The sequence below is a fragment of the Pseudomonas sp. PS01297 genome, assembly GCF_029959305.1.
Taxonomy (GTDB): Bacteria; Pseudomonadota; Gammaproteobacteria; order Pseudomonadales; family Pseudomonadaceae; genus Aquipseudomonas; species Aquipseudomonas helleri.
The window spans coordinates 1-51994 of the sequence record NZ_JASCPQ010000033.1 but is presented as its reverse complement, the minus strand read 5'-3'; the positions used below and the strand labels follow the sequence as shown (position 1 = coordinate 51994).

General features: G+C 58.9%; 41 protein-coding genes and 1 pseudogene. 32 read left to right on the top strand and 10 right to left on the bottom strand.

What is annotated here, in order from left to right; all coding sequences use genetic code 11:
• Positions 1-151: 151 nt before the first annotated feature.
• The 6 genes from QMX84_RS12195 (at position 152) to QMX84_RS12170 (ending at position 6743) form a co-directional block, all read left to right on the top strand.
• The gene (locus tag QMX84_RS12195) at positions 152-916 is read left to right on the top strand and encodes a sulfite exporter TauE/SafE family protein (RefSeq protein WP_282363898.1); all 765 of its coding nucleotides are present in this window, start codon (positions 152-154) and stop codon (positions 914-916) included.
• A gap of 171 nt (positions 917-1087) precedes the next feature.
• Positions 1088-1678, top strand: coding sequence for an NAD(P)H-dependent oxidoreductase (locus QMX84_RS12190; RefSeq protein ID WP_153335528.1), 591 nt, complete (start codon positions 1088-1090; stop codon positions 1676-1678).
• Between the two features lie 101 nt (positions 1679-1779).
• On the top strand, positions 1780-2691 hold the full coding sequence (locus tag QMX84_RS12185) for a LysR family transcriptional regulator (protein ID WP_048372989.1): 912 nt from the start codon (positions 1780-1782) through the stop codon (positions 2689-2691).
• A 356-nt stretch (positions 2692-3047) separates the two neighbouring features.
• Positions 3048-3317, top strand: a complete 270-nt coding sequence (locus tag QMX84_RS12180) for a hypothetical protein (RefSeq protein WP_123752189.1) — start codon at positions 3048-3050, stop codon at positions 3315-3317.
• A 153-nt stretch (positions 3318-3470) separates the two neighbouring features.
• Entirely contained in the window at positions 3471-5138 is a 1668-nt protein-coding gene (ggt, locus tag QMX84_RS12175) for a gamma-glutamyltransferase (protein ID WP_123752190.1), read from the top strand.
• Positions 5139-5297: 159 nt separating this feature from the next.
• Positions 5298-6743 carry a SulP family inorganic anion transporter gene (locus tag QMX84_RS12170; protein WP_282363897.1) on the top strand — a complete coding sequence of 482 codons (1446 nt, stop codon included), beginning with the start codon at positions 5298-5300 and terminating at the stop codon, positions 6741-6743.
• Between the two features lie 36 nt (positions 6744-6779).
• Here the strand turns inward: QMX84_RS12170 and QMX84_RS12165 are convergent, their stop codons facing one another.
• Positions 6780-8702: a methyl-accepting chemotaxis protein gene (locus tag QMX84_RS12165; protein WP_282363896.1), complete on the bottom strand. Its 1923-nt coding sequence runs from the start codon at positions 8700-8702 to the stop codon at positions 6780-6782.
• A gap of 368 nt (positions 8703-9070) precedes the next feature.
• On the opposite strand from QMX84_RS12165, the gene QMX84_RS12160 reads away from it, so the two are divergent.
• The gene (locus QMX84_RS12160; RefSeq protein ID WP_262124308.1) at positions 9071-9793 is read left to right on the top strand and encodes a histidine phosphatase family protein; all 723 of its coding nucleotides are present in this window, start codon (positions 9071-9073) and stop codon (positions 9791-9793) included.
• A gap of 89 nt (positions 9794-9882) precedes the next feature.
• Here the strand turns inward: QMX84_RS12160 and QMX84_RS12155 are convergent, their stop codons facing one another.
• From QMX84_RS12155 to QMX84_RS12145, 3 genes are all read right to left on the bottom strand, one after another.
• Positions 9883-10383: a hypothetical protein gene (locus QMX84_RS12155; protein ID WP_282363895.1), complete on the bottom strand. Its 501-nt coding sequence runs from the start codon at positions 10381-10383 to the stop codon at positions 9883-9885.
• A gap of 91 nt (positions 10384-10474) precedes the next feature.
• Positions 10475-11941: a glycosyltransferase family 39 protein gene (locus QMX84_RS12150; RefSeq protein ID WP_048385821.1), complete on the bottom strand. Its 1467-nt coding sequence runs from the start codon at positions 11939-11941 to the stop codon at positions 10475-10477.
• Between the two features lie 170 nt (positions 11942-12111).
• Positions 12112-13407 (bottom strand): carbohydrate porin, encoded by a 1296-nt coding sequence (locus QMX84_RS12145; protein ID WP_262124306.1) that lies wholly within the window; start codon positions 13405-13407, stop codon positions 12112-12114.
• Positions 13408-13672: 265 nt separating this feature from the next.
• Here QMX84_RS12145 and QMX84_RS12140 point away from each other — a divergent pair, with 265 nt between their 5' ends.
• The 13 genes and pseudogenes from QMX84_RS12140 to QMX84_RS12080 all read left to right on the top strand — a co-directional run bounded on the left by QMX84_RS12140 (position 13673) and on the right by QMX84_RS12080 (position 28123).
• Positions 13673-14809 carry a phosphoribosyltransferase domain-containing protein gene (locus tag QMX84_RS12140; RefSeq protein ID WP_282363894.1) on the top strand — a complete coding sequence of 379 codons (1137 nt, stop codon included), beginning with the start codon at positions 13673-13675 and terminating at the stop codon, positions 14807-14809.
• Positions 14799-15557: a trehalose phosphatase gene (locus QMX84_RS12135; protein WP_282363893.1), complete on the top strand. Its 759-nt coding sequence runs from the start codon at positions 14799-14801 to the stop codon at positions 15555-15557. Before QMX84_RS12140 ends, QMX84_RS12135 begins: the two co-directional genes overlap by 11 nt.
• Entirely contained in the window at positions 15550-16644 is a 1095-nt protein-coding gene (locus QMX84_RS12130) for a cysteine protease StiP domain-containing protein (RefSeq protein ID WP_282363892.1), read from the top strand. The genes QMX84_RS12135 and QMX84_RS12130 overlap by 8 nt, the downstream gene beginning before the upstream one ends.
• The gene (locus tag QMX84_RS12125) at positions 16644-17591 is read left to right on the top strand and encodes an HpcH/HpaI aldolase/citrate lyase family protein (RefSeq protein WP_282363891.1); all 948 of its coding nucleotides are present in this window, start codon (positions 16644-16646) and stop codon (positions 17589-17591) included. Before QMX84_RS12130 ends, QMX84_RS12125 begins: the two co-directional genes overlap by 1 nt.
• Positions 17592-17600: 9 nt before the next feature.
• Positions 17601-18275 (top strand): HAD family hydrolase, encoded by a 675-nt coding sequence (locus tag QMX84_RS12120; protein WP_123751808.1) that lies wholly within the window; start codon positions 17601-17603, stop codon positions 18273-18275.
• 73 nt (positions 18276-18348) lie between these two features.
• Positions 18349-18432, top strand: a pseudogene (locus tag QMX84_RS12115) (TerD family protein); the annotation flags it as partial.
• A gap of 41 nt (positions 18433-18473) precedes the next feature.
• Positions 18474-19646 (top strand): TerD family protein, encoded by a 1173-nt coding sequence (locus QMX84_RS12110; RefSeq protein ID WP_282363890.1) that lies wholly within the window; start codon positions 18474-18476, stop codon positions 19644-19646.
• 50 nt (positions 19647-19696) lie between these two features.
• The gene (locus QMX84_RS12105) at positions 19697-20731 is read left to right on the top strand and encodes a TerC/Alx family metal homeostasis membrane protein (RefSeq protein WP_153335541.1); all 1035 of its coding nucleotides are present in this window, start codon (positions 19697-19699) and stop codon (positions 20729-20731) included.
• A gap of 111 nt (positions 20732-20842) precedes the next feature.
• Positions 20843-21421 carry a TerD family protein gene (locus QMX84_RS12100; protein ID WP_262124297.1) on the top strand — a complete coding sequence of 193 codons (579 nt, stop codon included), beginning with the start codon at positions 20843-20845 and terminating at the stop codon, positions 21419-21421.
• Between the two features lie 473 nt (positions 21422-21894).
• Positions 21895-22413, top strand: a complete 519-nt coding sequence (locus QMX84_RS12095) for an Hcp family type VI secretion system effector (protein WP_262124296.1) — start codon at positions 21895-21897, stop codon at positions 22411-22413.
• Positions 22414-22479: 66 nt separating this feature from the next.
• Positions 22480-23376 carry a DUF4123 domain-containing protein gene (locus tag QMX84_RS12090; RefSeq protein WP_282363889.1) on the top strand — a complete coding sequence of 299 codons (897 nt, stop codon included), beginning with the start codon at positions 22480-22482 and terminating at the stop codon, positions 23374-23376.
• A complete protein-coding gene (locus QMX84_RS12085) occupies positions 23376-27020 on the top strand; it encodes a toxin VasX (RefSeq protein ID WP_282363888.1) in 3645 nt (1214 codons plus the stop codon). The genes QMX84_RS12090 and QMX84_RS12085 overlap by 1 nt, the downstream gene beginning before the upstream one ends.
• A 278-nt stretch (positions 27021-27298) precedes the next feature.
• A complete protein-coding gene (locus tag QMX84_RS12080; protein WP_282363899.1) occupies positions 27299-28123 on the top strand; it encodes a hypothetical protein in 825 nt (274 codons plus the stop codon).
• On the opposite strand, the gene QMX84_RS12075 is transcribed toward QMX84_RS12080, so the two are convergent.
• Complete coding sequence (locus QMX84_RS12075; RefSeq protein ID WP_282363886.1) at positions 28120-31296, bottom strand: autotransporter serine protease; 3177 nt, start codon at positions 31294-31296, stop codon at positions 28120-28122. The genes QMX84_RS12080 and QMX84_RS12075 overlap by 4 nt on opposite strands.
• Before the next feature lie 134 nt (positions 31297-31430).
• A complete protein-coding gene (locus QMX84_RS12070) occupies positions 31431-32057 on the bottom strand; it encodes a LysE family translocator (protein WP_282363885.1) in 627 nt (208 codons plus the stop codon).
• 136 nt (positions 32058-32193) lie between these two features.
• On the opposite strand from QMX84_RS12070, the gene QMX84_RS12065 reads away from it, so the two are divergent.
• The 3 genes from QMX84_RS12065 (at position 32194) to garD (ending at position 35517) form a co-directional block, all read left to right on the top strand.
• On the top strand, positions 32194-32676 hold the full coding sequence (locus QMX84_RS12065) for an Lrp/AsnC family transcriptional regulator (RefSeq protein ID WP_282363884.1): 483 nt from the start codon (positions 32194-32196) through the stop codon (positions 32674-32676).
• 315 nt (positions 32677-32991) lie between these two features.
• Positions 32992-33903 (top strand): 5-dehydro-4-deoxyglucarate dehydratase, encoded by a 912-nt coding sequence (kdgD, locus tag QMX84_RS12060; protein WP_153391155.1) that lies wholly within the window; start codon positions 32992-32994, stop codon positions 33901-33903.
• A gap of 60 nt (positions 33904-33963) precedes the next feature.
• Positions 33964-35517, top strand: a complete 1554-nt coding sequence (garD, locus tag QMX84_RS12055) for a galactarate dehydratase (RefSeq protein WP_282363883.1) — start codon at positions 33964-33966, stop codon at positions 35515-35517.
• An 82-nt stretch (positions 35518-35599) separates the two neighbouring features.
• Here garD and QMX84_RS12050 read toward each other — a convergent pair whose 3' ends face one another.
• From QMX84_RS12050 to QMX84_RS12035, 4 genes are all read right to left on the bottom strand, one after another.
• Positions 35600-37000: a metallophosphoesterase family protein gene (locus tag QMX84_RS12050; RefSeq protein ID WP_262123417.1), complete on the bottom strand. Its 1401-nt coding sequence runs from the start codon at positions 36998-37000 to the stop codon at positions 35600-35602.
• A gap of 225 nt (positions 37001-37225) precedes the next feature.
• Entirely contained in the window at positions 37226-37627 is a 402-nt protein-coding gene (locus QMX84_RS12045) for a biopolymer transporter ExbD (RefSeq protein ID WP_048372930.1), read from the bottom strand.
• A gap of 1 nt (position 37628) precedes the next feature.
• Entirely contained in the window at positions 37629-38345 is a 717-nt protein-coding gene (locus tag QMX84_RS12040) for a MotA/TolQ/ExbB proton channel family protein (RefSeq protein WP_153335550.1), read from the bottom strand.
• Positions 38346-38427: 82 nt separating this feature from the next.
• A complete protein-coding gene (locus QMX84_RS12035; RefSeq protein ID WP_262123422.1) occupies positions 38428-39234 on the bottom strand; it encodes an energy transducer TonB in 807 nt (268 codons plus the stop codon).
• Positions 39235-39507: 273 nt separating this feature from the next.
• Here QMX84_RS12035 and QMX84_RS12030 point away from each other — a divergent pair, with 273 nt between their 5' ends.
• The 9 genes from QMX84_RS12030 to QMX84_RS11990 all read left to right on the top strand — a co-directional run bounded on the left by QMX84_RS12030 (position 39508) and on the right by QMX84_RS11990 (position 51894).
• Positions 39508-40668, top strand: a complete 1161-nt coding sequence (locus QMX84_RS12030) for an MFS transporter (protein WP_282363882.1) — start codon at positions 39508-39510, stop codon at positions 40666-40668.
• Between the two features lie 211 nt (positions 40669-40879).
• A complete protein-coding gene (locus QMX84_RS12025; protein WP_048385783.1) occupies positions 40880-41389 on the top strand; it encodes a sigma-70 family RNA polymerase sigma factor in 510 nt (169 codons plus the stop codon).
• Entirely contained in the window at positions 41386-42351 is a 966-nt protein-coding gene (locus QMX84_RS12020; protein WP_262123426.1) for a FecR family protein, read from the top strand. The genes QMX84_RS12025 and QMX84_RS12020 overlap by 4 nt, the downstream gene beginning before the upstream one ends.
• 102 nt (positions 42352-42453) lie before the next feature.
• Positions 42454-45213, top strand: coding sequence for a TonB-dependent receptor (locus QMX84_RS12015; RefSeq protein ID WP_262123428.1), 2760 nt, complete (start codon positions 42454-42456; stop codon positions 45211-45213).
• A 16-nt stretch (positions 45214-45229) separates the two neighbouring features.
• Positions 45230-47083 carry an iron ABC transporter permease gene (locus QMX84_RS12010; RefSeq protein ID WP_262123430.1) on the top strand — a complete coding sequence of 618 codons (1854 nt, stop codon included), beginning with the start codon at positions 45230-45232 and terminating at the stop codon, positions 47081-47083.
• Between the two features lie 2 nt (positions 47084-47085).
• Positions 47086-48261 (top strand): ABC transporter ATP-binding protein, encoded by a 1176-nt coding sequence (locus QMX84_RS12005; RefSeq protein ID WP_282363881.1) that lies wholly within the window; start codon positions 47086-47088, stop codon positions 48259-48261.
• Positions 48258-49379 (top strand): ABC transporter substrate-binding protein, encoded by a 1122-nt coding sequence (locus QMX84_RS12000; RefSeq protein ID WP_262123434.1) that lies wholly within the window; start codon positions 48258-48260, stop codon positions 49377-49379. Before QMX84_RS12005 ends, QMX84_RS12000 begins: the two co-directional genes overlap by 4 nt.
• Positions 49380-49485: 106 nt before the next feature.
• Positions 49486-50004 (top strand): DOPA 4,5-dioxygenase family protein, encoded by a 519-nt coding sequence (locus QMX84_RS11995; RefSeq protein WP_262123436.1) that lies wholly within the window; start codon positions 49486-49488, stop codon positions 50002-50004.
• 81 nt (positions 50005-50085) lie between these two features.
• Positions 50086-51894, top strand: a complete 1809-nt coding sequence (locus QMX84_RS11990; protein WP_282363880.1) for an ABC transporter ATP-binding protein — start codon at positions 50086-50088, stop codon at positions 51892-51894.
• Positions 51895-51994: the final 100 nt, after the last annotated feature.

Sequence of the window (51994 nt, the reverse complement as noted above, 5' to 3'; positions counted from 1 at the left end):
GCGAGCTTGCCTCGCGATCTTTTGATCTTTTAAAAAGATCGCGAGGCAAGCTCGCTCCTACAGGGGGGATTGTTCTGCCTATTGCTAAGCAAGAGTCTGACTCAATGTATGACGCATTTTCAAACCTTGCGCCATCCCCCAGCATGGCCACATGAATACATTAATCGCGTACTACCAACACTTGGGCTGGGCCTTGTCACTGCTGGTGATGATCACTTTTCTGCTGGCGGGAACGGTCAAAGGCATGATTGGCCTGGGCTTGCCCACCGTCGCCATGGGCATGCTCGGTCTGGCTATCGCTCCGGCGCAGGCTGCAGCGCTGCTGATCATCCCTTCCATCGTCACCAATACCTGGCAACTGGTGGCCGGCGGGCAACTGCGCGAGCTGATCAAGCGCTTGTGGTCCATGCAAGTGGGCATCTTCTTGGGTACGGGGCTTGGCGTGCTGTGGCTGAGCGTCGACAGCGGCGGTTGGGCCGTGCGCGCACTGGGCGCGGCTTTGTTGCTGTACGCCCTGGTCGGGCTGTTTCTACCAGCCCTGCACGTGCCGGCGTCTGCCGAGCGCTGGGCGGGACCGGTCTGTGGGTTGATCACAGGTATCATCACCTCGGCCACCGGCGTCTTTGTGATTCCTGCCGTGCCGTACTTGCAAGCCCTGAGCTTGAACAAAAACCAATTGGTCCAGGCCTTGGGTTTGTCCTTCAGCGTCTCGACCCTTGCCCTGGCGGCCGGGCTTTATTGGCGCGGCGCGTTGGGCGGTGGCGAACTGAATGCCTCGGTGCTGGCGCTGTTGCCCGCGATGCTGGGCATGTGGCTGGGGCAATGTTTGCGTCAACGCATCAGCGCCGCGTTGTTCAAGCGCGTGTTCTTTGTCGGCATGGCCGTGTTGGGTGCTCATTTATTGATCAGCGGCTAAAGCTGATTGGCAACAATCTGATAGTTATTCGTGATCTGTGCGCAAAGGTAATTTGCTTTAACGCGGGTTTTTCCTAAAGGCTGGGCTCTATATCGTTGCCCTACGTTTTAAACCTTTAAGACCCCCGTGCCGCTCAACAGCGCTGAGGGTTAACTCCTGAAGAGGCTGCTCATGAAAAAAATTCTGTTACTCAATGGCGCTAAAAAATTCGCCCACTCCGATGGCCGCTACAACCTGACCATGCACGACACCGCGCTGGCCTTTTTTGATCGTCAGGGTTTTGAAGTCAACGTCACCCACATCGACGAAGGCTACGACGTGGCCGAAGAAGTCGAAAAATACCTGTGGGCCGACGTAGTAATTTACCAAATGCCGGGCTGGTGGATGGGCGCGCCGTGGATCGTCAAAAAATACATCGACGAAGTCTTCACCCAGGGGCATGGCAAACTCTACGCCAGCGATGGTCGCACCCGTTCCGATGCGTCGCAGCGTTATGGCAGCGGTGGCTTGATCCAGGGCAAACAGTACATGCTGTCGCTGACCTGGAACGCACCGCAGCAAGCGTTTGAAGACCCGGCCGACTTCTTTGAAGGCAAAGGCGTGGATGCGGTGTACTTTCCATTCCACAAAGCCAACCAGTTTTTGGGCATGACCGGCTTGCCGACCTTTCTGTGTGTCGACGTCATGAAACGCCCGCAACCGGATGTTGACGCGGCGCGTTACGAGCAACACTTGAGCGAAGTCTTCGGCCTCGACGTGTAACCTGACGCATTTCACGACAGCTTCGCCGCCGATCGCAGCCTCGCTCCGCTCGTCAGCGGCTACTAGCGACTACTATCAGTCGTTATCAATGAGGGGCATGTGTGAAAGCCAGATCCGATGAGCTGCAAATATTTGTCTCGGTGATTGAGTGCGGCTCGATCTCCGCCGCTGCCGAGCAAGCCGGGCAAACGCCTTCGGCCGTCAGCCGCACGCTGTCAAGGCTGGAGGCCAAGCTCGAGACCACGCTGATCAATCGCACCACGCGGCGCATGGACCTGACCGAAGAAGGCAAGTTCTTCTTCGAGCAGGCCAAGTTGATTCTTGAGCAAATGGACGAGCTTGAAGAACGCCTCATTTCGCACCAGCGCACACCGTCCGGGCGTCTGCGCATCAACGCAGCGGCGCCGTTCATGCTGCACGCCATCGTGCCGTACCTCCCTGAATTCCGGGCGCTGTACCCCGAGATCCAACTGGAACTCAACAGCAACGACCTGATCATCGACCTGCTAGAGCAAAGCACCGATATCGCGATCCGCATCGGCACGCTGGCGGACTCGACCTTGCACGCCCGTTCATTGGGCTGCAGCCCGCTCAACATTCTGGCCAGCCCCGAGTACATCGCCCGACACGGTGTGCCCAACAGCGTGGCCGAACTGGCCAACCACACCCTGATCGGCTTTACCCAAAACGACGGCCTCAACCAATGGCCGTTGCGGTTTGCCCAAGGTGATCGCTGGCCCATCCAGCCGGCCATCAGCGCTTCCAGCGGCGAAACCGTTCGCCACTTGGCGCTGCAAGGGCAGGGCATTGCCTGCCTGTCGCACTTCATGACCCACGAAGACATCAGCGCCGGGCGCTTGCAGGTGCTGTTGGGCGAATTCAACAGCGGCTATCGCCAGCCCATTCATGCCGTGTACTACCGCAACTCGCAGTTGGCGTTGCGCATTCAATGCTTTCTGGACTTTATCCAGACCAAGCTGGCGAGCTATGCAGCGCCGTATTTCAAAGACTGACGGGCTTACTCCTACAGACGTTTAAGGCCAACACCCACACATATAGCAACGTCTGCACCTGACGCATCGCTTTCTATTGAGTGAAGTTTCCGAGAGAATCCCGACCGCCTTGCGGCACTCGATAGGCGTGGATAGTCTCGCTGAGTCACTGACCATCAGTGGCCGGCTTTGACAGGCCTAACAGAACTAGCTGGGCGGCGTCATAAACAGTTCATCGTGTTATGGCGGCTGTGTGCGGGGCACTTTCGAGTGCGCCGGGTTTTGCTAGCTCCCCCGGTCTGTCAAACCGCACATAGCTGCCACCTGTTCCGTTTGACAGCGGGGGGATGGTAGCTCCACACGTTTGGAGCCCTAGCATGAGTAAAATCGTCCCCGATCCACCCCTAAATTCCCTTAATACCGCTGCTCACGCCTGTACCTCACTGTTCGGTATCAACTCCGGCATTGGTGCGCGTGACGCGCTGACGCAGGTTTCGCTGTTGCTTAAAGGCGCTGAACTCAACGCCGACGATATTGGCTCGCGCCTCAGCGGCTTTGAAGCCGAGCAACTCTGGCGCATTACCCACGGCGTCGAGCTGGCGCGTGGTGTGGTCGATGCACTGCTGGCGGACCAACCACCCGCCTAGGTGCGGGTGCAGGCGGCAAGGTGTAGAGGTTGAACACCTTCGCCGTCTGCGGCTTTTGTGTAGCGCTGCGCAGTTTTCCTTTTGCTGTTTGAAATTTTTGACGAAATCAGACAAGGTTCGGCAATAGTTGATAACAATAAAAGGAAGTAGCGAATGCGTATTGTGTGGTTCAAAACCCTGGCCTTGACGGCGGCCATTGCCGCCAGCTCCTCGGCGTATGCCGTCACTCTGGAAGGCGGCGCAGTGGCTGCACCGGATCAATACGGCGCTGAAGTGGCAGCGCAAATCCTCAAAAAAGGCGGCAACGCGGTCGATGCCGCCGTCGCGACGGCCTTCACCCTGGCCGTCACTTACCCCGAAGCCGGCAACATCGGTGGCGGCGGTTTTATGACCTTGTTCATTGATGGCAAACCCTACTTCCTCGACTATCGCGAGACCGCCCCCAAAGCGGCCAGCCGCGATATGTACCTCAATGACAAAGGCGAAGTCATCGAAAACCTCAGCCTGGTAGGGTCCCGTGCGGCGGGCGTGCCGGGTACGGTCATGGGCTTGTGGGAGGCGCATCAGCGCTTCGGCAAATTGCCATGGGCCGAGCTGATCACCCCGGCCGTGGGTTACGCAAAAAATGGTTTCAAGGTGGCCGACCAGCAATTTCAGTACCGCGAAGATGCGCTGGCACTGTTTAACGGCACCACCAACTTCGGTGATTACTTCGGCACCATGAAGCCGGGCGAAACCTTCAAGCAGCCAGAATTGGCCAAGACCCTGGAGCGCATCGCTGATAAAGGCGCCAAAGAGTTCTACCACGGTGAAACTGCCGACCTGCTGGTCGCGCAAATGCAAAAAGACAAAGGCCTGATCACCAAAGAAGACCTCAATGACTACAAGGTCAGCTGGCGTGAGCCGATGCGCGTCGATTTCCGCGGCAACACCTTGTACACCGCACCGCTGCCAAGTTCGGGCGGCATCGCCTTGGCGCAACTGATCGGCATTAAAGAAGACCGCGCGGCAGACTTTAAAGGTGTGGAGCTGAACTCGGCCCCGTACATTCACCTGCTGGCGGAAATCGAAAAGCGCGTGTTTGCTGACCGTGCCGATTACCTGGGCGACCCGGACTTCGGCAAAATGCCGGTGGCTGAGCTGACCGACCCGGCGTACATCGCCAAGCGTGCGAAAGAAGTGAACCCGAAAGCGATTTCCGAAACCGCCAAGGTCAAACCGGGCCTGGAACCGCATCAGACCACGCACTTCTCTATCGTCGATAAAGATGGCAACGCCGTGAGCAACACCTACACGCTTAACTGGGATTACGGCAGCGGCGTTGTGGTTAAAGGCGCGGGTTTCTTGCTCAACGATGAAATGGACGACTTTAGCTCCAAGCCGGGCGTGGCCAACGCTTTTGGTGTGGTGGGCGGTAATGCCAACGCCATCGAGCCGGGCAAACGCATGCTGTCGTCGATGAGCCCAAGCCTGGTCACACGCGACGGCAAGGTCACGCTGGTACTCGGCACGCCGGGCGGTTCGCGGATCTTTACCTCGATCTTTCAGGTGCTGAACAACATCTACGACTACGACCTGCCGCTGGAAAAAGCCGTGGCCGCACAGCGCGTGCATCACCAGTTGCTGCCTAAAGACACGATCTACTACGACGCTTACGCGCCGCTGACCGGCAAAGTCGCCGATGAGCTCAAAGCCATGGGCTACACCCTGGAAGATCAGGGCTGGAACATGGGCGACATCCAGGCCATCCGTGTTAACGGCACCGCCCTGGAAACAGCCTCCGACCCACGCGGCCGTGGCGTAGGCAAAGTCGTGAAGTAACCTTTCAACTCTGTATGAGCGAGCTTGCCTCGCGATCTTTTGATCTTTCTAAAAGATCGCGAGGCAAGCTCGCTCCTACAGTTTTCTCACTTTCTGCGCAATTTGTTACCATCCGTTTCTCGTTTTCTCCCTTCGCGTCTCCCGTCTTTTAGGTAACCCATGAAATTCTCACGTCTGCGCGCTGATGTCCTGGCCGGGCTCACGACGTCATTTGCCTTGCTGCCCGAGTGCATTGCCTTTGCCCTGGTGGCCCATCTCAACCCGCTGATGGGCCTGTATGGTGCGTTCATTATTTGCACCATTACCGCGCTGTTCGGTGGTCGACCGGGCATGGTGTCCGGTGCCGCAGGCTCAATGGCAGTGGTGATCGTGGCGCTGGTGGTGCAACACGGTGTGCAGTATCTGTTGGCGACCGTGGTGCTGAGCGGGCTGATCATGCTGGCGTTCGGGCTGCTCAAACTCGGCAAGCTGGTGCGCATGGTGCCGCACCCGGTGATGCTGGGGTTCGTGAACGGGTTGGCGATTGTCATTGCCATGGCGCAACTCGACCACTTCAAGGACGGCGACACCTGGCTCAGCGGCATGCCGCTGTACGTGATGATCGGCCTGGTGGCGCTGACCATGGCCATTGTCTATTTGTTGCCGCGCCTGACCCGCGCCGCGCCACCGGCGCTGGTTGCGATCTTGAGCGTGGGGCTGGCGGTGTACTTTTTGGGCCTGCCGACCCGCACCCTTGGTGACATGGCGCATATTGCCGGGAGCTTGCCGACATTTGCCCTGCCGGACATCCCGTGGAACCTCGACACCCTGCGCATCATTGCGCCGTACGCGATCGTGATGGCTGTGGTGGGGCTGCTGGAAACCCTGCTGACCTTGAATTTGACCGACGAAATCACCGAGTCCCGGGGTTACCCGGACCGCGAGTGCGTGGCGCTCGGGGCGGCGAACATGGTGTCGGGGGCCTTCGGTGGCATGGGCGGCTGCGCGATGATCGGGCAAACTGTGGTCAACCTCAGCTCGGGCGGGCGAGGGCGGCTGTCGGGGGTGACGGCCGGGGTGATGATCTTGCTGTTCGTGCTGTTTTTGTCGCCGTTTATTGAGCGAATTCCGCTGGCAGCGCTGGTCGGGGTAATGTTCGTGGTGTCGCAACAGACCTTCGCCTGGGCCTCTTTGCGGGTGCTGAACAAAGTCCCGTTGAACGATGTGCTGGTGATTATTGCGGTCACGGTCATCACCGTGTTTACCGACCTGGCGGTTGCGGTGATGTGCGGGGTTATCATCGCGGCGCTCAACTTTGCCTGGCAACAGTCGCGGCAGCTGTATGCCGAGACGCCGGTGCAAAGCGACGAGAGCAAACTGTACCGGGTTCACGGCACCCTGTTTTTCGCCTCGACCACGGCGTTTCTCAAGCTGTTTGACCCGGCCGAAGACCCCGCCAGCGTGACCCTGGATTGCAGCCAGTTAAGCTTTGTCGACTACTCGGCGATTGCCGCGCTGGACACGTTGCGCGAGCGCTATCGCAAAGCGGGCAAGCATTTGCGCGTTGTGCATGTGTCGGAGCGCTGCAAAAAACTGCTCAAGCGCGCCCGCGTGCCTCACGTTTAACACCCTCTCCCGTGGGAGAGGGTTTGTGCAGGTCGGTTACACCTTAAAGTGGCTGACCATTGCTTGCAGTTGTGTCCCCAGCCGCGCCAGTTCAACGCTGGACTTGGCGGTTTCATCACTGGCCGCCGCGGTTTGTTCTGAGACGTCACGCACGTTGAGGATGCTGCGGCTGATCTCTTCTGCCACGGCACTTTGCTGCTCGGCGGCTGCGGCAATTTGCTGGTTCATCGACTGAATATTCGACACGGTGCGGGTAATGCCCTGCAACGAAGTGCCGGCCTGACGGGTCAGGTTCACGCTGCTGTCGGTCAAGGTGCGGCTGTTGTTCATGACCTCGGCCACTTGCTGGGTGCCACTTTGCAGCGCTGCAACCAGCGTTTGAATTTCTTCGGTGGAGTTTTGCGTGCGCTGCGCCAAGGCCCGCACTTCATCGGCCACCACCGCAAATCCACGCCCGGCATCCCCGGCGCGTGCGGCCTCGATTGCCGCGTTAAGCGCCAGCAGATTGGTCTGGTCGGCCACGGCTTTGATCACGTCCATGACGCTGCCGATCTTGTCGCTTTCTGTTTGCAACACGGCCATGGCCTGGGTCGAACGGCCGACTTCAACGGCCAGGCGTTCGATCTGGTCAATGGCCTGATTGACCACGTTGTCGCCTGCGCGGGCTTCGTCGTCGGCTGCGGCTGCTGCGTGGGACGCTTGCTCGGCATTGCGTGCGACTTCTTGCACGGTCGCGGTCATTTCATGCATGGCGGTGGCCACTTGATCGGTTTCGACCTTTTGGCTGTTGACCCCGGCGCTGGTCTGCTCGGTGACCGCAGACAACTCCTCTGCTGCGCTGGCGATTTGCGTAACGCCGTCGCGGATCCCGCTGATCAAATCACGCAGGGTCGTGCCCATACGCGCAATACCTTGTTGCAGGATGCCCAGGTCATCGCGGCGAGTAACTTGCAAGTTGTGGCTCAGGTCGCCGCTGGCAATCCGTTCAACAACCTCCAGGGTTTCACGCAGCGGGCGAGTGATCTGGCGGGTGATCACGACGGCCGCCACCACGCCCAGCAGCAAGACCAGCAAGGTGCTGATCAATTGCAGGCGGTTGGCACTGGCGCTGTCGGTGTCACGGCGTTCCAGCTGAATGTTGTACAGCTCGGTGCTGCGGCTAAGGATGCCGTTGCCGTAGTCCGTCATGTCTTTGCGGCGGTCGATAATGCTGTTGTCAGTGTCAGTGAATACCTTCAACGCCTGGGTGTACTCAGCCATGGCATCACTTAACGCACGCAAGGTGTCAGCGGCGCTGGTGCTGAAAAAAGCGTTCAACCCCGCAAGGCTGGCCGTCGCAGCGGCCAGTTGGCTGCGTGCAGCCTGTTCGGTCGCAGGCGTGGGCGAGGCAATGTAGGCGCGGCCCAGATCGCGGGCCATAAGGAATTGTTCGCGCACTTTGGTGACCGCCTGGTACTGCTCAAAACGCCCTTCTTCGCCCGCCGGGCGTTGCAAAGTGCGGGCGTCCAGCGTGGCGATGTCGGCCAGCGTCGTTTTGGCGCTGCGATCCATGCGCTCACGCGACACCGCAGACTCAACGTAAGCCTTGCGCATCGCCACCAGGGCGCTTTGGTAGCGGGTGATGAGGTCGTGTTGCTCGTTCAGCAACTTGAGGTTTTCAGGGCTCTTGAACGTGTTCAGCAGTTGTTTTTGCTGCGCCTCAAAGGCTTCCAGATTGGTCTGCACGTTCTGTGCGGCGGTCTCGTCGCCATTGGTCAACATGTACTGCAAACGTGCGACCCGCAGGTTGGTCAGCGCGCTGTTGAGTTGCGTGATATCGGTCATCCAGTTACTGCGGTCAATCAATGTCCCCAGGCTGAACCAATTGCTGATTGCCATCAGGCAGGTGAGGGCCAAAACCAGGCCGAAGCCCAAGGCCAGTTTCATGTTGACGCTGATGTTGCTCAGCCAACTGTTCATTTCAATCTCCAGGAACGGTGCGCGCAGGATCTGTTCTCGCTGTAGGGTTTTGTTTTTTTGGCCCAGCAAAATACGTGTGTTGAGCTGTATCGGCGGCGTTGAGCAGAGCTGAAACGTTTTTTGATGCGTAATGATCAGTGGTTAAAAAGGCCCTCCAAAACGGCAATCAAAGGTGTGTTTAAAGACTTTTTTCACATTTGCTTCACCTGCCTCCTACACCCGAATTTCTAGACTGCGTTCAGTTTGGAAAAAGCCTTGCTATGCAAGACTGTTTTCGTACCAGCGGGATTGTTCACCCATCCATTGTCATATTCGCGTTATAGGGTGGCAGCGACTGTTGTTCACTGACTGCCATAGGGGCGTTCTACGTGATTTTGAGTCTTCGTTTAGCGGGTGCTAAGCGCGCATTACTGCGCAAAGCGTTCGCGCGTTATCGAAATGCACTGGTGGTGGTCGTAGCGACGGTTTTGACCGTATTTATTACCCTTCAATTGCTGGCGCCTGCACCTGCGCCCAACCTGGCGTTGCCCGGCAATGCCAGCCGTGTGGTAGCGCTGAAACAGAGCTGGGCTAAAGGCGATGTCATTGCGCTTGTTCGTCATGGCGAACGTTGCGACCGTTCCTCGACCCTTTGCCTGGGGCCTGAAGATGGCATCACTGTGCACGGCGAATCCGTTGCTCAAGCGCTGGGCAATGAGTTCCTTCAGATGGGGCTGGCCCATGCCGATATCTACAGCAGCTTGCTGACCCGCTCACGGCAGACGGCTGACGCGATGTTTACTCGCCCGGTTGAGGCTCAAGACTGGGTGTTCAACTGCAGGGGCAAAATGCTCAGCGACGTGCTCAAGCATAAAGTCCCGGGTCGCAATCTGGTGCTGGTCACCCATAGCGAATGCATGGACGAGCTTGAGAGCCAGATGCATGTGCCCACAGAAACCACCTTCAGCTATGGCGCTTCGTTGTTTATCAACGTAGAGGGCGCCAGCGCACAGCCGCAAATGCTCGGTTATGTTGAAACCAAAGACTGGAACAGCATCGTGCCGCCAGGCACCCTGCCAGCGGGCCATAGCCTCGAAGCCTCACGTTTTTAACACCTCAACGTGTAGGAGCGAGCTTGCCTCGCGATCTTTTGATCTTTTAAAAGCTCGCGAGGCAAGCTCGCTCCTACAATTGGGTACCGTTAAGCCAACACACGATTCCAATTGTCTTCGACCGGCAGCGGCACGTCCCTGAGTTCCTGGGCCACGGCTTTTTCGATGTCGTCGGCGCTGAGTTCTTTTTCATCAAGCCACGGCCATGTGGCATCCGCATCGCGAAAGTTGAGTTGGTTATTCAACTGCTGACACGCGAGCGCGAGCAAGTGCATCAGCACCCACTGACTGGTGAGGTACGCCTTCTGTTGCACCGGGCTGCGGTTGAGCAAGGCGGTGACCTCTGTCACCTGCGGGTTTGGCCACGCGCTGCTGCGCAGGTTCCAGACCAGCGCGCCATTGTTCGACACGTCTTTGTCGGCCAGTGCCGGGTCGGCGCTGACCTCTATGCTCAGCTTTAAATGTTGGTGCTCAAGCTGGTCAATCAGATAACGGGCGAGGCCGGATTGGCGCAGGTACGCCGTCGCGGTCTTGTAGGCCAACTGAGCGTCATAGTCGCTCAGGCTCTGGCTGGTAATGCTGATGGTCATGGCTAGCTCCTTGACTGGGTAACGTCCAGCACAGGGAGCGTAGCCAATGTGCCGTAATCGGCCACGCCAAGTGTCGTTCTATTGCCGCGGATCAATCTTCTGAAGCGGGCGCCAGCGTCACGAAGTAAAAGTGATGGCGGCCAACACTGACCGTGTCCAGCACCTTCAGCGCCACACCCGGCACCTCGGTTTTGTCGATAACCGCGATATTGTCGGGCGACTCAGCCAAAAAGGCCTGCAATTCGGCGGCGGAGTTCAGCGTGTGCGGCAGTTGCTGGCTATAAAACACCACGGCTCCAAGACGCTCATCCGGTTGCAGCAGGGCGATGTGTTTACCGCTGGCTTGCAGGCTGATGACTTGCGCGGCCACGGGCTGGAAGGATTCGCTGCGATCGGCGCGCGGCGCCCATACAGCCGCAGCGATCAGGTAGGTGGTGACAACCCCGGCCAGCAGTGCGATGGCCAGCGAACGGTGGTAGTCGCTCAAAAACTTGGCGATGGCCGAGTCCTGGCTTTTCTTGCGCAGCCATTGCAGCACAACCCCGGCGTACTCGGCAGCGATCACGGCCGCCGCCGGGGTCAGCGACATCAAGTACACCGCGCGCTTGCTTGAGGCGATATTGAGCATCAGGTATTGCGCCAGCAGCCACACGCAGAAAAACAGCAGGTAAGGGTTGCTGCGCAATTGCTTGCGGAAATGCCACAGCCCCAGGAACGTCAGCAGGTTCCACGGCAGGAAGCTTTCGGGCAATTTGCGCAGGTAATAGTAGAAGGGTTCGTAGTGCCCGGCCTCGACAAAGGAACCGCTGAATCGGCCAATGCTGTTGGTCAATACCACTTCGCTAACGGCTTGCAGCCCGCCACGTTGATACAGCACGCACAGCCAGATCAGCAGCGGGATCAAGCCCACCAGAGTCATCAGGGCCGGGCGCAGCCAGTCATTCACGGCAAAGCGTTTGTTGATCAAGCTGTCACACAGCAAATAGGTAAAAATCACCACCCCCGGCAAGGCCAGGCCGAACACGCCTTTGCTCAAGGTGGCAATGGCAATGCCGGCGGCAAACAGTAACCAGCTACCGGCCGCAAAGCGCGGTTGGCGGCTGGCCTGGTAAAACGCCAGCAGCGCCATGCTGACGCCCAGGGTCAGCAGCGAATCTTCACCGACCTGGCGTGCATTCGCCCAAAAGCTGCCCATGGTGGCCAGCATCGCGGCAGCCGTCCAGGCCATGGCTGTCGGCCGACCAAAGCGGCGCAGCATGGTGAACAGCAACATGATGCTGCACAGCCCGGCAATGGCGGACGCCAAGCGCACGGCAAACAGCTGGCCGCCAGACAGCTGGATCGCCGTCGCATCGAGCCACAGGCTCAGGGGAGGTTTTTCAAGGAAGGGTTCATTCAGCAGGGACGGGGTGACCCAGTCCTGACTCAAGTGCATTTGCATGGCAATCCCGGCAACCCGGGATTCGGTGGAACCTTGCAGATGGTGGTTACCCAAGGCAAAAAACATCAACACACAACCGAGCAGCAGTAACAGCAGAGCGGGACGAGTCAGACGCATTGGGTTACCAGGCTATATTTCAGTGAATAATGCGCTGGAGTATAGGAGGGGAAAGTTTAACAAAATGTGAAAAATGGCCGATTCAGGACTTTTTGCCCCGTGATGGCACCACAGTGCTTACAGGCATCATGTTTATTCCTGACCCGGCGATTGCCGGGTCAGGATCACACTCAGAACGTTGCCTTGACCTGCAGGCCTGCGACCAGCGCATTGCCCCGGCTTTTGCCGTAGAACGCACCCGGTTCGATGATGTATTGCACATCCGGACGCAGCAGCAACCACGGCGTCACTTGAGCGCCGTAGTTGAGCTCCAGCAACTGCTCGCCGCTGTCGAGGTTGGCAATCATGTTGGCTTGCTCAGGGTTGGCAGCCGCAGCTTCTTGCACATCACGCGAGCGTGAGTTGAACACGGCGCGACCGTAAGCGAAGGCGATGCTGTCTTGCGGGCGGCTGGCAAACGGCTTTTGTTTCACCAGGCCCACCGCGTACCAACGGCGCATGGCCGAGGTCGCGGCATTGCTGGTGGCGGCCTGGCCAAAGGCGCGCAAGACACTTTCGGGGTCTTGCTCATCACGCCAGATCGCCTGGTCGACCAGTATGTAAGCGCCGGTGCGATTGTTGGCTTTTTGCGTGCTGCCAATTTTCGTGGTGTTGGAGGTGTCGTAGTACCAGCCCGCTTTGTATTGGCCGCTCAGCCAGGCGTTGTGGTTGTAGATCGCTTCCAGCGGCAGGATGGCGCCGGTGGTGCCACGGGTGGTCATGGTGAACGCTTCGGAGGAGCGGCTGTTGTACTCCGGATTGACCTGGAACACAGCGGTTTGCAAGGTCAGCGACGGGCTCACGGTGTAGCGCAATTCAGCGCCCCAATGAGGTGTCGGGTAGTTGCTCCAGCCGCTGCCGTTGGACATGGTCAACGGGTGGGCGCAGAAACCGGCGTTTACAAAGCTGGTCAGCAGCGGCATACCGCCAAAGTCATTACCCATCGCCAGGAAGCCGAGTTTGGTGGTCAGCGCCGGGCTGAATAGCGTGCGCTGGTAGCTGAATTCAGACAGCCGCGTGTACTGGCCGCCGTAGTTCTCTTGCACCGGCAAGCGGTTGCCTACCAAGTCTTCGGAGGCGCTATGGCCGCGACGGTCGTTGACGGTGATCTGCACCAGGCCCGCGTCCGGGGTATCGAGCAGCTTGCTCAGGTCGAACTGGGCGCCGATGCGCACTTGCTGCGAATACCGCGTGCCGTGCTTGATCCCGCCGTGCAGGTTGGAAAACGTTTCGGAGTTGTAGTCGCCGGTCAGCTTAATGCCTTTGTCGATCAGCTTTTGGCGTTCGCCGCCCCAATCGCCGGTCAGCGTTGAGCGATTCATCAGGTCGTCAGAGGTGTCTGCAAGCGCACAAGCGGGGACGAGGGCCAAGAGTGACAAGCCGCTGCACAGGCCGGAAGTCAGCAAGGCGCGGGAAGAAAAAAACATCTAAAAGTGCTCCTTCATAAGCGGTGTCGCAAAGCAGGGGGCGACACGATGTCGCACAGTATGAACTAGTTAGTTCATAAAATTAATATTTCGTCATATTGCCGCGACGAGAGGGTGCAGTTCGCTGTGATGGTGAAAACGCGCAGTTTTAGCGAGGTTTCGGCGCATATATCGGCATGTTAGGTAACGATTTTCAGCTTGTTTTAGCCGGGTCACTGGCGAATCGTCCGCGCTCTTTCGACGTATTCCCAGGTAATAGACTCTGATGAGCAGCGCTAAACCCATGATCGGCACCAAGGCTTTGTCCGCAAACCTTAAGCGCGGTCGCCTGGAGGTTGAAGTCAATGCATCGACTTTTGAGCCACAGGCCTTGTTCCGTTTCGCTGAACGGCGTAACCCCAAGCGCGCCTTTTTGTTTGTCTCGTGTGTATTGGGGCGGCACATTCCAGCCCGGCCGTCGCGGATGGCTGAGTGTTTCGATGCGCTGGCCGCACAGATCCCCGCGGACTTGCCCGGCCCGGTGCTGGTCATCGGCATGGCCGAAACGGCTGTCGGCCTCGGCGCTGGCGTACATCGCGCCTTGGCCCGCACGCGCAACGACAGTGTTTATCTGTGCAGCACCCGGCATCCGACGGGCAGCGCGGTGTTTGCCCGTTTTGAAGAAGAACACAGCCACGCCACTTCGCATTTACTGCACCTGCCGCAGAGCGCACAGGCCCTTGCTCTCATGCTGACGGCCCGTTCACTGGTGCTGGTGGATGACGAGGCGTCTACCGGTACCACCTTTATCAATGTGTGCAACGCCCTGGCTGACGCCGGGCTTGAGTCGATTGAACGCATCGTTAGCGCCACCCTCACCGACTGGTCGCAGGGTGCGCTGCGCAAGGCCAAGGGCAGTCACGCCAGCAGCGTTTCACTGCTCGCCGGGCGTTATACGTTTGCCGAAGATGCACACGCCGAGCTGCCAGAAATGCCCAGCGTCGGCACTGTGGCCGAAGGTCATTGGCCACTTGAACCTGAACGAGACTGGGGGCGCATGGGCGTGTGCGAACACCGCGACACGCTGGCCCCTGATCTGCACGTCGCCCCCGGCGAGCGGGTCGTTGTGATCGGCACCAGTGAGTTTGTCTGGCCACCTTTTTTGCTCGCTGAGCGGCTGGAGCGTTCGGGCGCTGATGTGCATTTCAGCGCCACCAGCCGTTCACCCATCGCCTTGGGTCACGCCATCGACCACGCGCTGTCATTTCGCGACAACTATGGGCTGGGCATTCCCAACTTTTTATACAACGTCGCCCCTGGCCAGTTTGACCGTGTGCTGATTTGCAGCGAAACCCCGACGGCTGCGCTGGATCCGGCATTGCTGCGGGCATTGAATGCACAGGTGATTGTTTATGGCCATTAATCGCCCGCTTGTGTTCGTTGACCTCGACGACACGTTGTTTCAAACCGCCCGCAAAATGGCCGAAGGGCCGCGCTACACCGCCACGCTTGATGCGCAGGGCCAGCCCAATGGCTTTATGAATGCGACGCAGCAGGGCTTTGTCGAGTGGTTGCTGGCCACCACCGACGTGGTGCCCGTGACTGCGCGCAGCGTTGAGGCGTATCAGCGGGTGCAGATTCCATTCGTGCACGGAGCTATCTGTGACCACGGCGGCGTCATCCTCAGCGCAGAGGGTGTGCCCGATGGCGAGTGGCATGCGCGCATGTGCAACGAACTGGCACTGGAGCAGGCACGCCTGCGACGCCTGAGCGAGCAAACCTTGGCGCTCGGTGCTGAGCTGGGCTTATCGCTGCGCAGTTGGGTGGTGGAGGAGCAAGGCCTGGCCACTTACGTGGTGACCAAACACAGTTATGAAACTGATCATGCGCTGCTGGTCGTATGTGCCGAGGCCAGGGCGCGGGGTTTGCTCAACGGCCTGAACGTGCATGGCAACGGCAACAATCTGGCCTTCCTGCCGAAGGCGTTGCAAAAGCGTGAAGCGGTGCGCGAGTGGGTTCGCCGCGATCAGGCACTCAACGGCAAACGGCCATTGCTCGGCTTCGGCGACAGCCTGTCGGACCTGGGTTTTATGGCTGAGTGCGACTGGTGGGGCACTCCAAAACACGGTCAGTTGGCCAGCCATGTGTGTGCGAGCGTGGACCATGCGTAATGTTTGCGCGGGCTTGAATACCGTCGGCAGCGGCAGTTACGGCCGGGATGATGTGCACTTTTTACTGCGTGCGATGGTGATTAAAACCACCGATGTGCAGGAAAAAGAGCACCTGATCCAGACCCGGCAACGCCACTACTCCGAGATGATCAGCCAGGAGCATGCGCCCTCCCAACCCCATCAAAACCTCTACAGGCGGGCGCTGGCGCACAATGCGGCGCGCATGGCCGCAGATGTTCAGGCCTTGGCTAACGCCTTGAACGAACGTTACACCGGCAGCACCCTTGCGTTGGTGTCATTTGTGCGCGCCGGGGTGCCGCTGGGCGTATTGCTGCGCCGGGCATTGCTTGAAGCCGGTCGTGATGCCCGGCATTACGGGGTCAGCATTGTCCGCGACCGGGGTATCGACAACGTGGCCCTCGAAGCGGTCATCAAGGCACACGGTGCCGAAAACATCGTCTTCGTCGATGGCTGGACGGGCAAAGGAGCGATCAGCGAACAACTGCGTGAGAGCCTGGCTGCCGATTCGCGCTTTGCACCCCGGCCACGGTTGGTGGTGTTGGCGGATCCGTGTGGGCGTGCCTGGCTGGCAGCGTCTGCCGAAGACTGGCTGATCCCTTCGGGGATTCTGGGGGCCACCGTGTCCGGTCTGGTATCACGCTCAATCTGGGCGCCAGAACCCGGCTTGCACGGGTGCGTGATGTACCCCCATTTGGCTGGGCATGACGTGACCATGAGTTTTATCCACAGCATCGAAACCGAACGTGCCCGGATAACCGCGCCCGCCAGCGCCCAACCCTGGACGCTGGCACAGGCCTGGGCGTTGCAACGCCGCGCGCAAAGTGTGCTGGACGGTATCTCGACGCGTTTTTCGGTGCTCAACGGCAACCGGATCAAGCCCGGTATTGCCGAGGCCACCCGTGCCGTCATGCGCCGCATGCCCGAGCAAGTGCTGGTGCGCCGGCGTGACGATCCGGACGTGCAACTGCTGATGCACCTGAGCCGTCAGGCCAACATCGAGGTCCGCGAAGTCGGTGACGAATTGGGGCCGTATCGCGCCCTCACTGTCATCAGGAGCGTGCGCTGATGATCAAGCATTCGCCCTATGCCCTGGGGGCCACGCTGTACATGCCGGCCACCCGGCCGGACATCCTGGACGTTGTGTCTGGTGAAAAAATCCAGGGGTTGCGATCGCTGGTGCTGTGCCTCGAAGACGCCGTGGCCGCCACCGATGTGCAACAGGCACTGAACAATCTCAAACACCTGCTGGAGGCTATCGAAGCGCGGGGCGGTCGACCGTCCGGCGGGCCGATCCTGTTTATCCGGCCGCGTGACAGCCGCATGGCGGCGCTGCTCAATGAATGGCCATTAATGCGCCACGTCGATGGATTTGTTGTGCCTAAACTGTGTCTGAGCAACCTGCGCGAGTGGCAACAGGCCGTGGCCTGCGACGACTTGATGTTGATGCCAACCCTTGAAACACCTGAGGTCTTTGACCCCGGCGCCATGGTTGAATTGCGCAGCGCCCTGCTCGAACACTTGCCGGGGCGTATCATTGCCCTGCGCATAGGCGGGAATGATCTGATGGGCTCTCTGGGGCTGCGTCGTTCACCGACGATGACGCTTTACAGCACACCGATGGGTTACGTTATCCCGATGTTATGCGGGATCATGGGCTCTGCGGGGTTTGCGCTGACGGCGCCGGTGTTTGAACAGCTCAACATGCCGCAGTTGCTGGAGCAGGAATTGGCGCTGGATATCGCCCACGGGCTTGTCGGTAAAACCGCAATCCATCCGGCGCAAATTGCAGTTATCCACAGGGCGCTACAAGTCAGCCTTGAAGATTTCAACAGCGCACGCCAGATACAAAGTGATACGGCGCCTGCGGTGTTCAAGTTCAACGATGCGATGTGTGAACCCGCGACCCATGGCAAATGGGCGCAAATGATTATTGAACGAGCGCATTGGCAAGGGGTTCGCCCCGAAATGACCCGCTCGATAGACCCTTTTTGGAGGCAGCCTGCGATGGGCTGAAGTAGTCGGTTGAATGAAGTTTTGAATACGCCTGAGAAGGGCAAGCAGGTCCTGTCGGCTTTCGATTTTGATGGCACGTTGACCTATCACGACAGCTTTGTGCCCTTTTTGCGCTTCGCGTTTGGCAACCGCTTGTTCGCGATGCGGCTCTTGCGAATGATCCCTGCGACCACCGCTTATTTGCTGGGCCGGATCAGCCGAAATGATTTGAAAGAAAAACTCATCACGGTCTATCTCACGGGAGCCAAGGAAGCATGGGTGGCCGAGCGTGCCGAAGCATTTTGTGACGCTTCCTGGCAGCAACTGATGCGACCTTTGGGCTTAGTATCGGTCGCCTCCGAGCTTGAACAGAAGGCCATTGTGACCATCTGTTCGGCTTCGCCAGAGCTGGTGCTCAAGCCCTTTGCCAAAAAGCTCGGTATCGCGCTCATTGGCACCCGGCTGCAGTCGGTTGATGGCGTGCTGACCGGAGAGATCGACGGCACCAACTGCCGATGCGAGCAAAAAGTCATTCGGCTGGAGGCCCAGTACGGGCCTTTGGATCAATACACACTACGTGCTTGGGGAGACACCCAGGGCGACGAGCAAATGCTGGGGGCAGCCCAAGAGCCACATTGGCGCGAGTTTCATGCGCTGTGGCGTCGCAAGCGGCCATTGGATGTGTGTCTGCGTGAGGAACTCTGAGCAGAACAGATCATGAGCCAGCAGCTACTTTCGGCCCCCGTCCCTGAGTTCAGACAAGGAAAGGAAACGCTACATGGCTATTTCGTTGTCCAAGAACCAAGCGGTATCCCTGGAAAAGGAGACCGGGGCGGGGCTTAAAAAAGTATCGATGGGGCTGGCGTGTAACCTGAGCTGCAATGCGCCCCGGGCGGTGCGTTTATGACCCTTTTGGCGCCGGGCGCCAACACAGGTGTTAATACAGAAACCTTGAACGTGACCGTCAGCTACAGCCCTGTGTCGTGCGCGGAGCTGGACGTTTCGGCATTTTTGCTCACGGCTTCGGGCAAGGTGCGTGGCGACAACGACATGTGCTTCTTCGGCCAGAAAGCGGTCAATCATGGCGCGGTCAAACTGCTTGAGTCCTGCCCCGGTCGAGCGGTGTTCAGCCTCGATTTACAGGCGATTGATCCTGCGATCGACAAAATTGCATTGACCGCCACCGTTTATGAAAACAAGGCTAAATTCTCGGCATTTCCCCATCTGACCGTGGCGGTGAGCGGCGGCATAGAGGCCCCGATTCCGACGCAAGGCATGTCAGAAACCGCATTGATTTTGGGTGAGTTTTATCGTCGTCAGGGCGTGTGGAAATTCCGCTGTGTCGCTCAGGGCTTTGCTGGCGGTCTTGCACCCTTGGCTGAACACTTTGGTATGGAAATTGACGCCCCGGTAACGCCATCCCCGGCGCCTGTGGCGCCGGCGTCGGCAACCCGGGTCAATTTGTCAAAGGTCACCCTCGACAAGCAGCGCCCCTCCATCAGTCTCGTTAAAAAAGACGGGGATTTCGGCGAGATCAAAATAAACCTCAACTGGAACCGGGCCCCGCAAAACATCGGCGGCGGTGGCTTTTTTGCAGCGTTGCGCGGCAAGTCAGGCGGGATCGATCTGGATGTAGGTTGCCTGTACGAGCTGCAAAACGGCCGCAAAGGCGCCGTCCAGGCCCTGGGTAATGCGTTTGGCGAATTTGCCGATGAACCGTTCATTCAACTGATGGGCGATGACCGTACCGGGGCCGCAAGCGATGGCGAGTGGCTGCGCATCAATGGCAAACAGTGGCAAGCAGTACGCCGGGTGCTTGTCTATGCGTTCATCTATAAAGGCGCGCCGAACTGGCAGGCCACTGACGGCGTGATCACCTTGTACATGCCAGGCGAACCGCCCGTCGAAGTGCGCTTGAGCGAAGAGGGCGGCTCCAAGGGTATGTGCGCTGTCGCCTTGCTTGAAAACATTGACGGCAGCGTCAAGGTCAATCGCAAGGTTGAGTTTTACAATGGCCATTCAGACATGGACACGGCCTTTGGCTGGGGCATGCGCTGGGCTGCCGGGTCTAAATGACCGCGACATAACGACCGCCGAGGCTGGCGATTTTGATCTTTGAGGACACCATGGAAAACACGGCAATTGGCTTTCCGCCAACGACCATCGCTGTATTTGTAGCACTTGCGGTCATTGCCCTGGCAATCGATCTGTTTACCCACAAAAGCGATAAACCCGTCACGCTGACCAACGCGGCTTGCTGGTCGATTTTTTGGGTGCTGATCTCACTCGCCTTTGCGGGCTACCTGTATTACGCCCATGGTCCGAGCGTGGCCAGCCTGTTTGTTACCGGTTACGCACTCGAAAAAGTCCTCAGCGTCGACAACCTGTTTGTGTTCATGGCGATCTTTGCCTGGTTCAAGATCCCCGATGCGTTGCGTCACCGTGTTCTGTACTGGGGCATCATCGGCGCCATCGTGTTCCGCTTGATCTTCGTGGCGATCGGTACAGGGCTTCTGGCCTTTGGACCGTGGGTAGAAGTGCTGTTTGCGGTGATTGTGGCCTGGACCGCGATCATGATGCTGCGCGGCAATGAAGACGACGAAGACGAAGACTATTCCAAACACGTCGCCTACCGGTTTGCGAAAAAACTGTTCCCGGTATGGCCAAAGCTGCATGGTCATCAGTTTTTTGTGTCGCGCACGGTGCTTGAGCAGGAGATCACCAAACCCGAGAACAAGGGCATGACCCTGGCCAGCAAAGGCGCCTTGTTCGCCACACCGCTATTTTTGTGTGTGGTGGTGGTTGAGGTCTCGGACATTCTGTTCGCCTTCGACTCCGTGCCAGCCGTCATCGCCGTCAGCCGTGAACCCCTGATCGTTTACTCCGCCATGATGTTTGCGATTTTGGGCTTGCGCACCATGTACTTCGTACTTGAAGCCCTCAAGCGTTATCTGGTGCACCTGGAAAAATCGGTTATCGCGTTGTTGTTCTTTATCGCCGCCAAGCTGGCGTTGAATGCAACCAACCACCTGTTTGGCCATGGCATCAGCATTGAGCCAAACACCAGCTTGCTGGTGGTGTTGGTGGTCTTGGCCATCGGCATTGCGGCCAGCGTTGTTTTCCCCGGCAAAGAAGAAAAATCGGACGTTAAAAACGGCTGACAGCTTTGCCTTGTTCAACGGCCAGGAGGCGCAGCACACGATGCAGTCGAGGGGTATGGCTTGGTCTTTCAAGCCGTTCCCAGTCAGTTCTTTCTATAAGGATTCACGCACATGGCAGTAAGTCTGAGTAAAGGCGGCAATGTATCCCTGACCAAAGAAGCACCGGGCCTTACCGAAGTCGTGGTGGGGTTGGGCTGGGATCCACGGGTAACCGACGGCCAGGAGTTCGACCTGGACGCCTCGGTGTTTATTGTTGGCGAGAGCGGCAAAGTGCTGAACGACGGCAGTTTTGTGTTCTACAACAACAAGACCTCACCGGACGGCAACGTTGTGCACCAGGGCGACAACCGCTCAGGCGCAGGCGAGGGCGATGATGAGCAAGTGCACGTCAAACTGTCCGGCTTTGCCCCAGACACCAAAAAACTGGTGTTTGCCGTCACCATCCACGAAGCGGCCGGGCGTAAGCAGAGTTTTGGTCAAGTCGCCAATGCGTACATTCGCGTGGTGAACAAGGCGGATGGCAAAGAGCTGGCGCGCTATGACCTGAGCGAAGACGCCTCAACCGAAACCGCCATGATCTTTGGCGAGCTGTACATCAATAACAGCGAGTGGAAGTTCAAAGCCATCGGCCAGGGTTTTGCTGGCGGACTGGGCCCGTTGGCGGCGTCTCACGGCGTAAACCTGGGCTAACCCCACGATTAAAAAAAGACCCTACCCGACGCCGGGCAGGGTCTTTTTTTTGTGTTAAATCCCGCAGCCATCCAAAATTTCGCCCTCTGTAGGAGCGAGCTTGCCTCGCGATCTCTTGATTGTTGAGCGTGAGAACATGCTCCTTTCATCGCTGTAGCCGGTCACAAAACTGCACTTAACAACTGCGCAAAAACTTGCGCACTTAAACGCTGTTTTTACACTAACTATTTTGCTGTAAGCCTTATCAACAAAGGGCTCCAGCGCACTGCGCAACTTTTTGCGCAGCAGTGCGCAACACCTTGCGCACTTTTGCCTGATATTCCGCCTAAATCCCCTGACGAAAAACACACGGTCGTCTACAGGCGTTGATCTATAAGGGCTGAACGTTAACTGGCATAACTCTTGAACTCTCCAATGACCGCGCAACGTTTTTGTTTGCCGGCTTATCACATTTTTTGTGCAAGGAGAGCTTCATGGCTACGCCAGCGTATATGTCCATCACCGGTGCAAAGCAGGGCCTGATCACAGCCGGCGCGTTCACAGCCGATTCAGTGGGTAACACCTATCAGGAAGGGCACGAAGACCAGGTCATGGTTCAGGGTTTCAGCCACGAGGTGATCATCCCGCGTGACCCGCAATCGGGTCAGCCCACCGGTCAGCGTATTCACAAGCCGCTCTGCATTACTAAAGTTTTTGACAAGTCTTCGCCTTTGCTGCTTGCAGCATTGACCTCCGGCGAGCACATGGAGAAAGTCGTTATTCAATGGTATCGGACATCGGCTGCCGGCACGCAAGAGCATTACTACACCACCACACTTGAAGACGCGATCATCGTCGACATTAAAGACTACATGCACAACTGCCAGGACCCGGCTAACAGCCATTTCACCCACCTGGAGGACGTGCAATTCACGTACCGCAAAATCACCTGGACTCACGAAATCAGCGGTACTTCGGGCTCTGACGACTGGCGCAGCCCTGTCGCAGGTTAAACCCAAGTACCCATAAACGACATCAGCCCGCCTCGGCGGGCTGATGTCGTTCGCAGGAGGCATTCAATGGTTACGCGTGATCTTTCGTTGTCGGCAGGTCTACCTCCCGACCTTGAATGGCAAGGACGCTGCGGTTTATTACTGGACGCGGTCAGCCTGATCAAACGCTCCCAGCACCTGGCGCAGTGGAACAACCCCTGGGTGTTTGAGCCGCTGTACACCGCCTCGGCAATGCCCGGCCTTGAGCAACTGTCGCCGCGTGTATTAAAAGTCGAGACACCGGCTCAGCCCGTACTCCAACAATTTTTAGCCAATGCCGAAGAAGAGTGGGGCTACCTGCTGTTTTGTGACGGTGAATGGTCGTCCATGATTGCCCATCTGCGTTGGCTGACCGTGGTCCGCATGCCCCACGAACAGCGTGTGTTTCTGCGTCTGGCAGACCCTTCGGTCATGCATGCATTATTTACGCTGGCGGTCGAAGCGGGGGATGCCACCCTGTTTGGCCCCTGCCAGCAGATCCTCATCGCCGACGCGGCGCAGGGTGTCTGGCACCTCCATCATCGCCCCGGCCCTGCGCCCATCTCGCAACAGTGCACGCCTTACTTACTCTCGGAGCAAGAGGCTAGCGCGCTGGATGTCGTCAGTTTTCACAATGTGGTGCTGCGGCTCGAGCGGCATTTACTCCATTACTTTCCCGCGTACCAGGCCCACCTCTCGCCAAGCGAACGCTGGGCACATGTTCACGCGTTGGCGAGCATGGCCTATGACCGCGGCTTGAGCAGTGAACTCGACATCACCCTTTACGCCAATGTGCACGGCTACCTCGGGGAACATGCGCTGCGGGACCATCCCGACTTACACCTTCAGTTGATCACCGTCTCGGCGCTCACGCCTGCGCAACGCATCGAGAAGGTGGCTGAAATCGCCCGCTGCCGAGCACTGCACCTGAGAGAGCCTGCCTGATGTCGACCGTCTTCTGGCCCAAAAACCCCAACAACGTCAACCTCTCCCGCGATGATGCGCGAAACAGTATGGGCACCTGCCCGCTGATGAAAACCACCGTGCAGTTGATCCCGCTGCGCTATGGCATCGTCGACAACCCGGCACTCGACCCCGCAGGCGAGGTTGCCATGCCCTACAGCCTCGGCGCCCGGCCGCTGGGTATCCGGCTGTTGCGCGATGGCTGGTTGTACGTGATTGAGGGCAGCAGTGGCACCTTGTCCGAGTACCGTATTGAAGACGGGCTGGTCAGCGCCATGCTGTGGCAAGGTCGTGAGGTGTTCGACGACGACCGTGAAGAACCGATCCACGAACCGAGGCTGATTTACGCCAAAACCAGCACCTTGTACGTCACGTATTCCGAAGTCCCGTGGACCGCGAAAAAGTGCCAGCAGGTGCTGAGTTCAACGTCCGAGCGTATTCACTTCATGCAAGCGGTCGACTTGAGCAAGTCCAAGTGCGACACAGGCGGGCCCCATCTGCTGACCCCGGACATGACCGAGCATTGGCTGGCGGAAGTCGCGACCGAGCGAATCGAGGCAGAGCAACAGAACCCTGCTACCACGCTGGCCAGGCACACCAGCAGCACCCAACAACGGCTGGACGCGGAACTGCCCGAGCATGAGCGCTTGCCCTACCTGTGGGAAAAACCCGCGCGTTTCGCTCAAACCTCCATGAACCGTCTCACCGGCTGCATTCATCCACAGTACCGGCACGACACGCTGTATCTGGTGCTGGAAGACACCTTGGGGGTGATGCGCGACCTGGCCAATTATCAGGACCACGTGGTTGGCTGGATCGATGACTGGAGCAATGGCGGGGCGAAACCGGGCCATAACGAACGCGACTATGTACTGGCGTGCTACATCGAATCCCTCAGCCAGCTCAATGCGCTGGATGTCAAAACGCTGATCGGTGAGAGTAAGGACCCAGCGCACAAAGCGCTGCTGGATGATTTGCAGGGCATGGCTGAGCCGCAACACGGGGTCACAAATACCGCGATTATTGAGTACCTCGAAAGAGGTGGCTTGATGACGCCGCCCGCGGGCAGCCCGGTGCCGGCGGAGTTGGAGGTGTTGCGTCAACGGGCGCAGATGCTGGCCAATGAGGACCGCTTGAAAGGCACTGCCATGGGCTCAAATGCTCGAAGCGCTGCAGAAGACGTCGACCGTCGTTTCTACACCCGCGAACATTTCCAGGTCGCTCCCGTGGCATTTGTCGACACACATTTCGAAACCCTGGTGGCTCTGGGCAAGCATCGATTCAATCAAGTTGATGAGCTGCTGTACGGCGCAAAATTTGGCCAGCGCGGCGTCAATGACCTGATCGACCGCGAAGCAATGGCCCGCGAATTACTCGCCCATCGAACCGGGCTGGCGCGCTGGAATCAACTGCTCGACGCCATCACCGCCGACAGGGTCAAACTGATGTGCTCGGGCGCATTTCATAAAGCGGGCTGGTACTTCGACCCGATGGATATCGGCCACGCCGGGCACGCGTTTGCCACTGAATATGCCTGCCTCAAAGACATTTGTCGCAGCGACGACGCCTGTGAGCAACTGCTGGCGTACAGCCAGCGCAACCCGCAATTCAGCCGCCCGCTGTATTACACCTTGCCCTACAGCGACCAAACCGCGTTGTGGGTGCACTACGCATTTTTACTGGCGGCAGGCATGGTCCTGTTCAACAACAGCCCCGAACTCCTGGCCCGCCTGCGCAGCATTGAACAGAGCCGTTTACCGGCACTGGACGATCTCCCCGACAGCACCCGCTCAGTGGCCAATGCCGCCCTCAACACCCTGACCCCGGCGCTTAATCGCGGGTTGGAAAACGTGCTGCTCAACTTTGACGAGTTCTTCAAAAACAACGCCATGCCCGACGTTGAAGAATTGCTGCGCAAACTGCCCGTCGCCCTCAAATCGCGAATAGTGCAGGCCGCCAAAACCGAAGGCGTGACGTTCCATTTTGCGACACCGCAAGAACAGGCCGCGTTACGCGAAACGCTGGGTGAGACCTTCAAGCTGCGCCAGGAAATAGCCCTGCTTAAAAAGAAGCGGGCCCAATCCAATCGTCAACACGGGCACAAATCTCAGACCTCCCGGGAACTGCTGGAGAAAATTCAATACGACAGCCAACGGCTGGATCTGGAGCAAAGACGGCTGGCAGCCAGCCTTAGCCCCATCCCGGAATTGCCGGATGAACATGCGCGGATTTTTGGTTCGACGCAGGGCAAAGCAGGGCTGACAGTCATCTTCCCGAATGAAGGCAAACGGCAAGTTGCCGGGTTGATGGATAACTTTCGTAAAGGTGTCCAGCGCGCGCCGTTGATCAACGCGCTGGGGGATGGCGCGGCGTTGTTGCTGTTTGTGGCGCAGGCGGTGAATTTGGTGCAGGTGTTTAGAGAGACACTGGCTGTTTCGAGTGATAAGAGGCAATGGTTACCTCTAATAAGTGCATTCGCTGCCACTGGTGCTGCCGGGTTTGCGGCGGCTCAGGGCGTATTTGACACGGCGCTAAGCGCTCAGGTTAAAAAGCTAGGAGATGGTTTGGCTCTAACTTCGCTCAGTCGGCTGCAAGTCACGATGGGCAAGTTGCATGTTGGATTGGGGGTTTTTAGTTATTTAGCTGGTTTTATTGCTGCTGTTATCAGCCTTAAGAACTACCACAGTAATTGGTTACAAGCAGTCCGTAGCGGGAATCGAGGCGCTCAAACCGGAGCTTTGATAACGATGGTTGCTGCAGGTGGTCTGGCGGCCAGCAATGCTTATGGGGTTGTTAATACAGTACGGGCAGGATTAGATGTATTGAATACTGCTAAAGGGGCGGCCCGTGAGACGGCGTGGAAGGTTGCTGGAACTCGTCTAAGCAGTGTCTTTTTTCGCTTTAACTGGGCCGGTGCATTCTTTACGTTATTGGAATTGGCAGGTACTTGGTTTTACAACCGCTACAACACCAGCGGCCACGATCGTTGGCTGCAAAGCACCCCATGGGGGCTTGAGGCAGATAAACGTGAAAATTTAAGCCTTCAAGAGTTTCAGCATTACTTGACGATGCAGCAGCAGGCGCCCTTTGTAGAGATCAAGCGATCAGATGACGAACCGTTCTGGCAGAGTATGCTGCCCAGCGCAAAGCCGGGTGAGATATTCGTGATTCTTCCTGGGATGACTGTCTCTGACTATCTACCCACGCTAGAAGGTCAGGCCAATCATGGCCTTAGAGTTGGTGCGCTGCGAATAACTACGTTCCTGCAAGGTGATCGAGGCAAACCCATTGAGCAGCGTGAGGTTGTAACCGAACAGGTAGAGGCGGGCTTGTATCGTGAGGAGAGCAGGCTGGAAAAGGAGCAGAGTGGTCCTGCACCTTTGTTGCTAAAGCTCACTTATCCACGTAATCCTCAGCGAGTACTGGGTAAATTATCCGAAGAGTTATTGATAGAACTTGAACTCCAGTCGCTGCGTGAGAAGGGAAATTTAGCTTCGCGTACGTACCGTATTCGTTTTAATCCTCATGAAAGCGGACGATTTCTCTCTGCGAAGCAGCACTTCGAGTCAAGTTCGGGAATACCTTTAGTGGTGATTGATGTCGATGCCTTGGATTTATTTTCATGAGCAAAGCCAAAGTTGTATTACCAAAATCATCCATCAATGGGACCCAAAAGGTAGCAGGTGACCTAGAGCAGTTTTCTGGTGGTCAGCAGACCTATTTAGCTCCATTACCCCTACCTACCGCAGCGGAGCCTTATTGCCCCTATATCGGTGATTACAACGATATCTATTTAGATTTCGGAGGCGGAGAACCGAATGTTTATTCATATCAAATATGGCTGGGTGGGCCATTCAGTTCATCATGCTTAATGGGATTCGGGTTCCCTTTATTTTGCTGGGTCATGGTTTTGGCGCTGGGTGGAAGCTCAGCCGAGAGTTGGGAGTTTGCAGTAGATTCTTTTTATGCTGTCTGGGGCTACGCTTTATTTATGTGGTTCGCTGGATCAGCTATGTGTTTTTACGTCTGGCTCCAAGCCCACAAACTCTTCACCAAAGTCATCCCCACCCGCTTCAACCGCCAACGCCGTGAAGTCTGTTTTATGCCCGAAGGCGCCACAGAACCTTTGTTCGTCCCTTGGGAATCCCTGTCTGCCTGGGTCGTTCAAGGCCAAAGCGCGACCCAATACGGCGTGACCCGCCACTACGGGATGGGCATGGGCTTTATGCATGAAGGCGAGTTGGTCAGCGTCGAATTCCAGTGCGGCGCTCTGCAACTGGCGATTGCCAATTGGGAGGCTGTGCGCGGTTATATGGAGTACGAACTCAACGATCTGCACGCCATCCAGGACCCGCTTGAGCTTCAGGCTCCCGGCGACCCTTCCCATGAAGGCCTGCACACGTTTCGCAATGCCCGCGCCAGTTTGCACCGGCGTATCCGGGAGAAAGAAGTGGGGTGGGTCTACGGCTTTTTTTGGTACGTCTACCACGTCATGACGTTATGGACCTTGCCCAACCATTTGGTTGAGTGGGAGATAAAACGCATCGCCAAGGTCGGCCGCAAAGCCCTGCCCGAGGCGATGCTTGAGTGGTCCGAGCCGTTGCCGCCCGAGCAATGGGCCAAGCCCAGCGCCGAGTTGGTACGTTTGAGCGCCAAGGTCAAAGCGTTGATCAAACGCTCACCTCGGCGAGCAATCACGGAGATTTTCGCCGAGGTGAACAGGCCTTAAAACGTGTACTGGTACTGCGCCGTGACGCCTTGCTCGCGTGAGCGTTTACCACGTTGGTCGTTCAGGTTCAGGCTTAACGAGCTGCCCCGCGAGAGGCGTGCTACTGCACCGAGGTCCAGTTGCACGGTGCTGCTGAGTGGGGCGCCGGCAATACGCTGGCTGCTGGCGCCGAGCCAGGCAACCTGGGTGGTGGGTTGCAGGTCGCCACTGGCGTGGGTGTAGGCCAGGCCCGCGTTAAAGCTCAACCACGATGGGCCGATATGCCGCTGGCTCAGGTCAACCGTGAAGCGCACGCCCGCAGTGCTCAAGTTCACCGCGCTGCTGCTTTTACTGCCCTGCAAGGCGCTCTGGCCGCCACGCTCGCTGAACCCGTCATTGCGCACCCGCACATGGGCCAGTTGCACATAGGGTTGCAGCGCCCAGGCGTCGTAGTTCAAGCGGTAATTGCCTTCGATAAAAAGCTGTCGGGTGTGGCTGAGGTAATTGGCCGAGAGGCCTTCATCGATGTCGGCAAAACTGACCCGGCGCTTGCTCTGTATCGTGTTGCGCGCATAGGCCAGGCCGCCGTAAAGCCCGAACGCGTTCCAGCTGTGACCCGCATGCAGGCCGAACTGGACAGTGTCGAGCGAGGCTTTGCCCGCGTTCCCGGTGTTGACACGGCCTTGGCTGTTGGCGAACAGCAACCCCGCGCGCGTGCCTTGGTCGAATCCATGGTCGGCGCCGATCATGACTCCGGTGTTGCTGTGGCTGACTTTCGCGGCGTTGCCATCACCGTCGAGTCGGCCGTTTTGATTTAACGCCTGCACCCACAGGCCAGAAGGCGACAGGCCCGATGCGCGGGTCAGGGCGGCATCCCGTATAACGTGGCTGTTTTCCAGCAGCACCGACTGAGTGCTGGCATACAGTTCGCCGCTGAGCTGGTCCAGCGCCCGCTGTGCCGGCTCCGGGAACAATGAGGTCAGGCGCTGTGCCAAAGGTGCAGACATGGGCAGCGCATCGGCAGCCTTGGCCATGGCGCGCTGGTTGGCGCTATTGGCTGCCGACACCAACGGCAGGCCACGGCTGACATCAACCGATAACTGCTCGGCCTCGTGGATTTGGGTGAACCCGAGAAACGGTGAAAACGCCTGATGATCCAGCGCGTCGAATCGGCCATTAATCCCGGCGTCAGCCTGCAACACACGGTAGCGCTGACCCAAGGCGAATACATTCGGCGCAGGCGCCAAACGCAATGTACCGCCCTGCAAATGGGCCGTGCCCGTGACCTGTAGCGCAGGCAGGCCAGGGTTTAGGCCGGGACGGGCGATCAGGGTTGAGCCGGCCTGTTGCTGGTAATCACCGTTTACCGTCAAGGCCCGGTGTTCGCTGCCCGGCATGAGCGTGCCCTGCACGTGGGTGTGGGACAGTTCGCCGTCACCACTGAGCAAACCGGCCGCACCGACCCAAGTCGTGGCGTCGGTCACCCGGCCGTTGATCTGCGCGATGCCGCCGTTAACGTTGAGCGCAGAACCATGCAAGGCGCCATTGAGCCGCAGCAATCCGCCTTCAACCGTGATGTCGCGGGTGAGGTGGTTGGTACCGTCGAATTCCAGAATGCCCTGGTTGAGGGTCGCACCGGCAAAACGGTTATTGCCGCTCAGGCGAAGCCAGCCGGCCCCGTCTTTGTTCAGCCGCCCCGGGCCGTCGATATCATTGCGCCAATCGTCCCAGGCGCCACCCTGCCAGACCACGGCGCCGCCTGCGCGACGGTCCATCTGCACGCGGGTATCGACCCGCAGTTGCCCCGGTCCATCAATGGCTTTTTTGAGGTCGATCAGCCCCCAGCCATACACGTCATCGACACCGGGCGCGCCGAGGTCGTGAGCGGTTGTCAGCAATACATCGCGGATTTGCGGGTTGTCCAGATACGGGAAGCGCTCCATCAACAACCCCAGCGCGCCCGTCACATGCGGCGCGGCCATGGAGGTGCCTGACCAGGTTTCATAAGCAAAGACCGGCCGATCGCCTGTCACTTCAAAGCCATTGACCTCGCCGTCTTCGTCGTACCACTTGTTGACGTCAATCTCGCCGCCGACCACCGACGAGGTGATAGCCGCCCCGGGGGCTGCTACGCACCAGTCCATGCTGTAGCCACAGCGAAATGAGCCGGGTGAAAGGGTCAGGTTCTGGTCCACATTGACCACGCTCAGCCAGTACGGCTCCAGGCCCGCAATGGCCAGCGGTAGCATCGCGATGACACCCGCCATGGGGGCTTGGTCAGGTGAGAGGTTCGGCGTGATTGTATTACCGGCCGCCCAGACCTGAAGCAGCCCGAAATCCAGCGAGCCTTGAGCGACAGAGCGGCCGACGCCCTCACGGTGTTTTGCCAATGCTGCCGTCAGTTGATCAAGGTCGGCGAACTGGTCAGAGAGGTTCCAGCTATGGTTGATCGCGCGTACGTTGTGCGCGTGCATCTGCTTATAGGTGGGCGTGGATGTGTCGAAATGGCCTGGTTCAATGCGCTGGGTTTTTTTGTACACGGGTGGAAGAAAGTTATAGGTGTTGCTGAAGATTCGCGCCGTGTTCAGCGCGGCACCATAGGCCACGCCATGTGTGCCCACACCATCGCGATTAGCCAGCATTGTGCCCGCCACATGGGTGCCGTGCGCTTCATATTCGATGCCGGCCATGTCGAGGTACTCGTCCAAGTCTTCGCTTGAAAGATCGCCAATGGAGACCAGGTAGTGCAGCGCCTCCAATACCTCTGGCGGCAGGTCGTTATAAATGACTTGGGCACGGTCGCCGTTGCTGAAAAAGCAGCCATCAGCTTGCTCGGTGGGCAGCCTCTCACGGGTGCAACCGGGGTCTGCCAAACGGGTAGCACGATGATCTTTACCCGCGAACTCGCCATGGCGAAGGTCGACACCGGAGTCGAATATCCCCAGGTTCACCCCACGACCGCTTAACCCGCGCGCATAGGCGGCGTCTGCCCCGATGGCTTGCAGACCCCAGTCCCGGGTGTATTCCTGGCTGTGCCAACTGACGGCGTCGTGCAAGCGGCCTTGTTCGTGGTAGACCAGGCCGTGTGCTGGCAGCGTCCACAGCCCCGCCAACAGGCCCAAAGTGAGGGTGTTTGCGGGCAATGAACAGGCGCTCGGCAGTGCTCGCCGCCGAGGGTGCGGTACGTTCGACATGGGGATCCTTTGCGTGATTGCTGACGCTGCATAGCGTGGGCAATCTGCAACAGGATGCGTATCGGACGCGGCGGGGTTGGTCGGGAGAGAGGTCCGGGAGTGTCGTAGGGCAAACCGATTATTCAGGGCGCTTCTTACAGATTCTGCGCCAGCATGGCCAGCGCGGCCCCCAGCATCATCAACGCCGCGCCTCTAAACAGGTAGTGCTGAGCGCGTGGGCTGGCGAGCAGGTGGCGGATGCGTACCGCGCCCAGCACAAACAGGCCGCCGACTATAAACAGCACCGCAATGGTCAACGGCACCAGCACGACGCCCCACGTGTGCAGCGACACCGATTCCAGATTGATGACCAGCGGTAACAACGCCAGATAGAACGCGATGGTCTTCGGATTGCCCAGCGTGATGGTCAGGCCGGACAGCCAGGCGCTGAACAGCTCCTGCTTGTTGATCGGCCGACCGAGCACCACCGGCTGCGGTTTCGCCCACCAGAACTGCCAGGCCAGATAGCCCAGGTAAACCGCCGCACACACCCGCACCAAGACAAACAACGCGTCGAAGTAGTGGGCGATCAAGCTAAGGCCAAACACCGCGAAGGACAAATACACCAGGTCGCCCAAGATCAAACCAGACAACAAACTGAAGCCGGGCAGGGCGCCGCCACTCACGCTGCGTGCAACCAGAGCGGCCATACCGGGGCCCGGGATGGCTGCGGCGACGCCCAGTGCGGCGGTGTATGTCAGTGCTTGAGAGAGTTCGAGCATGATCCGGATTCATCCTTGGCTGAGGGTTTGTGTCAATAAGCATATCCCGCAGGCGGTGGGTAAATTGGTCTGTTTCGATTGCTGATTGGCTGAATTAGGGTCAAATTTACCTATAAAAATAATCCACGAGGTATTTATGACCGAGCAGAGCCTAAGCGCCATTGACGCCAAAATTCTTGCCGCCTTGCAGCAGGATGGCCGCACCACCAATCAGACCCTGGCCGATGGCATCGGCATGTCGGCATCACCTTGCTGGCGGCGGGTACGACAACTGGAAGAGCACAAGGTCATTCAGGGCTATCGCGCGGTGCTGGACAGACGCAAGATCGGCCTCGGCGTGCTGGTGTTTGTGCGGGTCACCATTGACCGCCACAGTGAAGTCGAAGCGCGCAAGTTTGAGCAGGAAGTCATGGCCCTTGAAGACGTGGTGGCCTGCTACAGCATCGGCGGCGATGCGGATTTTCTGCTGCAAGTGGTCTCGCGTGACCTGGACACCTTTGCCGACTTTGCCATGTCGGTGATCCGGCGCCTGACCGGGATCAAAGAGATGCAGAGCATGTTTGTGCTCAAGGAAATCAAGCCGTTTGTGGAGTATCCGGTCAAAGGCCCCAAGGGATGATGCGTCGTGATCGTACAACTGGGTGATCTGCACAACGGCATACCCTGCTGTAACGTACGAGACACAAAATTGCGCTGGATCACAAAGCAGCCCTATCCCTGTACGCACTTAAATCCGTAGCTTTAGCCTTTCTGATATTTATTTCATCCAGCGTTTGACCGCTCTAATACGGCCCTTGGCCTACGGTTATCGAGCGGTCTGGGTGCCCCTGTGCGGGTGATTTTAAGAACAGGGATTGACGATAATATTATTAGTTGTACGATGACGTACGACAAACGTGCTGCCGTCATCTAAATCACCCAGGGTGTTCGAATAATGAATCCACAAGAACTGAAGTCCATCCTCTCGTCTGGCCTGCTGTCTTTTCCGCTCACCGATTTCAATGCTCAGGGTGATTTTCACCGTGAGGGCTACATCAAGCGTCTGGAATGGCTGGCCCCTTATGGCGCCTCTGCCCTGTTCGCAGCAGGCGGCACCGGTGAGTTTTTCTCCCTGGCGGCCAGCGAATACTCGCAAGTGATCAAAACCGCGGTAGACACCTGCGCTACCAGCGTGCCGATTCTGGCCGGTGTCGGCGGTTCTACCCGCCAAGCCATCGAATACGCGCAAGAAGCCGAACGCCTGGGCGCCAAAGGGTTGTTGCTGCTGCCGCATTACTTGACCGAAGCCAGCCAGGATGGCGTGGCCGCCCATGTTGAGGCGGTGTGCAAGTCAGTGAACATCGGGGTGGTGGTCTACAACCGCAACGTCTGCCGTCTAACCGCGCCGCTGCTGGAGCGCCTGGCCGAGCGCTGCCCGAATCTGATCGGCTACAAGGACGGCTTGGGCGACATTGAACTGATGGTCTCGATCCGCCGTCGCCTCGGCGACCGCTTCAGCTACCTCGGCGGTTTGCCGACGGCAGAAGTCTATGCTGCAGCGTACAGAGCGCTGGGCGTGCCGGTGTATTCCTCGGCGGTGTTTAACTTCATCCCGAAAACCGCGATGGAGTTCTACCACGCCATTGCCCGCGAAGATCACGACACCGTGGGCAAACTCATCGACGACTTCTTCCTGCCGTACCTGGACATCCGCAACCGCAAAGCGGGCTACGCCGTGAGCATCGTCAAGGCCGGGGCGACCATTTCTGGCCACAGCGCAGGCCCGGTGCGCGCCCCGCTGACCGATTTGTTGCCAGAAGAATACGAAGCGCTGGCCGCCTTGATCGACAAGCAAGGCCCGCAATAAACAAAGCCCAAGGCCGCTGAGCAATCAGCGGCCTTTTGCGTAAAACCAAGGAGCGGGCTTATGACGTTGATTGAACATGCCGACTCGCCGCGCACCATCCGCCTGCACGCGCGGGATAACGTGGCTGTGGTGGTGAATGACCAGGGCGTGCCTGCCGGGACCGAACTGGCGGATGGCCTGGTGACCCTGGACTTTGTGCCGCAAAGCCATAAGGTCACGCTGGTCGATATACCCCAAGGCGGCGAAGTGATTCGCTATGGGCAAACCATTGGCTACGCCTTGCAGCCGATTGCGCAGGGGCGTTGGGTCAATGAAGACCAACTGCGCATGCCCACCGCGCCACCGTTGGACAGCCTGCCGCTGGCCACCGACGTACCGGCTGCACAGGCGCCCCTAGAAGGGTTTACGTTCGAGGGTTATCGCAACGCCGACGGCACTGTGGGCACGCGCAATATTTTGGGCATCACCACCACCGTGCAGTGCGTGACCGGGGTACTGAACCATGCGGTCAAGCGCATCCGCGACGAACTGCTGCCGCATTACCCGAATGTCGATGACGTGGTGGCGCTGACCCACAGCTACGGCTGCGGTGTGGCGATCAGTGCCACCGACGCTTACATCCCGATTCGTACCGTGCGCAATCTGGCGCGCAACCCCAACCTGGGCGGCGAAGCGCTGGTCATCAGCCTTGGCTGCGAAAAACTTCAGGCCGGGCAGGTGATGCACGACAACGACCCTTCGGTGGACCTCAGCGAACCGTGGTTATACCGCTTGCAGGAGGCGAGCCACGGCTTTACCGAAATGATTGAGCAGATCATGGCGCTGGCCGAAACCCGCTTGCAGAAGCTCGATCAGCGTCGCCGCGAAACAGTGCCGGCCAGCGAACTGATCCTCGGCATGCAATGCGGCGGCAGCGATGCGTTTTCCGGGATCACCGCGAACCCGGCATTGGGCTACGCCTCGGACTTGCTGTTGCGGGCCGGGGCAACGGTGATGTTTTCTGAAGTCACCGAAGTGCGCGATGCGATTTACCTGCTGACCTCACGGGCGCAAAGCCAAGCGGTTGCCCAGGAACTGGTGCGTGAAATGGACTGGTACGACCGATACCTGGCCAAAGGCGAGGCCGACCGCAGCGCCAACACCACGCCCGGCAACAAAAAAGGCGGGTTGTCGAACATTGTCGAAAAATCGCTGGGTTCTATCGTCAAGTCCGGCAGCAGCGCCATCAACGGCGTGCTCGGCCCAGGCGAACGCTTTACCCACAAAGGGCTGATTTTTTGTGCCACCCCGGCCAGTGATTTTGTCTGCGGCACTTTGCAACTGGCGGCCGGAATGAACCTGCACGTGTTCACCACCGGGCGTGGCACTCCGTATGGTCTGGCGATGGCGCCAGTGGTGAAAGTCTCGACTCGCACCGAACTGGCGCAGCGCTGGCCGGACCTGATCGACATCGACGCCGGGCGCATCGCCACCGGCCGGGCGAGCATCGAAGAACTGGGTTGGGAGCTGTTCCACTACTACCTGGACGTGGCCAGCGGCAAGAAACACACCTGGGCCGAACAGCACAAACTGCACAACGACCTCACCCTGTTCAACCCGGCGCCCATTACCTGAATCCAACGCATCACCCACTGTAGGAGCGAGCTTGCTCGCGATCTGTTAAACAATCAAAAGATCGCGAGACAAGTGAAGGGATTTACTTGCCCCGCGAACTGCACGGGTAACCATCCGGGCCCGCCGTGCCGGTGCAGGCCCGTTCGGCAGGCAGGGACTTCACCGGCTCGCTCAGGTGATTACGGTTTTGCGCATCACGCTCCAGGTCAAACGCGTCATACAGCTTGCCCGCGGCGGTGTAGCTGCGCACTTCAAGACGTGAGTCTTGCACGTCGATGGTCTGATACAACTGGGTTTCTTCAGCGCTGCGATCCGGTTGCAGGTGCGCCCGGTCATTGAGCCCGTACATCTTCGACCCTGCCACCGAGACCATGTACACCGGGCCCTGCACCTTGCCGCTGGCACGGTCGGCGCGGGAGGCCGCACGCCCGGCTTCGCTGGTCACGCGGCTGTAGCAATGGTCATGACCTTGCAGCACCAGGTCCACCGCGTAGCGCTCAAATAACGGCTTCCAGGCGGCCTTCAACGGTTCGGTGTCTTCGGGGCGGGCGCAGGTGAAAACGGGTTGGTGGTTGACCACAATATTCCAGCGCGCCGGGCTGTTTTTCAGGCTGTTCTCAAGCCATTTGGTTTGCTCGGGCAAGGTGCCCATGTCGAGGGCTGCCGTGCCATCCAGCACGATAAAACGCACGCCCTGGTAATCCATCACATACGTGGTGTTCTTCAGGCCCGGCACGCCGTTGTCCGGCAGCGCGAACTGACGATTCCAGTGCGGGCTCAGGGTACGGCTTTCACTGCCATCAGGGTGTGTCCCGTCCAGGTATTCGTGGTTTCCGATGGCCACCACCTGCGGGATCATCCCGTAGTTATAGCCACCGGCCTGGTTCCACTCGCCCCATTGATCGTCATGCACCAGGTCATCGCGTTGCGACACCAGATCCCCGGCATGCACGATCAGCGCAGGGTTGGCCACACTTCTCAGGGCCTGGCGAATGCTGCGCGAGGCCAGTGACAGAATGTCGTTTTGCACATCGCCCATGTAGATAAAACTGAATGGCTTGAACGTCTCGGCGGCAGTACGGAACTGCAACCATTCGCTCCAGCCTTCAGCACCTTTGACCCGGTACACGTAGGCGGTGTCTGGCTGTAAATCGTGCAGGCGCACCTGATGGTAAAGCGCCGGGCCGTTTTCAGTGTCCAGGCCCAGTTGAGTCCCTTCCAGCGTATGAGCAGCCTTGGCCAGTTGCGGCCCGTCGAGGGCGACCGCCAGTTGCAATTGGCTGGCTTGCTGGTGAGTGTCGGTGCGAAAGGTCACGGCCATTTCCCGTGCAGGATTGGCCCCCGGCGTCAGCACAATCCGATCCGCCAGACCGCTGGCGGCATAGGGTGTCCCGGGTGAATGGGGCAGGGGTGAGGCGGGGGTGGCCGCTGCGCTGTTGATCACAGAAAACAGCGCGAGGGCGAGCAGCGTTGGGCGAATCATGGAGCCTCCTTGAGTGGCGAAATGCGCCCAAGGAAACAAAGCTGCGTGACATCGGGATGACGGTCGGGGGTCGATTCAGCTCGGTTTTCACCGGCTTTTTCGTGCTTTAAAGCAGGGGAGGATTAAACGTTGAGCCCCGGCGGGTCATTTAAGATCAAGCCCATTGGCAGGAGCGAGCATGCCCGCGATCTTTTGGTCCCTGAAAGATCGCGAGGCAGCCCCTGTTTATTTGGCCGTGATCACCGCCAGTTTGGTAATGCCGGCCTTTTCAATCGAGGCCATAAGCTTGGCCACTTCGCCGTAGCTCACCCCGTTGTCGGCCTGCAATTGCACGCGCACATCCGGGTTTTTCGCCTTGGCATCTTGCAGGCTGACCTCCAGCAGGTCCGGTTGAATCTCGTCCTTGTTGATGTACACCTTGCCCTTGTCATCGATGCTCACTACCACCGGATCCTTTTGCTCGATCGGGGCCACGGCCTCGGTTTTCGGCAGGTTGATCGGGATTGCGTTGGTCAGCAGCGGCGCGGTGACGATAAACACCACCAGCAGTACCAGCATCACGTCGACCAGCGGCGTGACGTTGATTTCACTCAGGACTTCATCGTTGTCTTGGGTTGAAAAAGCCATCTCAAGACGCCTCCTTCACTTTGCTTGCACCGGCCGCGGTGTTCAGCACCGGGTGCAAATGCACGCGGAACGAACTCTTCTGGGCCAGGCTGTAGAAGTCGTGAGCAAAGTCATCGAGGTCGGCTGCGGTCAGTTTCAGGCGACGTAAAAAGTAGTTGTACACTAGCACCGCAGGCACCGCGACCGCGATACCGACGCCGGTGGCCACCAGTGCCGCGCCAATCGGCCCGGCCACGGTTTCAAGGCTGGCAGAACCCGCAGCACTGATGCCTTTCAAGGCTGACATGATGCCCCACACCGTGCCGAACAGGCCGATAAAAGGCGAGGTGCTGCCGATACTGGCGAGGATCGCCAGGCCGGTTTCCAGTGAGCGGCGTTCGCGCACGATCTGCTGGCGCAGCGAGCGCTCGAGGCGGTCCTGATGGTTGATGGCGTGAGCAAGGTCAGTGGCTTGCTGGGTATCAGACACCTGGATCGCGGCATAACCGGCCTGGGCAACACGGGCAGCGGCACCCGGCGCGGTGCTGGCCAGCTCTGCTGCGGAGTCAAGGCTGGTGGCGGCCCAGAATTGCTTGAGGAAGCGACGGTCCTGGCTTTTCAGGCGGCCGAACTGCACGCCTTTGAGCAAGAACAGGCCCCAGGTGGCGACCGAGAAAATAATCAGCAGCCAGATAACCGCGTGTTCGATGGATTCAAAAGGGGAAGCGATCAGGTTCATGGTGTGGCTCTCCAACAAAGGCATTAAGTCAGTAGTGCGATGCGCCTTTTGTCAGGTAGCCCGCTGGAACAATCAGGTTCAGTTATTTGATTTTGAAGTCGATGGGTACGCTGACCCAGCCGTCCTGGGCCACGTCGCCCTGTTTGGCCGGGACGAAACTCCAGCGTTTGACGGCCGCCAGGGCGGCGTCATCGAGCTGGGTACGACCGCTGCTTTTTTGTATCTGGATCTCGCCCGGTTTGCCGCTGGCCAACACATGCACCCGCAGCAACACCGTGCCTTCCCAACCTCTGCGCATGGCCAGCGACGGGTATTCCGGCGCCGGGTTATGCAAGTAACCGGCGTTGGCCGAGGCCGGTGTCACCGGTTTTGGCGCAGGCGGTGCCGGTGGCGCCGGGGCGGCCACAGGCGGTGCTGGCGGCGTAGGTGGTTGCTCAACCGGTTTCGGCACGGGTTTGGGCACAGGCTTGACCACAGGTTTTGGCTTGGGCTTGGGCGGCGGTGGAGGCTTGACGGCCAACTCGTCCTCGACGGGCGGAGGCGGCTCAGCGACCGGCTGCACAATCGGCTCAGGCGGTGGTGGCGGTGTTTCGACCACCGGCGCCGGTTGTGAAAACTCAATCGTCATCGGCGGGATCTCCGGCGGCACGATCGGCAGCACCGGCGCCGGGTTCTGGCTGATCCAATAAATCACGGCGCCGTGCAACGCCAGCGCCAACACGCCGATCAGCACCGCTTCCGGGCGGCTCAAAATACGCTTGGGGGTACTTTGCAGCCGCCCCAGCGCCAGCGGTTCGCGATAGGCGCGGCCCAGATCGAGCAAGTCGCCGACCGGTGCCGGGCGCCATAACGCGTCCGGCACAGCGCTCGCGGTGTGGACTTTACCCATTGACTGACTCCGTTTAAAAAATGTTCGTGTTACACCCTCTGCAGGAGCGAGCGCCAAAGGATGATGCACGATATTTCAATAGACTAAAAAAGTCTTAATTAGTATTTAAATATTCGATAAAGCTATATGTGATTTTTTGTTCGATGCGTCTAGATCTTCGCCAACGAGAATTACCCATTGCGAATGTTCAGCGGTTAAGCGCCAGGGAATGACCCTTTCAATGAGTCAAAAAAAGCGCATGATTGCGCGGTCATCCAGGGAAGGGTTGTGCGCATGCAATCGCCGAGTGCTGAATACACCGATCCACCCCGCTGGTTAGTGCTGGCCAAGATCAATGCGCTGTCGGTGCTGTCGCAGATTGTGCAGATCGGCACCATCACGCCGCTGCTGTCCATGTCACTGGAACAGCGAGGCGTCAGCGCAGCGAAAATCGGCGTGGTGGTCAGCGCTTCGTGGATCGCGATTTTGCTGCTGTACAAAATCGTCCCGCGCGTTTTGGGTTCACTCGGCCTGGTCAAGGCCAATGTGCTGAGCGCATTGCTCACCAGCCTGGCGTTGCTGGGCATGACCTTGACTGAGGATCTGCTGCAGATCTTCGGCCTGAACTTTGTGCTGGGCGTGGGGTTGATCTTGCGCTGGATCGCCTGCGATACCTGGATCGTTGCCGTATCGTCGCGCGACGGCCGCGGGCGAGCCATTGGTGTGCATGAAACCCTGATGGGCCTGGGCATTGCGATTGGCCCGTTGCTACTGGTGGTGTTCGGTGTTGACGGCGCGCTGCCGTACTACGCCTGCGCGGCGATCGTGCTGCTATCGGGCGCGCTGGCGCTGACCCTCAAAAGCCACGATTCGCAGCCGCAAACGCCGCAAGAAAAAGCCCATGGCAAATTCTACGGCTTCATCCCCATTGCCTTGGGCGCCGCCTTGATTGCAGGTTTTGCCGAAACCTCTACGGTGTCGTTTCTCGCCCCCTACAGCCTGGCAGCGGGCTACCCGCTGACTGCCGCGACGCTGCTGATCTCCGTGTTCGGGCTGGGCGGCACCTTGCTGCAACTGCCCATCGGCTGGATGGCCGACCGCAGTTCCTACAAAACCGCGCAATTGATCTGCGGGCTGCTGCTCTTGCTGGGCACCTTGGCCATCCCCTTCAGCCAGCCTTTGCCGTGGCTGGCGGCACTGGTGGTGTTTGTCTGGGGCGGAGCGATTGGCGGCATGAACACCGTGGCCGTGATCGAAGCCGCCGATCGCGTCGCCAAGCATCAAGTGTCGACCGCCATGACCGCGATTGCGCTGTTCTACACCTTGGGCGGCGTATTGGGCCCCATCGCCACCGGGGCCGTGGCGACGTACATCAGTGATCAGGCGCTGATGCTGTGCATCGCTGCCGTGGGGGCTGTATTTGCCGCAATGCTGGTGTTTCGAAAAACTGAATAGCCTTCGCGAAAAACCTGTCGGTGGGGGCTTTTATTCCAAAATTAAACACAGCCGATTTTTTTATTCTTTCTCCGCTAAACAGCGTTCAGTCATAGTCCACGCACTGTTGCCCAAGGCGACAGGGCGCACCAAAACTCAAGGACGCCGACAGTAAACCGCTGGCTGAACACCCTACCAAGGAGCGGTGCAGCCGCTTTTTGGCGTGATAGAAATGAGCGTTTCAGGTGCGCAAAATCGCGAACGAATCGGCGAGTTGTTCAAGCTTAATTACCACTGGCTGTGCGCCCGGGTGCGTTCACGTATGGACTGCCCGCATGGCGCTGAAGATATAGCGGCAGAAACGTTTGCGCGCATTTTGACCCTCCCGGACCCCGGCTCATTCCGTGAGCCTCGGGCATTGCTGACGACCATTGCCCAACGCTTAATGTATGAAGGCTGGCGTCGCCGCGATCTGGAGCGGGCGTATCTGCAAACCATGCAGAACATCCCTGAACAGTTCCAACCGGCGCCCGAAGAGCAGTTGATGCTGATCGAGAGCTTGCTGGCCATTGACCAGTTGCTTGATGGCCTCACCAGCCAGGCCAAAGCGGTGTTCTTGCTCAATCAGATTGAAGGGCTGACTTACACCCGTATCTGTGAGCACTTGGGTATTTCGCTCGGCACCGTACACACTTACATGGCTCAGGCATTGCGTTGCTGTTATCAGGTATTTGAATCGTGAGTCGTGGCGCAGGTGCGGTGCTTGAAGACAGTGTGGCTGAAGAGGCCGTCCTGTGGATGGTGCGTTTACAGTCAGGTGAGGTCGACAGCGCAGAGCGCCACGCCTTTGAAGTCTGGCTGGCGACGGACCCTCGGCATGCTGCCGCGTTCAGCCGGATTCAAAAGGGTTTGGGGGCTGCCCAAAGTTCGCCGTGGCGTGGTCGCTCCAGTGCGCCGATCCTGCAGGCGATCAATGCGCCTTCCGGGCGCCGCACGTTCTTGCGCAACGCGCTGGCCTTCGGTGGTCTGGCGTTGTCGATCAGCGTGTTGGGGCGTACGGCTGGCGTGTCATGGCCGTCTGTGGATGAGCTGGAAACCGGCACGGCTGAGCGGCGTACCTGGCAATTGGTCGACGGCAGTCATGTGCAGCTCAATGCACGGAGTCGGGTGGCGACGGCGTTTGTCGACAACCAGCGCCGGTTGCAGCTGTATCAGGGCGAACTGGTGCTGGATGTCACTAAAGATTCCCGTACACCCTTCACCTTACGTACCGCTCAAGGTGTCATCAGCAGCACCGGCGGGCGGCTGATGGTGCGCCAGAACGCCGATGCCACCCGTCTGAGTACATTGGAAGGATCCCTGCGATTGACGCCCAGTAAAGGCTCGAGCATTACGATCGAGCCGCAGCGCAGCGTGCTGTTTAATGACCGGGTGGTTGTTGAACAGCAAGCCATGCGCAAGGGCGAGACGGCCTGGCTCAGTGGCTGGCTTGAAGCGCGCAATCAGCCCTTGGGCGAGGTCGTGGACACCCTTCGCACCTATCGACGGGGCATCGTGCGCCTGGATAACAGTTTGGCGCGCCTGTCTGTCAGCGGGCTGTATCCGTTGGACAATAGCGACCAGACCCTGGAAATGCTCGAGCAGCAGCTACCGATTCGGGTCAATCGTTTTGGCCCTTACTGGATCAGCATTGAGCGTGCGTGAGCGAGTTCTATCGATAGGCGTAAACGATCTAGGGCACCCCTGAAAATTCACTGAAGCAGTTGCTCATGGAAGGTAATCCTCCTTGAGCACAGTGAATTCGAAATGCCGATACCCACTCGTAACTTTGCCCTTGCCCCTCTTGCCTGCGCGCTGCTGTTGAGCCTCGGTGCATTGCCGTCTGCTGCGTTGGCAGATGACCCTGCGAAGGTTGATCAGCGCCTCGAACACTTCACCCTTGAAGCGGGTCCGCTGGCAGATACCTTGCTGGCGATTTCTCGGCAAACCAGCACGCCGATTTCCTTTGACCAAGCCTCATTGGAAGGTCTGGACAGCGTCGCCATTCAGGGTGAGCTGAGCCGTGACCAAGCCATTGACCGGGCCCTGCACAACACTGGTTTGCGTGCCAGCCGCACCGTCAGCGGGGCGATTGTGATTACGCAGGCGGGCGCTAAAACGTCCGCCGTGGCGCCAACTAAAACCGCACCGGTGCAAGCGGCTCATGGCGCTGATCCGACGCTGGCCACGGTGGTGACCCTCGGCACTCGCCGCCAGGATGTCACGGCGCTCAAAAGCCTGGCGCCGGTGGAGCTGATCACCCCTGAACAGATTCAAAACTCGGGGGCCGTAACGCTCAACCAGGCGCTCACGTTGCTGGTGCCCTCGTTCAACTTTCCCCAAGGTCAAAACGCCTCCAAGGGCACCAGCGCCGTGCGCTCGGCCTCACTGCGCGGGCTGAGCCCGGCGTACACCCTGATTCTGGTCAACGGCAAGCGCCGCAACCCTACCGGGCGTTTGTCGGGCGTCGACCCGTGGGGCGCGGACCAACTGGTGGAACTGAACAACATTCCTATCAGTGGTATCGAGCGTGTTGAAGTCTTGAGCGACGGTGCCTCGGCGCAATACGGCTCGGATGCGATTGCCGGGGTGATTAACGTTGTCCTCAAAGAGAAGGACAGCGGGGGCGGCTTGCAAACCCGTTATGGGCAATACAAAAAAGGTGACGGCGAGACACGCAACGCCAATGGATGGTGGGGCACCCGCTTGCCGGGCGACGGGTTTCTGACCCTAAGTGCCGATGGCCTGAGCAACAACCCGGTCGACCGCAGCGGGATCGACAACCAGTACGTCAACGCAGGCCCGTCGGGTGATTTGCGCACGGGGCGATGGGGGCAGGGCGGTCGTGATCAGGGTTCGCTGCTGGCCAACGCGGAGCTGGGCTTGAACGATGAAACCCGGCTGTACTCCACACTCAATTACGCCTACTCGAATAACTTCAACGACGTTAACCCCAACTACTCCACCTCGCGGGACAACATCAAGGCGATCTACCCGGACGGCTTTCAGCCGCGTGTCTCCGAGAAACGCTATGACACCTCCGCTGTGGTCGGTGTGAAGTATGCCGAGGCGTTCCTCGGTAACTTTGACCTGTCGTTGTCGTATGGCAAAAACGAGGTCCGTGGCTATCTGGAGAACAGCCTGAGCCCCAGCTATGGGCTGGCGTCGGCCACTTCTTTCTATCGCGGGGCCAGTGAAAGCAAGACCACCAACCTGGCGCTGGACTGGACCCATGACCTGGATTTCAACTGGGCACCTTCGCCCTGGACGTTGTCGGGCGGCGCGGCTTATCGGCATGAAAACTTTGCCATCAACGACATTGGTGATGAACAGTCCTGGGACTACGGCGGCGGGCTGATTCCTGCCGGGCAACAGGGCGCGGGGCAACGGGCACGGTTTGGTGCAGTGGACATTGCCGGTATCAACCCTGATGACCTGGGGAGCCTGTCGCGCAATGTGGCGGGCGTGTATGCCGGGCTTGAGGGGCACCTGACCGACAAGCTTGAAATAGGCACCGCATTGCGGGCCGAGCACTATTCGGACTTTGGCGACACCGTGAACGGCAAGCTGTCTGCGCGGTATACGTTTACCCCGGCGTTTGCCATTCGTTCGACGTTCAGCACCGGCTACCGGGCGCCGAGCCTGGGACAGTTGTCCACGCAAACCACCACCTACACGGGTAACTGGAGCTTCGACGGCGGCGCGGCAGCACCCGGTCGTACCCGCTTGTTTCGCCCCGGTGACAGCGCAGTGGCGGCCTTTGGCGCCAAAGACCTCGACCCGGTAAAAGCCAAAAACTTCTCGCTTGGTTTTGTCTGGACCCCTGATGAGCGGACATCGTTGACGGTCGATGCTTATCGTATCGACATCGATGGCAACATCCTCGCGACTCAGACCCTGCAAGACCCGGCTGACAACAGCTCGACGGCCGTGCGCGACATTTTGGCCAAGGCTGGTCTGAGCAACTTCTCCGGCGCTTCGTTCTACACCAACGGCTACGACACCCGGACTACCGGCGTTGATGCCCAGCTCAAGCACCGGCTCGACCTGCAACAGTACGGCAGGCTGGACTTGGGGGCGGGCCTGAGCGTGATCGACACCAAGGTCAGCAACGTAAAACAGGGCTCGGTCCTGACCCGCACCGGGACCACGCTGTTTACCCGTGACGTGCTGCGCAACCCGGAAAACGGCACGCCGGAAAACAAGCTCATTTTGTCCAGCGACTACACCCTCGGCAAATGGGGCGTGAACGTACAAGCAACGCGCTTTGGTGAGTACACCTACAACCACCCGACCCTCGAAAGCCGCGACCAGACGTTCAGCCCGCAATGGGTCGTGGACCTTGATGTGCGTTACCAGCTGACCCGCGAGCTGGGCCTGAACGCAGGCGCTAACAACCTGTTCGATACCTACCCCGAGAAATACAAATCGTACAACCAGGTCAACGGGATCAACCGCTACGGCTTCATCGCCCCGGCGGGTGCCTCCGGTGCCTTTTATTACGTGGGTTTGAACTACCAGTTCTAAAACAGGGAGCAGGAGCATGAGTCGTAATAATCCAGGCGCCACGTTGCCTCGCGAAGCGCTTGAACCGGGGCTCAGGCAGCGTTTGTTGATGTATCTGGCCCGCCTGAGCGGGAACCGCGCCAGCCCGCGTGCGCTGATTAAAAGTGCGTGGTTCGTGCCGTTTTTTGCGGTGATCGCGGTCTTGTTTGTGTGGCCTTTGATCATGCTGGTGGTCGGCGCGTTTCGCAGCAGTGCACCGTTTCTGCCGGGTGAGTGGACGCTGGCTGCCTGGCAAGTGGCGTTCCATAACCCGGGCATGCTCGCGGCGATCTGGGCGTCAGTGAAGATCGCCGTGGTCAGCACTGTGGCCTCGCTGTTTTTTGCCATCGCCCTGGCGTTTATCAGCGAGCGCACGGACCTGTGGATACGCCGCTGGATCATGCCGTGCATGCTGTTGGTGTTTGTCACGCCGGGCATTTTCTACGCCATTGCCTTCACCCAGTTGGCCAACCCCTGGACCGGGTTGCTTAATGACGCGTTGCGCTATGGCTTGGGCGTTGAAACACCATGGCTGAACGTTCAAGGCTGGTGGGGGATTTACACGGTCCTGATCCTTAAAAAGGTCGCCCTGACGTATTTGTTTATCGTGGGGGCATTCCGCGCATTGGACAGCTCGCACGATGAGGCGTCGTACCTGTCTGGAGCGGGGCCGTTTCGTACCTTTCTTAGCATCAACCTGCCCAGCCTGGCCCCCGCGCTGACCAGCGTTGCGTTGCTGGGGATCATTGCCGGGCTGCAGGTGTTTGAGCCGATTCTGATTCTCGGCGGGCCAGACAACATTGTGGTGATGGCCACCTTGCTGCTTAACCTGGTAGGGGGCGGAGCCGGACCTGCCGATTATGCACAGGCGAGTATTTTGTCGAGCCTGTTTGTCGCGTTTATTGCGCTGATCTACATGGGCCAACTACGGGTTCTGGGGCGCAAGGGCTACGTGTCAGTCAGCGGCAAGTTTTCCCGTGCCAGGCTCCTGCGTTTGCGCGGCTTTCGCTCATTGATCTGCGTGCTGGTGCTGCTGTTTTTAGTGCTTTCGTTTGTTTTGCCGCTGGGGGCTTTGGCGTTCTCGTCGATCCAGCCTTACCCGGGGGTTTATAGCGATTTGTCGCTGGCGCGCTACATCAGCGTGCTGGAGCAGCCCCGAGTGATCGAAGCGATCCGCGTGACGCTGGTGCTGGGGGTGATTGTCGGTGCGGTGGTCATGACCCTGGCCTTCAGCGTCGCAACTCTGTCTCGCCAACTGGGGCGTCGCAGCCAGGCAGCGCTGCGCTTTGCCACGTTAATCCCGCTGGCCATGCCGGGTGTGGTCACCACCGTTGCGATCTCCTGGGCCTGGCTGAGCATCCCTGCCTTTGCCCAGTTGTATGGCTCGATCTGGCTGGTGGCACTGGCGTTGATCGTCACGGCCATGCCCTTCGCCAGCCAGATCGCCTTGTCGGCAACCTCGCAGATCGCACCGTCCTTGTCCGAGGCTGCGCGCATGAGTGGCGCCGGGCCTGTCCAGACCTTTTTTGAGATCGTGCTGGCGCTCGCTGCCCCGAGTTTTATTGCCGGTTGGTTCATGAGTGCGTTGATGGTCTCGGGCAATCTGGAAGTTCCGCTGCTGCTCAAGTCCCCCGGGGTGAATACCTTGGCGGTGATCACCTACAACCTGCAAAGCGCAGGCGACTACAGCATGGCCGCTGCGCTGCTCATGGTGCTGATGGCGTTCTCGATTTTCCTGTGGGGCGCGAGCCTGTTGACCCTGTGGATCTTCCGCCGTGCGCGGCACCTCAATAACCATCGCAACAAGCAACGTGCCCTGGCCCTGGCCGCGGGTACAACGGGAGGTCTCTGAGCATGAGCCGTGTAATTCTCAAGAATATCCGTAAAGCCTTCGATGGTCGGGTCAATGCCATTGAGCATCTGGATCTGCAGATCGAAGCCGGAGAATTTTTCGTGTTGCTGGGCCCCAGCGGCTGCGGCAAAACCACCACGCTGCGCTGCATTGCGGGGCTGGAAGAACCCGACAGCGGGCAAATCCTGCTCGGTGAACGTGCTGTGGCGGATGTGCAGCAAGGCCTGTTTGTGGCCCCCGAGAAACGCAACATCGGAATGGTGTTTCAGAACTACGCGTTGTGGCCGCACATGACCGTACGGCAAAACGTCAGTTACCCGCTCAAGACCCGCACCCGTCTCGGTGAAGCCCAGCAGCGGCAAGTGATTGAGGCGCTGCAACTGGTCGGCTTGCACGATCATGCCGAGCGCTACCCGGCAGAGCTGTCCGGTGGTCAGCAGCAGCGCGTGGCGTTGGCAAGAGCCTTGGTCGCCCGGCCCGGGCTGATGCTGTTCGATGAGCCGCTATCGAACATGGACGCCCAACTGCGCATTCGTCTGCGTCAGGACCTGCGACGCATTCATGATGAGCTGGGCTACACGGCGGTCTATGTCACCCACGACCATGCCGAGGCTTTGGCGCTGGCTGATCGCATCGCCGTCATGAACGTCGGCAAGCTGGAGCAGGTGGGCACGCCGAGTGAGATATTCCTGACCCCGCGTACGCACTTTGTCGCGGAGTTTGTCGGCTTCGAAAATATCCTGCGTGGCCAGATCAGCGCCGCATCTGACGGCGTGGCAAAGGTGCCGCTCAGTGGTAGCGATCAGTGGCTGGCCTCCAGTAATCCAGCCGGTCTTTTGCCCGGTGCAGCGGTATGGCTGGCCCTGCGTGCCGCACAAGTGGTGGCAGTCCCGCTTGAGCACCCGGCGCCAGCCAATGCGACGGTGCTTGCGGGCGTCATTTCGCAGATCACCTATGCCGGCGACCGCTATCTGGCGCAAGCACAGGTTCAAGGCCTTACCTTGGCCGTGACGTTGGCGCTGGATGTGTGGGGCACCACGGCCCACACCCGTGAGTCGTTGAGCGGGCGCGCGGTGAACCTGTTGATCCAGCCGGGTGCTGCGGTGCTTATGCCGCGCGACGAGAGCTCCGAAACCCTTGTTGCAGAGCCCGTAGCCACCGGCCGGGAGGCCGCATGAGGCGCCTTCCTTACAGCGTGCGGCTGTTGCTGGTGGTCGGTGTGCTGATGGGGGTGTTTGCCCTCGGCACCCGCCAAGCGGCGTTTACCGATGAAGAGGTGACTCAGCGCACCCGCGCATTGACCGGCACCGCCCAGCAACAGGCCGACATGGAAGCCCTGTATCACGCGGCGATCAAAGGCGGCGAGCAACAGGTGGTGATGTATCAGGCGGCGATGGATTACGAGTGGCAGCCGTTGTGGTCGCGTTTTAGCCAAGCCTTTCCGGGTATTCGCGTGACCTATATGCACCTGTCGCCCACGGCGGTTACAGATCGGCTGGACGTCGAAAAAGTCACCGGCGCGCACTACGGCGATCTGATCAGCCAGCCGGTCAACGTGGTGATGGACATCGCCGATCGCGGCTATCTGGAAGGCTGGACGCCGAGCAGCAGCGCCTCGTTGGAGCCCATCTGGCGCTACAAGGACCAGGTCTACTTCACCTTCAACAAGGTGTATGGGCTGGGTTACAGCACGCGCCGTGTAGGGGGCGAAACCCTGCCTGTGGATGTCGCGCAACTGCTCGACGATAAATGGCGCAACAGTTTTGAGTATGGCGCGCCGGGTGGCGGTGCAGGCACCACCGACGTGGCTCTGCTGCAACTGCTGACGCGTCAGCGCATCGACCTTCAGCAGTTGCGTGAGCTCCGCGATCGCGGCGGGGCGGGCGGTGCGCAAGAGGCCGGGGTGATCAGCCTCGCCCAAGGTCGTCGGGCGCTGAACCCGTGGGCCTACCTGCCACCGTTGCTGCGTCAACAACGGCTGGGGGTGCCGATCGCCATTGAATACCCGGCGGACTTCACCTTGCTGGTGCCCTTTGGTCAGGGGCTGGTCAGGCAGCCTGCGCACCCGAACGCTGCGCGTTTATTGCTGACCTGGCTGATGACCCCTGACGCCCAGGCCCTGCTGGCCAGCGAAGCCTATTCATTGGGCAATTTGCCGGGTGCGCCGCTCCCGCCAGGGTTACCAGAAGAGGCCGCGCACACCGCCCGGCTCAACATGCTCAGCCCCCAGGAAACCGCCCGCGGCCTTAAAGAGTGGGTGCCGAAACTGCGCGCGCTTTGGCAGCAAACCCTATGAGCCAACCCTTCAAGGAACTTCACATGACCGAAGCCAGCAAGCATGCAGCGTTCTCGCTGGATGCCACACCGCAACGCGCCTTATCAACCTTACCCGAGATCGCATCATGACTCACTTGCCTACCGTCCCTGATGTACCTGCCGAGATCGACGAAATCGTCGCCTGGCACAGCCATATTTATTTTTCTGAAGAGACACGCGCAATCGCCGAGCGCCTGAATGAAGAGCTTCAGGACCGCTTCAAAATATGGGATTACCGCTGGCTCGACCAGGCCAATGGGCTGCACCCCTCACCGATGTTTCGTTTCGCGATTCTTAAAGAGGACTTCGAGCGTTATGTGTACTGGTTGCTGGAAGCGCGCCAAGGCTTGAGCGTGCTGCTGCATGCGATTACCGAAAACGTCTACATCGACCATTCGTATCTGACGCTATGGTTTGGCAAGCAACTGGAGTTGGGGCTCGACAGCATGCGTGAAAAAGAAGCCCAACGCCTTGCCGGTGAGCAGACCGAAGTCAACAGCGTGTTGCTGGTGGGCCAGCAGCGCCACCTGGCGGGGACCGTGCGTTACCGCCCCGGTGATGACACCTACAAAACCCGCGAATGGCCACCCGTTGCAAGCGTCTGATCCTCTCGATAACACAGCCCTCCCACTGAGGGCTGTGCCAACAACAACCGGTCAACCGGTCTGTCTGAACCAAGGAATACCATGACGTCGACCACGACTTCTGACTCGCACATCCCCGAACTGGCCTCGAGCCCGTTTCGTTTTACGTTGCAATTTGCCCGCTATTTCATGCGCTGGTACGTGTTGATCGTGATCTTGCAGGTGGTGTCTTCGGCCTGCGGCGTGACGGTTTCCCTGGCATTGGGTGAGGTGGTTGGGGTGCTCAGCCACAGCCTCAATGGGCCGCGTGATTTAAGTGCCATCTGGCCACCTTTGGCGCTGTTCATAGCGTTGAACCTGGGTGAACTGGTGTTCGGGCGCATCGCCGGATTCTGCCGGGTGCACGTTGCGCCGCTGCAAAGGACCCGCGTCACGGCGCACTTGTTTGCCTACCTCCAGCATCACTCCCAACGCTACATCGGCAGCAACTTCGCCGGCTCACTGGCCAATCGCATTTCCGAAACGTCGATGGGCGTCAACATGACGCTGTGGGCGTTGATCTTCGATGTGTTGCCGGTGCTGGTGACGCTGACCGTGGCGGTGATCATTCTGGCGACGGCCAGCCCCATGCTGGCCATGTTCACGTTTGTCTGGTCTGTGGTGTTTGTATTGTGCTCGTACTTGCTAGCGCGCCGTTGCCAGCCGTACTCACGTTCGTTTTCTGCGGCGCGCAGTGAAACCACGGGGCGTGTCGTGGACGCCGTGAGCAACCTGACGGCCGTGCGGCTGTTTGCCCGTATCGGTTTCGAACGTGCGCATTTGCAGCAGTTTTTGTCCCGTGAAGTCCAGGCGGCGCGACAGTCATTTGGCTTTAACGAAAAAATTGTCCTGTTCCAGATGAGTGCTTCGCTGGTGCTCAAAGTCGGTTTGTTGGGCTTTGCGCTGTGGTTATGGCAGCAAGGCAGCATCGGTGTGCCGGAGTTCGTGATGAGCACCACCCTGTCATTTGTCGTCATTGCCGAAGCGCGCAACATCAGCAGGCGCTTTCTTGATTTGTTCGAATACATCGGCAACATCGAAAACGGCGTCAAAACCATTGTGGTGCCCCATGAGATCGTCGATGACCAACAGGCGCGTGATATCAAAATCGTCAGTGGCAGTATTGAAGTGCGCAACCTGACCTTTGGTTACCAGGCTGGCCAAGTGCTGTTTCACAACCTGAACCTGGTGATTCCGGCCGGGCAACGTGTGGGCCTGGTCGGCTATTCGGGGTCTGGCAAGTCAACGTTATTAAACTTGTTATTACGCCAATACGACCCGCAACAAGGCGCCATCAGCATTGACGGCAAAGACATCCGGCACTTCACCCAGCACTCCTTGCACTCACAGATAGGCTTGATTCCTCAGGAACCCGGGCTGTTCCATCGCAGCCTGCTGGACAACATCCGCTACGGTAATCCGGACGCCAGTGAACGGGATGTAGAGTCGGCCGCCCGGCAGGCTCACGCCCATGACTTCATTGCAAAAATGGACCGCCAATACCATTCGCTGGTGGGCGAGCGCGGGGTTCGATTGTCAGGCGGCCAGCGTCAACGGGTGGCCATCGCGCGGATCATCATCAAGAACGCGCCCATTTTGATCATGGACGAGGCAACGGCCAGCCTGGACTCCATCACCGAGCAGGCGATTCAGGACACCCTGACGGACGTGATGCAGGACAAAACCGTGATCGTGGTGGCGCATCGGCTGTCGACGGTGGCGCAACTGGATCGGATCTTGTTCTTTGATAACGGCAAAATCATTGAAGATGGCACCCACGACGAACTGCTGAAACGGCCCAATGGTGCGTACCGTCGCCTGTGGGAGCGTCAGGTGGGCGGTGTGTTACCGCTGCATCCCAGTCGGACGTAGCCTCGCAAAACTCGTCAACTGCTACGCCGGGCACCGCAAAACCTGTAGGAGCGAGCTTGCCTCGCGATCTTTTTAGGATGAAAATATCGCGAGGCAAGCT

Coding starts and splice junctions, on each gene's coding strand:
- QMX84_RS12105 (WP_153335541.1), top strand. CDS start 19,697: ATGGAAAACACGGCAATTGGCTTTCCGCCAACGACCATCGCTGTATTT.
- QMX84_RS12180 (WP_123752189.1), top strand. CDS start 3,048: ATGAGTAAAATCGTCCCCGATCCACCCCTAAATTCCCTTAATACCGCT.
- QMX84_RS12135 (WP_282363893.1), top strand. CDS start 14,799: ATGGCCATTAATCGCCCGCTTGTGTTCGTTGACCTCGACGACACGTTG.
- QMX84_RS12195 (WP_282363898.1), top strand. CDS start 152: ATGAATACATTAATCGCGTACTACCAACACTTGGGCTGGGCCTTGTCA.
- QMX84_RS12100 (WP_262124297.1), top strand. CDS start 20,843: ATGGCAGTAAGTCTGAGTAAAGGCGGCAATGTATCCCTGACCAAAGAA.
- garD (WP_282363883.1), top strand. CDS start 33,964: ATGACGTTGATTGAACATGCCGACTCGCCGCGCACCATCCGCCTGCAC.
- QMX84_RS12065 (WP_282363884.1), top strand. CDS start 32,194: ATGACCGAGCAGAGCCTAAGCGCCATTGACGCCAAAATTCTTGCCGCC.
- QMX84_RS12070 (WP_282363885.1), bottom strand. CDS start 32,057: ATGCTCGAACTCTCTCAAGCACTGACATACACCGCCGCACTGGGCGTC.
- QMX84_RS12050 (WP_262123417.1), bottom strand. CDS start 37,000: ATGATTCGCCCAACGCTGCTCGCCCTCGCGCTGTTTTCTGTGATCAAC.
- QMX84_RS12010 (WP_262123430.1), top strand. CDS start 45,230: ATGAGTCGTAATAATCCAGGCGCCACGTTGCCTCGCGAAGCGCTTGAA.
- QMX84_RS12045 (WP_048372930.1), bottom strand. CDS start 37,627: ATGGCTTTTTCAACCCAAGACAACGATGAAGTCCTGAGTGAAATCAAC.
- QMX84_RS12150 (WP_048385821.1), bottom strand. CDS start 11,941: ATGCGTCTGACTCGTCCCGCTCTGCTGTTACTGCTGCTCGGTTGTGTG.
- QMX84_RS12090 (WP_282363889.1), top strand. CDS start 22,480: ATGGTTACGCGTGATCTTTCGTTGTCGGCAGGTCTACCTCCCGACCTT.
- QMX84_RS12040 (WP_153335550.1), bottom strand. CDS start 38,345: ATGAACCTGATCGCTTCCCCTTTTGAATCCATCGAACACGCGGTTATC.
- QMX84_RS12030 (WP_282363882.1), top strand. CDS start 39,508: ATGCAATCGCCGAGTGCTGAATACACCGATCCACCCCGCTGGTTAGTG.
- kdgD (WP_153391155.1), top strand. CDS start 32,992: ATGAATCCACAAGAACTGAAGTCCATCCTCTCGTCTGGCCTGCTGTCT.
- QMX84_RS12145 (WP_262124306.1), bottom strand. CDS start 13,407: ATGTTTTTTTCTTCCCGCGCCTTGCTGACTTCCGGCCTGTGCAGCGGC.
- QMX84_RS12025 (WP_048385783.1), top strand. CDS start 40,880: ATGAGCGTTTCAGGTGCGCAAAATCGCGAACGAATCGGCGAGTTGTTC.
- QMX84_RS12155 (WP_282363895.1), bottom strand. CDS start 10,383: ATGACCATCAGCATTACCAGCCAGAGCCTGAGCGACTATGACGCTCAG.
- QMX84_RS12015 (WP_262123428.1), top strand. CDS start 42,454: ATGCCGATACCCACTCGTAACTTTGCCCTTGCCCCTCTTGCCTGCGCG.
- QMX84_RS12165 (WP_282363896.1), bottom strand. CDS start 8,702: ATGAACAGTTGGCTGAGCAACATCAGCGTCAACATGAAACTGGCCTTG.
- QMX84_RS12085 (WP_282363888.1), top strand. CDS start 23,376: ATGTCGACCGTCTTCTGGCCCAAAAACCCCAACAACGTCAACCTCTCC.
- ggt (WP_123752190.1), top strand. CDS start 3,471: ATGCGTATTGTGTGGTTCAAAACCCTGGCCTTGACGGCGGCCATTGCC.
- QMX84_RS12075 (WP_282363886.1), bottom strand. CDS start 31,296: ATGTCGAACGTACCGCACCCTCGGCGGCGAGCACTGCCGAGCGCCTGT.
- QMX84_RS12170 (WP_282363897.1), top strand. CDS start 5,298: ATGAAATTCTCACGTCTGCGCGCTGATGTCCTGGCCGGGCTCACGACG.
- QMX84_RS12000 (WP_262123434.1), top strand. CDS start 48,258: ATGAGGCGCCTTCCTTACAGCGTGCGGCTGTTGCTGGTGGTCGGTGTG.
- QMX84_RS12005 (WP_282363881.1), top strand. CDS start 47,086: ATGAGCCGTGTAATTCTCAAGAATATCCGTAAAGCCTTCGATGGTCGG.
- QMX84_RS12190 (WP_153335528.1), top strand. CDS start 1,088: ATGAAAAAAATTCTGTTACTCAATGGCGCTAAAAAATTCGCCCACTCC.
- QMX84_RS11990 (WP_282363880.1), top strand. CDS start 50,086: ATGACGTCGACCACGACTTCTGACTCGCACATCCCCGAACTGGCCTCG.
- QMX84_RS12080 (WP_282363899.1), top strand. CDS start 27,299: ATGGTTTTGGCGCTGGGTGGAAGCTCAGCCGAGAGTTGGGAGTTTGCA.
- QMX84_RS12035 (WP_262123422.1), bottom strand. CDS start 39,234: ATGGGTAAAGTCCACACCGCGAGCGCTGTGCCGGACGCGTTATGGCGC.
- QMX84_RS12125 (WP_282363891.1), top strand. CDS start 16,644: ATGATCAAGCATTCGCCCTATGCCCTGGGGGCCACGCTGTACATGCCG.
- QMX84_RS11995 (WP_262123436.1), top strand. CDS start 49,486: ATGACTCACTTGCCTACCGTCCCTGATGTACCTGCCGAGATCGACGAA.
- QMX84_RS12130 (WP_282363892.1), top strand. CDS start 15,550: ATGCGTAATGTTTGCGCGGGCTTGAATACCGTCGGCAGCGGCAGTTAC.
- QMX84_RS12110 (WP_282363890.1), top strand. CDS start 18,474: ATGACCCTTTTGGCGCCGGGCGCCAACACAGGTGTTAATACAGAAACC.
- QMX84_RS12095 (WP_262124296.1), top strand. CDS start 21,895: ATGGCTACGCCAGCGTATATGTCCATCACCGGTGCAAAGCAGGGCCTG.
- QMX84_RS12140 (WP_282363894.1), top strand. CDS start 13,673: ATGAGCAGCGCTAAACCCATGATCGGCACCAAGGCTTTGTCCGCAAAC.